46 protein-coding genes and 2 tRNA genes (1 of these 48 cut by a window edge) are annotated in these 54,764 nt (G+C 53.1%); 28 read left to right on the plus strand and 20 right to left on the minus strand.

Annotation, left to right across the window (positions count from 1 at the left end; all coding sequences use genetic code 11):
* A protein-coding gene (locus HMPREF9098_RS08765) for a helix-turn-helix domain-containing protein (protein ID WP_003784010.1) crosses the window boundary here: on the plus strand, nt 1-110 show its final stretch. 265 nt of this gene lie to the left of the window's left edge; only the last 110 of its 375 coding nucleotides appear in the window; its start codon lies off the left edge, out of view; it ends in the stop codon at nt 108-110.
* 86 nt (nt 111-196) lie between these two features.
* Here HMPREF9098_RS08765 and prfH read toward each other — a convergent pair whose 3' ends face one another.
* Both prfH and HMPREF9098_RS08775 read right to left on the minus strand, forming a co-directional pair.
* Nucleotides 197-805 (minus strand): peptide chain release factor H, encoded by a 609-nt coding sequence (gene prfH / locus HMPREF9098_RS08770; RefSeq protein WP_003784011.1) that lies wholly within the window; start codon nt 803-805, stop codon nt 197-199.
* A 43-nt stretch (nt 806-848) separates the two neighbouring features.
* Nucleotides 849-1,967: an RNA ligase RtcB family protein gene (locus tag HMPREF9098_RS08775; protein WP_040564404.1), complete on the minus strand. Its 1,119-nt coding sequence runs from the start codon at nt 1,965-1,967 to the stop codon at nt 849-851.
* A 643-nt stretch (nt 1,968-2,610) separates the two neighbouring features.
* Between HMPREF9098_RS08775 and HMPREF9098_RS08780 the strand changes: the two genes are divergently transcribed.
* Nucleotides 2,611-3,270 carry an amino acid ABC transporter permease gene (locus HMPREF9098_RS08780; RefSeq protein WP_003784019.1) on the plus strand — a complete coding sequence of 220 codons (660 nt, stop codon included), beginning with the start codon at nt 2,611-2,613 and terminating at the stop codon, nt 3,268-3,270.
* Nucleotides 3,260-3,928, plus strand: coding sequence for an amino acid ABC transporter permease (locus HMPREF9098_RS08785; protein ID WP_003784021.1), 669 nt, complete (start codon nt 3,260-3,262; stop codon nt 3,926-3,928). The genes HMPREF9098_RS08780 and HMPREF9098_RS08785 overlap by 11 nt, the downstream gene beginning before the upstream one ends.
* A 226-nt stretch (nt 3,929-4,154) precedes the next feature.
* Here the strand turns inward: HMPREF9098_RS08785 and HMPREF9098_RS08790 are convergent.
* Nucleotides 4,155-4,245 (minus strand) — tRNA-Ser (locus tag HMPREF9098_RS08790).
* Nucleotides 4,246-4,570: 325 nt separating this feature from the next.
* Between HMPREF9098_RS08790 and clpB the strand changes: the two genes are divergently transcribed.
* Nucleotides 4,571-7,147 carry an ATP-dependent chaperone ClpB gene (gene clpB / locus HMPREF9098_RS08795; protein ID WP_003784029.1) on the plus strand — a complete coding sequence of 859 codons (2,577 nt, stop codon included), beginning with the start codon at nt 4,571-4,573 and terminating at the stop codon, nt 7,145-7,147.
* A 121-nt stretch (nt 7,148-7,268) separates the two neighbouring features.
* On the opposite strand, the gene HMPREF9098_RS08800 is transcribed toward clpB, so the two are convergent.
* Both HMPREF9098_RS08800 and HMPREF9098_RS08805 read right to left on the minus strand, forming a co-directional pair.
* Nucleotides 7,269-7,362, minus strand: a tRNA-Ser gene (locus HMPREF9098_RS08800).
* Between the two features lie 79 nt (nt 7,363-7,441).
* Nucleotides 7,442-7,936 carry a GNAT family N-acetyltransferase gene (locus HMPREF9098_RS08805; protein WP_003784030.1) on the minus strand — a complete coding sequence of 165 codons (495 nt, stop codon included), beginning with the start codon at nt 7,934-7,936 and terminating at the stop codon, nt 7,442-7,444.
* A gap of 173 nt (nt 7,937-8,109) precedes the next feature.
* On the opposite strand from HMPREF9098_RS08805, the gene HMPREF9098_RS08810 reads away from it, so the two are divergent.
* The 11 genes from HMPREF9098_RS08810 to dnaG all read left to right on the plus strand — a co-directional run bounded on the left by HMPREF9098_RS08810 (nt 8,110) and on the right by dnaG (nt 18,342).
* Nucleotides 8,110-9,000, plus strand: coding sequence for a LysR family transcriptional regulator (locus HMPREF9098_RS08810; protein ID WP_003784031.1), 891 nt, complete (start codon nt 8,110-8,112; stop codon nt 8,998-9,000).
* A gap of 44 nt (nt 9,001-9,044) precedes the next feature.
* Nucleotides 9,045-9,578: a methylated-DNA--[protein]-cysteine S-methyltransferase gene (locus tag HMPREF9098_RS08815; protein WP_040564405.1), complete on the plus strand. Its 534-nt coding sequence runs from the start codon at nt 9,045-9,047 to the stop codon at nt 9,576-9,578.
* A 76-nt stretch (nt 9,579-9,654) separates the two neighbouring features.
* Nucleotides 9,655-10,302, plus strand: coding sequence for a hypothetical protein (locus tag HMPREF9098_RS08820; RefSeq protein ID WP_003784033.1), 648 nt, complete (start codon nt 9,655-9,657; stop codon nt 10,300-10,302).
* Nucleotides 10,303-10,388: 86 nt separating this feature from the next.
* A complete protein-coding gene (gene argH, locus HMPREF9098_RS08825; RefSeq protein ID WP_003784034.1) occupies nt 10,389-11,780 on the plus strand; it encodes an argininosuccinate lyase in 1,392 nt (463 codons plus the stop codon).
* A 320-nt stretch (nt 11,781-12,100) separates the two neighbouring features.
* Nucleotides 12,101-12,625 carry a tetratricopeptide repeat protein gene (locus HMPREF9098_RS08830; protein WP_169309625.1) on the plus strand — a complete coding sequence of 175 codons (525 nt, stop codon included), beginning with the start codon at nt 12,101-12,103 and terminating at the stop codon, nt 12,623-12,625.
* Nucleotides 12,626-12,787: 162 nt separating this feature from the next.
* Nucleotides 12,788-13,609, plus strand: coding sequence for a hypothetical protein (locus HMPREF9098_RS08835; RefSeq protein ID WP_003784038.1), 822 nt, complete (start codon nt 12,788-12,790; stop codon nt 13,607-13,609).
* Between the two features lie 120 nt (nt 13,610-13,729).
* Nucleotides 13,730-14,416, plus strand: a complete 687-nt coding sequence (locus HMPREF9098_RS08840) for a class I SAM-dependent methyltransferase (RefSeq protein WP_040564406.1) — start codon at nt 13,730-13,732, stop codon at nt 14,414-14,416.
* A gap of 124 nt (nt 14,417-14,540) precedes the next feature.
* Entirely contained in the window at nt 14,541-15,194 is a 654-nt protein-coding gene (locus HMPREF9098_RS08845) for an FABP family protein (RefSeq protein WP_040564407.1), read from the plus strand.
* Between the two features lie 77 nt (nt 15,195-15,271).
* Entirely contained in the window at nt 15,272-15,823 is a 552-nt protein-coding gene (locus HMPREF9098_RS08850; RefSeq protein ID WP_003784043.1) for a hypothetical protein, read from the plus strand.
* Nucleotides 15,824-15,914: 91 nt separating this feature from the next.
* Entirely contained in the window at nt 15,915-16,475 is a 561-nt protein-coding gene (locus tag HMPREF9098_RS08855; RefSeq protein WP_003784044.1) for a hypothetical protein, read from the plus strand.
* Nucleotides 16,476-16,584: 109 nt separating this feature from the next.
* Nucleotides 16,585-18,342, plus strand: a complete 1,758-nt coding sequence (dnaG, locus tag HMPREF9098_RS08860; protein ID WP_003784048.1) for a DNA primase — start codon at nt 16,585-16,587, stop codon at nt 18,340-18,342.
* 68 nt (nt 18,343-18,410) lie between these two features.
* On the opposite strand, the gene HMPREF9098_RS08865 is transcribed toward dnaG, so the two are convergent.
* The 10 genes from HMPREF9098_RS08865 to HMPREF9098_RS08915 all read right to left on the minus strand — a co-directional run bounded on the left by HMPREF9098_RS08865 (nt 18,411) and on the right by HMPREF9098_RS08915 (nt 29,049).
* Entirely contained in the window at nt 18,411-19,820 is a 1,410-nt protein-coding gene (locus HMPREF9098_RS08865; RefSeq protein ID WP_003784049.1) for a dihydrolipoyl dehydrogenase, read from the minus strand.
* Nucleotides 19,821-20,013: 193 nt separating this feature from the next.
* Nucleotides 20,014-20,766 (minus strand): glutathione peroxidase, encoded by a 753-nt coding sequence (locus tag HMPREF9098_RS08870; protein WP_003784050.1) that lies wholly within the window; start codon nt 20,764-20,766, stop codon nt 20,014-20,016.
* 248 nt (nt 20,767-21,014) lie between these two features.
* On the minus strand, nt 21,015-21,992 hold the full coding sequence (locus tag HMPREF9098_RS08875; RefSeq protein WP_003784051.1) for a malate dehydrogenase: 978 nt from the start codon (nt 21,990-21,992) through the stop codon (nt 21,015-21,017).
* A gap of 139 nt (nt 21,993-22,131) precedes the next feature.
* Nucleotides 22,132-22,998 (minus strand): ribosome small subunit-dependent GTPase A, encoded by an 867-nt coding sequence (gene rsgA, locus HMPREF9098_RS08880; RefSeq protein ID WP_003784052.1) that lies wholly within the window; start codon nt 22,996-22,998, stop codon nt 22,132-22,134.
* 230 nt (nt 22,999-23,228) lie between these two features.
* A complete protein-coding gene (locus tag HMPREF9098_RS08885) occupies nt 23,229-24,767 on the minus strand; it encodes an L-lactate MFS transporter (protein ID WP_040564408.1) in 1,539 nt (512 codons plus the stop codon).
* A 146-nt stretch (nt 24,768-24,913) separates the two neighbouring features.
* On the minus strand, nt 24,914-26,164 hold the full coding sequence (gene glyA, locus HMPREF9098_RS08890) for a serine hydroxymethyltransferase (RefSeq protein WP_003784055.1): 1,251 nt from the start codon (nt 26,162-26,164) through the stop codon (nt 24,914-24,916).
* 171 nt (nt 26,165-26,335) lie between these two features.
* Nucleotides 26,336-27,181 (minus strand): RNase adapter RapZ, encoded by an 846-nt coding sequence (gene rapZ, locus HMPREF9098_RS08895; protein ID WP_003784056.1) that lies wholly within the window; start codon nt 27,179-27,181, stop codon nt 26,336-26,338.
* Nucleotides 27,162-28,136, minus strand: a complete 975-nt coding sequence (gene hprK / locus HMPREF9098_RS08900; RefSeq protein WP_003784058.1) for an HPr(Ser) kinase/phosphatase — start codon at nt 28,134-28,136, stop codon at nt 27,162-27,164. Before hprK ends, rapZ begins: the two co-directional genes overlap by 20 nt.
* Before the next feature lie 15 nt (nt 28,137-28,151).
* The gene (gene ptsN / locus HMPREF9098_RS08905) at nt 28,152-28,601 is read right to left on the minus strand and encodes a PTS IIA-like nitrogen regulatory protein PtsN (protein WP_003784059.1); all 450 of its coding nucleotides are present in this window, start codon (nt 28,599-28,601) and stop codon (nt 28,152-28,154) included.
* 244 nt (nt 28,602-28,845) lie between these two features.
* Nucleotides 28,846-29,049, minus strand: a complete 204-nt coding sequence (locus HMPREF9098_RS08915; protein ID WP_003784064.1) for a cold-shock protein — start codon at nt 29,047-29,049, stop codon at nt 28,846-28,848.
* 194 nt (nt 29,050-29,243) lie between these two features.
* On the opposite strand from HMPREF9098_RS08915, the gene clpS reads away from it, so the two are divergent.
* The 6 genes from clpS to HMPREF9098_RS08945 all read left to right on the plus strand — a co-directional run bounded on the left by clpS (nt 29,244) and on the right by HMPREF9098_RS08945 (nt 36,424).
* Complete coding sequence (gene clpS, locus HMPREF9098_RS08920; RefSeq protein WP_003784066.1) at nt 29,244-29,546, plus strand: ATP-dependent Clp protease adapter ClpS; 303 nt, start codon at nt 29,244-29,246, stop codon at nt 29,544-29,546.
* The gene (gene clpA, locus HMPREF9098_RS08925; protein WP_003784068.1) at nt 29,543-31,807 is read left to right on the plus strand and encodes an ATP-dependent Clp protease ATP-binding subunit ClpA; all 2,265 of its coding nucleotides are present in this window, start codon (nt 29,543-29,545) and stop codon (nt 31,805-31,807) included. The genes clpS and clpA overlap by 4 nt, the downstream gene beginning before the upstream one ends.
* Before the next feature lie 140 nt (nt 31,808-31,947).
* Complete coding sequence (locus tag HMPREF9098_RS11220) at nt 31,948-32,403, plus strand: META domain-containing protein (RefSeq protein WP_003784072.1); 456 nt, start codon at nt 31,948-31,950, stop codon at nt 32,401-32,403.
* Nucleotides 32,404-32,562: 159 nt separating this feature from the next.
* Nucleotides 32,563-33,921, plus strand: coding sequence for a prephenate-dependent tRNA uridine(34) hydroxylase TrhP (trhP, locus tag HMPREF9098_RS08935; RefSeq protein ID WP_003784076.1), 1,359 nt, complete (start codon nt 32,563-32,565; stop codon nt 33,919-33,921).
* A gap of 137 nt (nt 33,922-34,058) precedes the next feature.
* Nucleotides 34,059-34,811, plus strand: coding sequence for a hypothetical protein (locus tag HMPREF9098_RS08940; RefSeq protein ID WP_003784077.1), 753 nt, complete (start codon nt 34,059-34,061; stop codon nt 34,809-34,811).
* Nucleotides 34,812-35,005: 194 nt separating this feature from the next.
* Entirely contained in the window at nt 35,006-36,424 is a 1,419-nt protein-coding gene (locus HMPREF9098_RS08945; RefSeq protein ID WP_003784079.1) for a hypothetical protein, read from the plus strand.
* 186 nt (nt 36,425-36,610) lie between these two features.
* On the opposite strand, the gene HMPREF9098_RS12250 is transcribed toward HMPREF9098_RS08945, so the two are convergent.
* From HMPREF9098_RS12250 to HMPREF9098_RS08960, 4 genes are all read right to left on the minus strand, one after another.
* Complete coding sequence (locus HMPREF9098_RS12250) at nt 36,611-36,889, minus strand: VENN motif pre-toxin domain-containing protein (protein ID WP_169309626.1); 279 nt, start codon at nt 36,887-36,889, stop codon at nt 36,611-36,613.
* Nucleotides 36,890-37,099: 210 nt separating this feature from the next.
* Nucleotides 37,100-37,675 (minus strand): hemagglutinin repeat-containing protein, encoded by a 576-nt coding sequence (locus HMPREF9098_RS12255; protein WP_169309627.1) that lies wholly within the window; start codon nt 37,673-37,675, stop codon nt 37,100-37,102.
* Nucleotides 37,676-37,845: 170 nt separating this feature from the next.
* Nucleotides 37,846-39,156, minus strand: a complete 1,311-nt coding sequence (locus HMPREF9098_RS08955) for a TolC family protein (protein WP_003784087.1) — start codon at nt 39,154-39,156, stop codon at nt 37,846-37,848.
* Nucleotides 39,157-39,318: 162 nt separating this feature from the next.
* Nucleotides 39,319-40,746: an HlyD family type I secretion periplasmic adaptor subunit gene (locus tag HMPREF9098_RS08960; RefSeq protein ID WP_003784091.1), complete on the minus strand. Its 1,428-nt coding sequence runs from the start codon at nt 40,744-40,746 to the stop codon at nt 39,319-39,321.
* Between the two features lie 243 nt (nt 40,747-40,989).
* Between HMPREF9098_RS08960 and HMPREF9098_RS12260 the strand changes: the two genes are divergently transcribed.
* The 5 genes from HMPREF9098_RS12260 to HMPREF9098_RS12400 all read left to right on the plus strand — a co-directional run bounded on the left by HMPREF9098_RS12260 (nt 40,990) and on the right by HMPREF9098_RS12400 (nt 47,844).
* The gene (locus HMPREF9098_RS12260) at nt 40,990-41,610 is read left to right on the plus strand and encodes a hypothetical protein (protein ID WP_003784093.1); all 621 of its coding nucleotides are present in this window, start codon (nt 40,990-40,992) and stop codon (nt 41,608-41,610) included.
* Nucleotides 41,611-41,614: 4 nt separating this feature from the next.
* Complete coding sequence (locus HMPREF9098_RS11780; protein ID WP_147285376.1) at nt 41,615-41,794, plus strand: hypothetical protein; 180 nt, start codon at nt 41,615-41,617, stop codon at nt 41,792-41,794.
* Nucleotides 41,791-42,402, plus strand: a complete 612-nt coding sequence (locus tag HMPREF9098_RS12265) for a hypothetical protein (protein ID WP_003784094.1) — start codon at nt 41,791-41,793, stop codon at nt 42,400-42,402. The genes HMPREF9098_RS11780 and HMPREF9098_RS12265 overlap by 4 nt, the downstream gene beginning before the upstream one ends.
* Nucleotides 42,403-42,580: 178 nt before the next feature.
* Entirely contained in the window at nt 42,581-43,249 is a 669-nt protein-coding gene (locus tag HMPREF9098_RS12270) for a cytochrome c oxidase subunit II (RefSeq protein WP_003784095.1), read from the plus strand.
* Nucleotides 43,249-47,844: a calcium-binding protein gene (locus HMPREF9098_RS12400; protein WP_003784096.1), complete on the plus strand. Its 4,596-nt coding sequence runs from the start codon at nt 43,249-43,251 to the stop codon at nt 47,842-47,844. The genes HMPREF9098_RS12270 and HMPREF9098_RS12400 overlap by 1 nt, the downstream gene beginning before the upstream one ends.
* Before the next feature lie 161 nt (nt 47,845-48,005).
* On the opposite strand, the gene HMPREF9098_RS08985 is transcribed toward HMPREF9098_RS12400, so the two are convergent.
* Complete coding sequence (locus HMPREF9098_RS08985; RefSeq protein ID WP_003784101.1) at nt 48,006-50,135, minus strand: type I secretion system permease/ATPase; 2,130 nt, start codon at nt 50,133-50,135, stop codon at nt 48,006-48,008.
* Nucleotides 50,136-50,403: 268 nt separating this feature from the next.
* Here HMPREF9098_RS08985 and HMPREF9098_RS08990 point away from each other — a divergent pair, with 268 nt between their 5' ends.
* Together HMPREF9098_RS08990 and HMPREF9098_RS11985 are read left to right on the plus strand one after the other, a co-directional pair.
* Complete coding sequence (locus HMPREF9098_RS08990; RefSeq protein WP_003784103.1) at nt 50,404-51,291, plus strand: hypothetical protein; 888 nt, start codon at nt 50,404-50,406, stop codon at nt 51,289-51,291.
* Nucleotides 51,275-54,764, plus strand: a 3,490-nt coding sequence (locus HMPREF9098_RS11985; protein ID WP_003784106.1) for an SPM autocatalytic domain-containing protein, incomplete at its 3' end; no start/stop codon positions are given. The genes HMPREF9098_RS08990 and HMPREF9098_RS11985, both read left to right, overlap by 17 nt.

Consider the following 54,764-nt stretch of genomic DNA (forward strand, 5'->3'; position numbering starts at 1 on the left):
AATTCCAATTATTGCTTGATGCAAAAGATGAATTATTAAAACAAAAAGACAAAGAAATTGAAGCGTTAAAAGAAATCATTGCGTTATTAAAAGCCAATGTAGAAAAATAAAAAGGTTGGGATTCGTTCCCAACCTTTCTATTTTTCAGGCAGCCTGAGAACGCGTGGGCAACAAGTGCCCACCCTAAAAAAGCCCTTTATTCCGCAAACGTCTTACCGCGAAACACGCGCACCGCGTTGCCGCGTTCCAGTTGGTAAAGCTGTGCGTGTGCGTCTGCCGCGTGTCTGCCCATTTGTTCCGCGTGCTGTGCGGCGAGTTTCACCGCCAAAAGTTCCAGCGCGCGTTTTTTGTTGGCGTGCTGGCTGCGTTCGCTTTCCACGCGTACGGATATGCCGGTGGCCGTGTGCACGGCGCGCACCGCGCTTTCGGTTTTATTGACGTGCTGCCCTCCTTTTCCGCCCGCGCGGCAGGTTTCAAAGCGCACTTCGCCCTCTTCGGGCAGCGCGGGGAAGTCGGGCAGGCGCGACACGGCGACAAACCAGTTTTTGCGCGCATGGTTGGGGCGGAACGGGCTGGCGCAGACCCATTGCAGTGTGCCGAGCCAGCGTTGTGCAAAATTGTCTTGCAGGCTGCCTGAAACGGCAACGACGGCGGACCTCAGCCCGTGTTTGCTCGGCGTTTCGGACAGGATTTCCACGTCCAGCCCCGCCGCTTCGGCTTCGCGCAGCATTTGGCGCAAGGCAAAGCGGGCGAAATATTGGCATTCGGCCGGTGCCTGTCCTGTGGAGAGTTGTAGGTAAATCATGGAGTTTCCTTATTGTTTATATTGTGCAGGCTGCCTGCAATGCTCAATCGGCGCAGCCACCTGCCGTTTTATACGTCAGCACGGGCTTCATGCGCGCCACCAGTTCAATCAAACCCGCGTCCAGCATGGCGGCGATGACGTCGTCGATTTTTTTGTAGGCCTGTGGGGCTTCTTCAAAAATCAAGGCTTTGTCTTCGCAGACCACCATGCTGCCAAATGCGGTTTGGCGCAGGCTGTCGGCCGAATATTTGTGCGACAGCCGTCCTTTGCATTCGCCGCGCTGCCATTTTCGGCCCGCGCCGTGCGCCAGCGAGAACAGCGATTGGGCGGCGTTTTCCGCCATCGGGCGAACCAGATAGCTGTAATCGCCGCGCGAACCGGGAATCAGCACCAAACCGCAGTCGGATGGCGTTGCGCCTTTGCGGTGCAGCCAGCCTGCTTCGCCATCCAGCCGGACGGATTGCAGGAAATTGTGGTGCACATCGAGCAGACACGCGCCTTCCGCGTTCCAACGCGCCAGCATGCGCCCGGCAATCAGGCGGCGGTTGGCGCGGGCAAAATCCAGCGCGGCGGCGTGCTGCGCCAGATATTCGGCGGCTTCGGGTGTATTTTCAGGCAGCCCCGCGTGTCCGAACCGGTCCACATGGGCGCGCAAAACGGCCTGTCCCAAGCCGCGCGAACCGCTGTGTACCAAGAGTTGCAGACATTTGGCGTTGAAATGTTCGGGCAGCAGTTCGGGCGCGTAAACGGTGTCCACTGCCTGCAATTCGGCAAAATGGTTGCCGCCGCCGATGGTGCCGAGCGCGGCGCGGTGTGCGGTTTGGGGCAGCAGTTCGCTTATGCGCGCGTCCCAGTTGCCGTCCAGCGGTGCGTCAATGCTGCCCAACTGTTTGGCCAGTTTGGTGTTTTTGGATTTGTGCGCCGGCAGGTCGGTCTGCCAGAACGCCATGCCGCAGCCGATATCGTTGCCGATAAGCGCGGGGTAGAAATGCGATACGCTGAAAAACGCCGCGCCAATCGGATAGCCGCGCCCTGCGTGCAAATCGGGCATGCCGGCCGCGCGGCGGATGTGCGGCAGTTTTGCGGTGGTTTCCAGTTGTTGGACGGCGTTGCCTTCAATCCAAGTGTTTGAGTTTTTGATAATAGTGATTAAATTGCCCATGTTCAGGTGCTTTCTTGATATGGTTGATGAACATAAACATAAGACAAGGCGACGCTGCCCGCCATATACGGAGAGTACATAAGAGCGTTGGCAACGCTGTATCATGGAAATGTTCAGCAACGGTAAACCGTCAGACACGGTGCAGGCTGCCTGAAACGGCATGGCACAAGTGTTCTACGGAATGTTTTGAGGAAAGCAGCCTGAAAGCAGGCAGAGAGATGTTAAGAAACGCGCTGTGCGTTCAGGCTGCGTCGGGTTCGGATAGAGATGATGTTGTTTTGCATGGTGTTATCCTTTCTGTAACGCAGTGGGTTGAAGAAAATATGAAGCGCGCATTATGGCGCAGTTTATGCGAATGATGCAATTTTCTGATGGCTTGGGCGGCTTAAACGCGGTAAAAATGCAACAGTCAGCGGTTTCCGGCTATTTTTGCACCGCCAATACAAAATCTATTTGATGCGGCACATCGGCCGTTGCGTTTTTCATTTCAAAGTGCAGGCTGCTTTTGTTTGGCTTGCACGCTGCTGCAAAAAGCAGCCTGCACGCCGCCATGCACCGCGTGCAAAACTCCGCTATAATCCGCATTAACAAAATTTAACCGCCGTTTTGTACACGAACGGCATTTTCTTTCTGCATTTTCATTATGAATTGGCACTATATTATTCAAGCTGCGCCCCGTTTTTTCCATGCGGCGAAGCTCACGTTGGAACTGGCGGCATACGGCATTGTGTTGTCGCTGGCGGTCGGCTTGGCGGCCGCTGTCTGCATGGCATACCGGCTGCCTGTGCTGGACAGGCTTTCGCGCGGCTATGTGGAGCTTTCGCGCAATACGCCTTTGTTAATCCAGCTGTTTTTTCTGTATTACGGCCTGCCCAAAATCGGCATCAAAATCGACGGGTTCACCTGCGGCGTGATTGCGCTGGTGTTTTTGGGCGGCGGTTATATGGCCGAAGCCTTGCGCGCGGGTTTGCTGGCAGTGCCGAAAGGGCAGACCGAGGCGGCCAAAGCCATCGGTTTGGGCAACGTGCAGATTTTCCGATATGTCGTGTTGCCGCAGGCTTGGGCGGTGTCTTTGCCGGCCATTGCCGCCAATGTGTTGTTTTTAATTAAGGAAACATCGGTGATTGGCGCGGTGTCGGTGGCGGAGCTGATGTTTGTCACCAAAGATATCATCGGCATGGACTATAAAACCAACGAGGCATTGTTTTTGTTATTTGTCAGCTATTTGATTATCCTGCTGCCCGTGTCCGTGTGGGCGCGATATGCGGAACGCAAGGTGCGGAGGGCGAAATATGGTGCTTGACTGGCTTATGGAAGGGCAAAACCTTCAGCGTTTGGCGGCGGGGCTGTGGCTCACGGCAAAAATTTCGTTTATATCGGTGGGTATTTCCTGCGTTACCGGCACGGCATTCGGCTTGCTGATGCGTTCGCGCAATGCGCTGCTGCGTGCAGGCTGCTTTCTTTATCTGGAAGCCGTGCGCATCATCCCTATTTTGGTGTGGCTGTTTTTGCTGTATTTCGGTCTGCCGGAGTGGACGGGCATCCATCTGGACGGGCTTTGGGTGTGCGTGTGGATATTCGTGCTGTGGGGCACGGCGGAAATGGGCGATTTGGTGCGCGGCGCATTGCAATCCATCGACAAACACCAAATCGAAGCGGGTTTGGCACTGGGGCTGAACCGCCGCCAAGTTTTCTTATACATTGAAGCGCCGCAAGGCCTGCGCCGCGTGCTGCCCAGCGCCATCAACCTGTTCACGCGCATGGTGAAAACCAGTTCGCTTGCCGCCCTGATTGGCGTGATTGAGGTGGTGAAAGTCGGCCAGCAAATCATTGAAAATTCGCTGCTCACCCAGCCCAATGCCTCGCTTTGGGTGTACGGCCTGATTTTCATTCTGTATTTTATCGTGTGTTATCCGCTTTCGCTGGTGGCCAACCGGCTGGAGAAAAAATGGGTGGCATAAATCAAAAAGCAGCCTGCACTTTGGCAATGAAGGTGCTGGCTGCTTTTTTTGCGTTTGCCGCGCAGATATAGTGGATTAAAATTGCAATGATACGGCGTTGGCTCGCCTTGACGTACTACTTGTACGCCTTGCGGCTCGCCGCCTTGTCTCATTTTTATTTTTATCCACTATAAAACCGGCGGAAAGCAAAAACCCCTTGTTCGGAAACAAGGGGTTTTAAAATGGGTGGCGGAGGCTGTGAGATTCGAACTCACGGAGGGCTATCAACCCTCGACGGTTTTCAAGACCGTTGCATTAAACCGCTCTGCCAAACCTCCGCGTCTTGAAGTGCGCAAATATACATGGATTTTTTGCGGTCATCAAGGGATTTCGCGCAAAAAACCGCAAAAAAAGGATTATTTGCTTCATTTTAATCACAATTTAATTTCTTTTCAGGCAGTGGAAACAATAAGGCATTGATTGCAATGAAGTTGCCGTATCGAAAAAAGCAGCCTGCACATTGCCGAAACCGATTGCAGGCTGCTTTTGCAAAATTTTTTTTCAAAATACACTTGACAATTTAATTTTCTGCCCCATTTTGAGGGCAAGAATGATGAAAAACCGCCGTTCCCGCCAAGGGCGCGGCAGAAAAGGAAGATATTCATGAGATACGATAAATTAACCACCAAATTCCAGTCCGCCCTGCAAACCGCGCAAAGCCAAGCCTTGGCGGCCGACAACGCCTATTTGGAAGCAACGCACGTTTTAAAAGCGCTGCTGGACGATACGGAAAGCGGCATGGGCGCGTTGCTGGTGAATGCCGGCGGCAACCTGTCGAGCATCAAACAAGGGGTGCAGGCTGCTTTGAACAGCTTGCCGAAAGTGTCGGGGCAGGGCGGCGAAATGATGCCCAGCCGCGAACTGCAAAATGTGCTTAACCTGATGGACAAAGCGGCCGTGAAGCGCGGCGATGCCTATATCGCCAGCGAGCTGTTCCTGCTGGGCCTGTTGCAGGAAAACGGCGCAACGGGGCAGATTCTGAAAAACGCAGGCGTTACCGAAGCGCGGCTGAATCAGGCCATTGAACAATTAAATCAAGGAAAAACCGTGGACAATCCCAATGCAGAAGACCAACGCGAAGCGTTGAAAAAATACACTTTGGACTTAACCGAACGGGCGCGCGAAGGCAAGCTCGACCCCGTTATCGGCCGCGACGACGAAATCCGCCGCGCCATTCAGGTGCTGCAACGGCGCACCAAAAACAACCCCGTGCTGATTGGCGAACCCGGCGTCGGCAAAACGGCGATTGTGGAAGGCTTGGCGCAGCGCATCGTGAACGGCGAAGTGCCCGAATCCCTGCGCGGCAAACGCCTGCTGGTGCTGGATTTGGCCGCCCTGATTGCCGGTGCGAAATACCGCGGTGAATTTGAAGAACGCCTGAAAGCCGTGCTGAACGATTTGGCGCAGGACGACGGCAACACGCTGATTTTTATTGACGAAATCCACACATTGGTGGGCGCGGGCAAAACAGACGGCGCTATGGACGCGGGCAATATGCTGAAACCGGCTTTGGCGCGTGGCGAACTGCACTGCATCGGCGCAACCACGCTGGACGAATACCGCCAATACATCGAAAAAGATGCTGCGCTGGAACGCCGCTTCCAAAAAGTGCTGGTGGGCGAACCGAGCGTGGAAGACACGATTGCGATTCTGCGCGGCTTGCAGGACCGCTACGAAATCCACCACGGCGTGGAAATTACCGACCCTGCGATTGTGGCGGCGGCAGAATTGTCCAACCGCTATATTACCGACCGCTTCCTGCCCGACAAAGCCATTGATTTGATTGACGAAGCGGCCAGCCGCATCAAAATCGAGAAAGAAACCAAACCCGAGCAGATGGACAAGCTCGACCGCCGCATCATCCAACTGAAAATGGAGAAAATGCACGTTTCCAAAGAAAGCGACGAGGCGAGCAAAAAACGTCTAGCTTTGATTGACGAAGAAATTGCCGGCTTGGAAAAAGAATATGCCGATTTGGACGAAGTGTGGAAGGCCGAAAAAGCTTCTGCCGTGAGCCTGACCGATTTGAAGGCGCAAATCGACGAAATCAAACACAAAATCGAACAGGCCAAACGCGTGGGCGATTATGGCTTGGCTTCGGAATTGGAATACGGCGAATTGCCCAAACTGACCCTGCAACTGAAAGATGCGGAGCGCGCAGGCAACCAAAAAACCACCAACACGCTGTTCCGCACCGAAGTGGGCGCGGAGGAAATTGCCGAAATCGTGTCGCGCATGACGGGTATTCCCGTGTCCAAAATGATGGAAGGTGAGCGCGAAAAACTGCTGCGCATGGAAGACGTGCTGCACAACCGCGTGGTGGGGCAGGACGAAGCCGTGCGCGCCGTGGCCGATGCCATCCGCCGCAGCCGCTCCGGCCTGGCCGACCCGAACAAGCCTTACGGCAGCTTCCTGTTCTTGGGTCCGACCGGCGTGGGTAAAACCGAGTTGTGCAAAACGTTGGCGAGCTTCCTGTTTGACAGCGAAGACCATTTAATCCGCGTGGATATGTCGGAATACATGGAAAAACACAGCGTTGCGCGGCTGATTGGTGCGCCTCCGGGCTATGTGGGCTACGAAGAGGGCGGCTATCTGACCGAGCAGGTGCGACGTAAACCGTACAGCGTGATTTTGCTGGACGAAGTGGAAAAAGCGCATCCGGATGTGTTCAACATCCTGCTGCAAGTGTTGGACGACGGCCGCCTGACCGACGGCCAAGGTCGCACGGTGGACTTCAAAAACACCGTGGTGGTGATGACGAGCAACATCGGCAGCCAGCACATTCAGGAACTGGGTGCGGAAGCACCTTATGAAGCGGTGAAAGCCGCTGTGATGGCTGATGTGAAAGACTATTTCCGTCCTGAACTCATCAACCGTATTGATGAAGTGGTGGTGTTCCACGCGCTCGGTCAGGCGCATATCCGCCGCATTGCGCAAATCCAGTTGGACGGCCTGAAAAAACGTTTAGAAGCGCAAGGCCTGTATTTGCAGGTATCCGATGCCGCTTTGGACGTGTTGGCGAAGGCCGGGTTTGATCCGATTTACGGCGCGCGTCCGCTCAAACGGGCGATTCAGTCGGAGATTGAAAATCCGCTGGCCAAAGCGCTGTTGGCAGGGAAATATGCTGCGGGCAGTACAATTAAAGTGGAAGCGGAGGGCGATACGTTAGTATTTGCCTGATGCGGCCGCAATGAAAAAGCAGCCTGCACTTCTAGAAATGGAAGTGCAGGCTGCTTTTTTGGTTTGACGAATAAGCCAAAACAAAAAACCTACTGTGTTATCAGTAGGTTTTTGTGTATTTTGGCGGAGTAGGAGGGATTCGAACCCTCGATCCAGGTTATAGCCCAGATGCACCCTTAGCAGGGGTGTGCCTTCAGCCTCTCAGCCACTACTCCATTTGGAAACCGACATTCTACTGTGGCGCTAGGATAATCGTCAATCCTTATTCTATATGGCAAATATAATGCAATGTTTTTATTGTGATAAATATTTCCGCATTAAGAGGCATTCGGCTTGGATGTGTTCGTTCAGCGGCATGATGGCTTCGCCCAGCGATTCGTAGCCGTTGATTCGGTAAAATTCAATGGAATTTTTGGAGGCGTACAGGCTCAATAAGCTCAAATCGGCTTGTATGGCGAGGGCTTCCGCCTTTTTCAGCAGGGCGGTGCCCAAGCCGGAATAATGCACCACGGGGTGGACGTATAACGCTTCCAGTTGCGCTTCAGCGTAGTTCAACAGGAAAAAACCTTGGATTTGGTTTTCGTATTCAATCAGCCACAGTGCTTTGTTTGGGTTGTCGATTGGGCCGAGATAGCTTTCCGGTTCCAGCAGGTCGAGCCATGCGTTCATGATTTCCGGGGTGTAGCTTTTCAGGCAGGAATAGCGGACGGCATGGCGGTGTACGCGCAAAATTTGGGGGCAGTCTTCGTGACGTGCCGGACGCAGCAGCGTGGGCAGTTGGGGCATCATGGGTGTTCGGTGGGAAGGGTTGGTGTGTGGGCGTGCATTATATAGCGGATTGGGCGGATTTTCGATATGGCGGGGCGGGTGCAGGCTGCTTTTGCCCGCGGGCGCTATAAACATGGAAAAATCGCGCCATTCCTTATACAATCATCCCAACTTTCCACATTGCAAAGAGGCTTATGGATACGCTCTTGAGTTTGAAAGTGTTTTGCCAAGTGGTGCAAAGCGGCAGTTTTACCAAGGCTGCGGAATTGTTGGATATTTCGATTCCGATGGCGAGCAAACACGTGGCCGCCCTGGAAAAAAATCTGGGCACGCAGCTGCTTTACCGCAACAACCGCAGCCTGAAGCTGACCGAGCAGGGCGAGCAATATTTCCGCGACTGTTCGCATATTCTGGAGCTGCTGGCGCAGGCAAACGAGCAGGCACAGGCCGGTGTTTGCACGCCGCAGGGGCTGTTGCGCATCAGCGCGCCGGTGTGGTTTGCCTGCGATTATTTTGCGCGGCTGGTGCAGGCGTATCGGGAAGCGTATCCCGAAGTGGAGCTGATGCTCACGCTGACCAATCGTGCGGTGGATTTAAACAGCGACGGCGAAGATTTGGCTTTGCGCCTGTCGTATGAATTGGCGGACAATATCGTTGCCAAGCCTTTGGGCAACATACCGTTTTACCTGGTGGCATCGCCCGCGTACATCGCCCGTCACGGCCTGCCGGAAACGGTGGCGGATTTGGAACGGCACCAAGCCGTGATGCCTTCTTATGCTGATATGTCGAAAATGCAAATCGAGCATTCGGGCGAAAAAAGCAGCCTGCACCTGCACGGCACGGTCGCCAGCAACCACACGCAGATGGTGGCCGCACTGATTTTGGCCGGCGCAGGCATCGGCTATATGCCTTCGTGGCTGGCGGATGACGCCCTGTCCGACGGCCGCCTCGTCCACCTGCTGCCGCAACACCAAATCAACATTCCGCCGCTATACGCCGTGTATGCCAACCGCCGCTTCATGAAAGCCAAAGTCCGCAGCTTTATCGAATTTATGCAGCAGGCCATGTCTGCCGCGCAACCATAGCCGCCGAACCTGTTTGATTGCGCTATCCGAATAGAGAAACCGCCATGTCCAGTATCCTCACCACCGTTTTCCCCAGCCCTTTGGGCGACCTGATTGCCTGCGCCACCGAACAGGGGCTCTGCCTGCTGGAATTTGTCGGCAGCCGCCGCGTAGAACGCGAACAGCAGGATTTGCAGCGGCTGCTGAAACGTCCGATGATTGCGGGCACGAACGAACATTTGGCTCAGGCGGAACAGGAATTGCGCGACTATTTTGTAGGCAGCCTGCACACGTTCAACGTGGCCTTGCACACACCGTCCACGCCGTTTCAGGCCGCCGTGTGGCAAGGCTTGCGGCAGATTCCTTACGGCAAAACGGCCAGCTACCGCGAACAGGCCGAACGGCTCGGCAGGCCGACCGCCGTGCGCGCCGTGGCCAATGCCAACGGGCAGAACCGCGTGTCCATCATCATTCCGTGCCACCGCGTGATTGGCGCGGACGGCAGCCTGACGGGTTACGCCGGCGGCTTGCAGCGCAAAGCATGGCTGCTGCAACACGAACAAGGCATGCAGGCTGCTTTCGGCGGCTTGTTTGATTGACGCGATAATGAACGCTTGAAAAGTGCAGGCTGCTTTTTGGCAACGGCGGCCGAAACCCGCGCAAAGGAAACTCATTATGCCCGCCAACGAATACACCTTATACAACAGCCCCCTCACCGTGTTATGCCGCCTCGCCCTGCCGATGGCCGTGTGTGCCGCGTTGGCCGTTGCGCTGCTTTCCGAGCCGCCCGACAGCATTCCTTTTACCATTATCATATCGGGCATCATCCTTCTGTCGGCTTTTTTCCTTTTATTTATCCGCGTCCTGCTCGACCGCCGCCCCCAGATCACACTCAGCCCCAAAGGCCTGTTTATCCACACCAAATTCAGCGAAAACATACTGGACGGCACATATAAACCGCGCAAACGCAAAGAAGCGTTTTATACGTGGCGCAATTTGGGCAGCCCGAAACTCGACCCTCGGTCCTATATGCTGACCCTGATGGCAAACGACCTGCCCGAGTTTCCCGAAGCTCCGCAGCCGCTGCCCGACAATGCCACAGACGAACAGGCGGCAGCCTTCTTGGCCGAGATGGGTCGCTATGTCGATGCGCTTAAGAAAGATATGCAAGCCATTGAAAACGAAGAATTTTATTCCTTATCGCTGTCCGTTATGGCCCTGCCGCACGGCAAACGCCTGCCGAAAATCCTGCAAAGCCTGATAGACGCGGAAAACGAAGCCGAACGGCTTGCCATTATCCAAAAGCTGCAATATAAATCGTGAGATAGCCGCGGTTCGGGCAGATCATGCCGCCAAAAGCAGCCTGCACCCCATCCCATCCCCCCAACTTCATACAAAGGAACCCCATCATGACCACCGACAACAAAACCTGGTCCGGCCGTTTCAACGAGCCCGTGTCCGAACTCGTCAAACAATACACCGCCTCCATCAACTTCGACCAACGCCTCGCCCGCCACGACATCCAAGGCTCGCTCGCGCACGCGCAGATGCTGCACGAAGCCGGCGTGCTCTCCGCGCAGGATTTGGCCGACATTCGGCGCGGCATGGCCGAAATCCAAGCCGAAATCGAAGCAGGCAGCCTGCAATGGTCGCTCGATTTGGAAGACGTGCACATGAACATCGAACGCCGCCTCACCGACAAAATCGGCGACGCCGGCAAACGCCTGCACACCGGCCGCAGCCGCAACGACCAAGTCGCCACCGACATCCGCCTGTGGCTGCGCGACGAAATCTCCACCATCCGCCGCCTGATTAAAGACCTGCAGGCTGCCCTGCTCGATTTGGCCGAACAAAACGCCGCCACCGTCATGCCCGGCTTCACGCACCTTCAGGTAGCCCAACCCGTCAGCTTCGGCCACCACCTGCTCGCCTATGTGGAAATGTTCGGCCGCGACGACGAACGCATGGCCGACTGCCGCCGCCGCACCAACCGCATGCCGCTGGGCGCCGCCGCATTGGCCGGTACCACCTTCCCCGTTCGCCGCGAAACCACCGCCGCACTCCTGGGCTTCGAGCAAATCTGCCAAAACTCGCTCGACGCCGTGTCCGACCGCGACTTCGCCATCGAATTCACCGCCGCCGCCTCGCTCGTCATGGTGCATTTGAGCCGCCTGTCCGAAGAACTGATTTTGTGGATGTCGCCCCGCTTCGGCTTCATCGACATTGCCGACCGCTTCTGCACCGGTTCCAGCATCATGCCGCAGAAGAAAAACCCCGACGTGCCCGAACTCGTGCGCGGCAAATCCGGCCGTGTCATCGGCCACCTCACCGGCCTGATTATGCTGATGAAATCCCAGCCGCTGGCGTATAACAAAGACAATCAGGAAGACAAAGAGCCGCTCTTCGACACTGTGGACACGCTCATCGACACGCTGCGGATTTACGCCGACATGATGCGCGGCATCACCGTGAAGCCCGAAGCCATGCGCGCCGCCGTGCTGCAAGGCTTCGCCACCGCCACCGATTTGGCGGATTATCTGGTCAAAAAAGGCCTGCCCTTCCGCGACAGCCACGAAGCCGTCGCCCAAGCCGTGCGCCACGCCGAACAGGCAGGCTGCGGGCTGGAAGATCTGCCGCTCACCGTGCTGCAAGGCTTCAGCACATTGATTGAAAACGACGTTTACCAAGTGCTCACCCCCGAAGGCAGCCTGAACGCCCGCAACCACCTGGGCGGCACCGCGCCGGAACAGGTGAAATTTCAGGTAGCCCGCTGGCGGGAGCTGCTGGCGGCAGACGCGTAACAGCGGTTTCAGGCAGCCTGCACTTTGGATTTGGAAGTGCAGGCTGCTTTTCGGGTGTTCAGGCAGCCTGCATTTTTCCGCCGACCGAACACTGCCTTGCCCAACCGTTGTTTACTGATTCAAAGGACAATTCATGAAACCTTCATTCCCGACAACCTTCTATGCCGCAGCGGCCGCTGCCTTTTTGCTGGCAACCCCCGCCTTCGCCGCACGCGGGCATCAACAGCCCGAAAAGCAGCCTGCACCCGCTGCTGCATGGGCTTCTTCATCGACCGAGCAGAAATTCCATCGCGCGGTGCAGGCTTTTGACAGAGGCGATTATGCGGCGGCGTTACCCGTATTGCGTGAACTGGCGGCGCAGGGGGCATGCCCAAGCGCAATACCGGCTGGGACAGATGTACCATTTCGGTTTGAAAACGGAACAGAATTATCGCCAAGCCATTCATTGGTATGAAAAATCTGCGGCGCAGGGCGACTCCTACGCACAGTTCAATTTGTGCCTTATGCACACCGAAGGAATGGGCGTGGCACAGGATTACCGCCAAGCCGCCGACTGGTGCCGCAAATCGGCGCAACAAGGGTACGCCAACGCACAATATTTCTTGGGCATGATGTACGATGAAGGCAAAGGCGTGGCGCAGGACGCTCGGCAGGCATTGGATTGGTACCGCAAATCGGCGGAACTAGGTTTCGCGCCCGCCCAATACAGCTTGGGCATGATGTATCTCCAAGGGCGCGGAACGGTGCAAGACAATGGTCAAGCTAAAATCTGGCTGGAAAAGACTGCCGAACAAGGCGATGCAGACGCACAACGCGTCTTACAGGAAATAAACCGTACCGACTAATAAGCCTGCACCGCATTGCAAACGGCCGTTCGGTGCACAAAACAGAGTGCAGGCTGCTTTTCCAATGTTCAGGCAGCCTGCACATTCTTTATCTTCCAACAAAATCATTGCCGCCGTTCCCCGCAGGCAAAATGCGAAGGGAAATAGGCAGAGGTCGTATCCATGAAAAAAATTCTATTTCTTTTGTTGCTCGGCGCGGCATTGTCCGCCCGCGCAGACGAACCGTTCGTCGGCATGTACCGGCAGGACAACGCGGACATCACCGCCCGGCTGTTGCTGCTGGACAAACAGCGTTTTTGCTTCGCCATTTCAGCTGGCGGCATTGATATGCACACAGGCGGCTCGTGGCAGAAAATGGACGGGCAAAACGGCAGCATCCGCCTGAGGCTGACAGAAAAACACCTGGGGCTGCCTGCGTTGGTCATGGTGGCCAATCCTGAAATGGACGCGAAAACGCTGGCAGAAACGCAGCAGATGTTCGGTAAAGAAAAAAGGGTAGTGTTTTTGGCACCGCTGGTTTTGCAGGACGCCATCGACATCAATCCCGCATTGGCATTCAGCACAAAGGCGGATTGGCCGGGCGAAGGCGCGTTTAAGCCGCTGTTTGCCGAAGGGCAGGGCATTGAAAGAAATGTCAAAGTGCCGATGCCCGACAATACGCGCTACGTGTTTGTGCGCTCGGAAGACGGTTCGCAGATATTCCGTTTTGCGGTTGGCCAAAGCCAGTATGTGCGGCTGAATCCCAATGAACAGGCAATGCGCGAAACCTTGAATTTTGAATTGGCGTTCGACCGTAAAACACGCCGCTTGACTCATCTGAAAAACGGTACGCTGCACCATTTGGGGCGGCCTGAAAAACTGTCGCCCCAAGCGCAGGAAAACGCCTGGGCGCAATGCGAACCGAAAATCCCCCGTGAAATGGTCAGAACCGTGCGGGGAACCGAGCGGACGCTGCTCTTGCCTGATGTATTGTCGCAGCGTTAAACAGGCTTTCAGGCAGCCTGCACCTGCCTTTACCGAATACGGATAGTTTCATGGCGTATCGCCGTCATGCTCATTATAAAAAGCAGCCTGCACTCAAAAATATCTTTACTAAACAAATATATGAATACCGAGAATATCCAAGCCCAATTCAACGCCGTCTCCGAACAATACGACCGCCAACGCCAAGCCCTGATTCCCTGTTTTCACGATTTTTACGGCATGGCAGTGCGGCTGGCGCGGCAGGCAGGGAATGTGCGGCACATTTTGGATTTGGGCGCAGGCACGGGGCTGATGAGCGCCATGCTGCTGCCCGCGTTCCCGAATGCCCGCTTCACGCTGGCGGATGTGTCCGCGCAAATGCTGGACAAGGCACGGCAGCGGTTTGCAGGGCGGCCACAGTTTGATTTTTTGGAATGCGCCTTTGCCGATTTGGATTTGCCGCCGCAATCGGTCGATTTGGCCGTGTCGGGATTGGCCATCCATCATTTGGACGACGAAGGCAAGCAGCAGCTTTTCCGCCACGTGTTCCAATGGCTCAAACCGAACGGCTGGCTGATCAATGCCGACCAGGTGCTGGGCGAGAATGCCGCTGCCGAAACCCTGTACACCGCCGCGTGGCGCGAACACGTCCTGGCCGATACGTTTTTGGACGATGCGGCAAAAGCCGCCGCCTTCGAGCGCATCAAATTGGACAAAATGGCGACATGGCGCGCGCAGGAAGCATGGCTGAAACAAGCCGGCTTTCCGCAGCCCGCCGTGTATTACCAATATTACAATTTCATTGTGTTCGCCGCGCAGAAACCGTGATTTGGGTGCGTGCGCAAAAACATTTATAATATCCAATGCTTTTTCCCCGATGGCGGCAGCGGAAAGTGCAGGCTGCTTTTTTGCCGTCGGGCAGAATTTTATCCAACAGAATCAAGGAACGAAGATGAACCTGAAACCGCATACCTACCCGAAAGACATTTACACCGAAGGCGATGCCGACAGCAACACGCTTGCCCATCTGGGCCCGTTGGCTGCGTTGGCCGGCATTTGGCAGGGCGACAAAGGCATGGACACCAGCCCGAAAGCAGACGGCCCGGAAGATTCCGCCTATATCGAGCGCGTGGAAATGCAGCCGATTGACGCACAGGCCAACGGCCCGCAAATTTATTACGGCCTGCGTTACCACATCCATATTGTCGAGCCGGGCGAAGTGGAAACCTTCCACGACCAAGTGGGCTACTGGCTGTGGGAACCCGCCACGGGCAACCTGATTCAAACGCTCACCATTCCGCGCGGCCTGACCGTGATGGCCACCGGTAATGCCGCCGCCGATGCGAAAACTTTTACCGTGACCGCAAAACGCGGCGCGAATGTGAACGGCATTTCTTCCAATCCGTTTTTGGAAGAATCGTTCCGCATGGAAAGCTACACCATCACCGTTACCGTGCACGACGACGGCACTTGGTCGTATGAACAGAATACCGTGATGACGGTGCCGAACTACGACAAACCGTTCGAGCACACCGATTTCAACACGTTGCACAAAGTCGGCGAAGCCACGCCCAACCCGACCGCGTTGGCCGAACAGCAATCCTAACCATAGTGCAGGCTGCTTTTGTCGGCCATCATCCGCCCGTCCAAAAGCAGCCTGCACATTGATTTTCCGGAAAACACATGGCCGACTTACCCGAATTCAGCCCCGAACTCTCACCCGAAGAACGCGCCTTCCTGCAGCAAGTCCGCCAATGGGTGAAGGACGATGACCAAACCATCGATTTCGACACATTGCGCCAAAAAACGCCTACCGACAACAAAGGCATTTTCTGGCTTTCTTTTGCCTGCGAACTCTGCACCTTGCCGCCGTCGGGCAGCTTGGACATCCGTGAAAACGGCCGCCTGTCCGTGGCTTTGCGGATTTTATACGCACTGCTGGAAAGCAACAGCCATGTCCCCCAAGTGTGGTCGTGCCGACTGATGGGGCTGCTCTATTTGAGTTCCGGCCTGGAAGCCTTTGCCAATGTCGCGGCCATCACGGAAGATTTGCGTGAACAAGCGCCGGCCATCCGTGAAGAAGCGCAGCAACTGAAAAACGAAATGTATGCTTTTTTGGACGAAGCGTTGGTTCGTTTTCCGGGCGACCAATGGTTTATCAACTTCCGCCACGATTATCTGGAAGACGAAGAAGACAATGCGGATGCCGCCAGCGGTGTCGCAACACAAAATTAACGCCGATGGCGTGCCGCAGGTGCAGGCTGCTTTTGGCGGCCATCATCCGCCCGTTCAAAAGCAGCCTGCACATGGATGATATGGAACACACATGACCGAACTACCCGAATTCAACCCCGAACTTTCGCACGAAGAACGCGATTTCCTGCAAAAAATCCGCGAATTGGTGCAAGATGACAACCAAACCGTCGATTTCGACTATCTGCGCCAAACCGCGCCCACCGACCACAAAGGCATTTTCTGGCTTTCTTTTGCTTGCGAACTTTGCGTTCAGCCGCCTTCTGGCAGCATGGACATCCGCGAAAACGGCCGCCTGCGCGTGGCCTTGCGGATTTTATACGCGCTGCTGCAAAGCAACCGGCATTTTCCCGAAGTGTGGGCGCAGCGGTTGATTGCGCTGAATTACTGGGTGGCCGGCCGCGAAGCCTTTGCCCGCGCATTGGCCACCGCAGGCGAAACCGAACGCGCCAACGAAGTGTTTGCCGATGCGCACAAGGCGAAAAACGAATTGTATTCCACCTTGGAAAACGCGCTTGCCCTGTTTCCCGATGACGAATGGTTTGCCGATTTCCGCGACAACCATCTGCCGGACGACAACGTGGAATTGAAGGACGCGGAAGCCGAACCGGTCATCACCGTGTCGAAAGATTGAGTCGCGTTGCCGTATGCCGAAGGTGCAGGCTGCTTTTATGGCGTGTGAGCCGCAGGCAGCCTGCACATTTTCCGAATAACCCGTTGCCCTTATTGCCCGTTCCTGCTTTATGATTCCCCAAGACTTCGTTGACGACCTGCTGGCCAAAACCGATATTGTCGATGTCATCGACCAATACGTCCCGCTGAAAAAGGGCGGGGCGAACTACATGGCGTGCTGCCCGTTCCACAAAGAAAAAACGCCCAGCTTTTCCGTGAGCCCCAGCAAGCAGTTTTACCATTGCTTCGGCTGCGGCGCGCACGGGTCGGCCATCGGCTTTGTGATGGAGCACCAAGGTTTGGGCTTTGTCGAAGCCGTGCAGCTTTTGGCCGACCGCGTGGGCATGAGCGTGCCCAATGTCCGTGAGGAAAACCCGCAGGCCGCCGCCCAGCGTGCCGCCAAAAAACAGCAACAGCAAACGCTGGAACAGGTGGTGCAGGCAGCCTGCACGTTTTACGAACAGCAACTGCCGCGTTCGCCGCAGGCGTGGCAATATGTGACGGGGCGCGGCCTGTCGCCCGAAATTATCGCGCATTACGGCATCGGCTACGCGCCCGAAGGCTGGTCGCCGCTGGCACAAGTGTTCCAGCCTTATCCGAGCGCGGCGCTGATAGACAGCGGCATGGTGCTGGACAATGAAGGCCGCCAATATGACCGCTTCCGCCACCGCATCATGTTCCCCATCCGCAATATTTCGGGGCAGGTCATCGGCTTCGGCGGCCGCGTGCTGGACGATTCCAAGCCAAAATATCTCAATTCGCCCGACACGCCCCTGTTCGACAAGGGCAAAAACCTGTACGGTTTGCACGAAGCGCGCCAAGCCGTGAAAGACGCGGGCCGCATTCTGGTGGTGGAAGGCTATATGGACGTGGTGGCGCTGGCGCAATTCGGCGTGGGCTATGCCGTTGCCGCACTGGGCACGTCCACCACCGCCGAGCACATCAAACTCCTGTTCCGCCAAACCGACCACGTTTATTTCTGTTTCGACGGCGACGCGGCCGGCCGCAAAGCCGCATGGCGCGCGCTGGAAAACGCTCTGCCGCAGCTCAAAGACGACAAAACCCTGTCGTTCTTGTTCCTGCCGCCCGAACACGACCCCGACAGCTTTATCCGCCAATACGGCCGCCAACGCTTTGAAGAAGCGCTGCTGCACGAAAGCAAGCCCTTATCGCACTATTTTTGGGAAACGCTCACCGCCGGCACAGAGCCGAACACCCAAGAAGCCAAAGCCGAGCTGGTCAAACACGCCGCGCCCTTGTTGCGCCAAATCACACAAGCACCCACATTGTCGTATTTGCTGCGCCAAGAACTCAGCGAAAAAACCGGCATTGACCCGAATAATTTGGCGCAACTGATGGGGCAGGCCGCGCCGCAGCGCCATGTGGCCGCCAAAAGCTACCAGCTGCCGCGTGAAAGTTACAGGCAGCCTGCACCTGCCACGCTGCTGCAACAGCAACTGCGCACCCTGCTGTTTAACGCCGAATGGGCGGAATACGTCTCCTTCCCCGATTATCTCGATATTTCGGACGAGCTGGCCTGCCTGCTCGATTTGGCCAAACTCTACCGCCAACGCCCGATTACCGCCGCGCAGGCGCTGGAACATTTCCGCCAGTCGCCGCATTTCGCTATTTTGGACAGCGTGTTCGCCCACGCCGCCGAAGCCGACAGCATTAACGACAACGGCGCGGAAAAATTGCAGGAATTTCAAGACGGCATGCGCAAAATCGTCCAGAAGGCGCAAACCGAACACATCAACCGCCTGCGGCAGAAACCGCAGCTTTCACCCGATGAAAAGAAACTGCTGATTAGCCTGCTGACCATGAAATAACACGAAAAAAGCAGCCTGCACCTTCCTGTTGGAGAAAGTGCAGGCTGCTTTTGTATGCTGACGGGCGGTTAATCCAGTTTGGCCGCCACATCGCGCAGCGCGGTGCGCAGGCCTTCTTCGATGACCGGATGGTAGAACGCCAAATCCAGCATTTGCGGCACGGTCAGTTGCAACTGGTGCGCCCAAGCCAGCAGGTGGGCAAGGTGTTCCGCCGCCGGGCCGACCATTTCCGCACCCAAAAGGCGGCCGGTGGCTTTTTCGGCGTACACGCGCAGATGGCCTTGGTTGACCAGCATTACACGGCTGCGGCCTTGGTTTTTGAACGATACTTCACCCACGGCAACGTGCTGCTCGAATTCTGCGCCGAACTGTTGCTGCAAAGTGGCGAAACGGTTGCCGACAGAAGCGATTTGCGGATTGGTGAACACCACGCCAATCATGCTGCGGCGCAGGCCTTCGCGAATATTGGGGAAGCGGCCTGCATTTTCGCCGGCAATCTTGCCTTGGTCGGCCGCTTCATGCAGCAGTGGCAGTTGGTTGGACGCATCGCCGGCAATGAAAATGTGCGGCACGCTGGTTTGCATGGTGTATGGGTCAGCAATCGGCACACCACGCGCATCACGTTCAATCTTGATGTTTTCCAAGCCGATATTATCGACATTCGGACGGCGGCCGGCGGCAGCGAGCAGATAGTCCGCCACAAACACGCCGCTTTCGCCGTTGTCCGACCATTTCACTTCCACTTTGCCGTCCGCATTGAGCGCGACTTCGGTTTCGGCATTCAGGTGCAATGGCAGCTCTGCGCCGAAGATTTCTTTGGCCTGTTCGGAAACCACGGGGTCGGAAATACCGCCGATAGCACCGCCCACGCTGAAAATTTCCACGCGCACGCCCAAGCGTTTCAAGGCCTGGCCCAGTTCCAAACCAATCACGCCCGCGCCGAACACGGCAACGCTTTCAGGCAGCGTGTCCCAAGAGAACACGTCGTCGTTCACGATGCATTTGTCACCCAAGGCTTCCCATTGCGGGAAAATGGCAGGGCGCGAACCAGTGGCGATGACGATGCGGTCGGCGTGGATTTGCGTGTGGTCGTCAATTTGCACGGTGTGCTCGTCCAGCAGGCGTGCGTTGCCCATGATGCGTTTGCTTTCGTCCCAAGCCAGCACGTCTTCCACCACGAAGCCGACAAAACGGTCGCGTTCCGCTTTCACGCGCGCCATGACTTCTTTGCCGTTCACTTGCACGGAATCTTTGTCCAAATGTACGCCGAATGGGTCGGTGTGCAATGCGTGGTGGCGTGCTTCTGCGGCGGCAATCAGCAATTTGGACGGCATGCAGCCGACGCGCGCGCAAGTAGTGCCGTAGGTGTGGTTTTCAATCAGGTAAACATTTTGTGTGTGCAGCAGCGCATTGCGGAACGCGCCCATACCGGCCGTGCCGGCGCCAATCACGACAACATCTGCGGTCAATTTTTTCATTTTGCGATTCCTTAAAACAACGGGTTAAGAAAAAGAGTTACTCAGGCAGCCTGCATTCATCCAAAGTGCAGGCTGCCTGAATAACCCTGGGATTATTCAGGGAAATGAGGGCAGAAAAGGAGGAAAAACTGCCTTCATTTCAAAGGGTGGCCGCCAATGATGGCCGGTAGCCGGTCATCAGCACGTCCGATACTTATTTTTTGGCGAAGTATGCTTCCAAATCATCGCTGCCGCCGATGTATTTGCCGCCGATGAACACTTGAGGCGCAGTGGCTTTGCCGGTGATGGCGCGAACGGAAGTGATGGATGCATCGCGACCCAGCACGATTTCTTCGTAAGCGTAGCCTTTTTCTTTCAACAAAGCTTTGGCTTTGGCGCAGAATGGGCAGCCTGGTTTGGTGATGATGGATACAGACTCGTGCGGAACCCAAGTCGGGTCGATGTATTTCAGCATGGTATCGGCATCGGAAACTTCAAACGGGTCGCCGTCTTTCACGGGTTCGATGAACATTTTTTCGATTTTGCCGTCTTTCACCAGCATAGAGTAACGCCAAGAGCGGTCGCCGAAGCCCAGTTGTTCTTTGCTGACCAGCATGCCCATGCCTTTGGTGAATTCGCCGTTGCCGTCCGGTACGACGATGATGTTTTCGGCTTCTTGGTCAGCCAACCAAGCGTTCATCACGAAAGTGTCGTTCACGGAAATGCAGACAATGCTGTCCACGCCGCGTTTTTTAAATTCGGCGGCCAATTCGTTGTAGCGTGGCAGGTGGGTAGAAGAGCAGGTTGGGGTGAACGCGCCGGGCAGGGAGAATACGGCAACGGTTTTGCCTTTGAACAGGTCGTCTGTGGAAACGTCTACCCAAGCGTCGTCTTTACGGGTGTGGAATACGACTGAAGGTACATTTTTGCCTTCCAATTCGGCAGCAGTTTTAATTTGAACTGACATAATGAAATCTCCAAAATAAGTTTGCGTTGTTGAATGAATGAGCCGCCATTATAAATACTTTATTGAATTATTTGCAATTTATTATGGCAATAGTATGGGTTGTTTAAAGCTATTGGAAATGGGCGGGCAATTAAATTTTCAATGCGTTATGCGGCTGCCGTGCACCGTTTCAGGGCGGAAAAGGAAGTGCAGGCTGCTTTCGGATCGCCCCAAAGCAGCCTGCACTTTCATTCGGCTATCGGCCGGTATTACAGCAGGTCTTTAACACCGTCTTTTTCGGCTTGCAGTTCGGCCAGCGTTTTGTCGATGCGTTCTTGGCTGAATGCGTCGATTTCCAAGCCTTGTACGATTTTGTATTCGCCGTTTTCACAGGTAACGGGGAAGCCGAAAATGGTTTCGGCAGGGATGCCGTATGAACCGTCAGAAGGCACACCCATGGTCACCCATTTGCCGTTAGTACCCAGCACCCAGTCGCGGATGTGGTCGATGGCGGCATTGGCGGCGGAAGCTGCGGAAGACAGGCCGCGCGCTTCGATGATGGCCGCGCCGCGTTTGCCGACGGTGGGCAGGAATACGTTGGCGTTCCAGTCTTGGTCGTTAATCAGGTCTTTCACGCTTTCGCCGCCGATGGTGGCAAAACGGTAGTCGGCGTACATGGTGGGCGAGTGGTTGCCCCAAACGCACAGTTTTTCGATGTCGCGCACGGCTTTGCCGGTTTTTTCGGCCAGCTGGCTGGCGGCACGGTTGTGGTCGAGGCGCAGCATGGCGGTGAAGTTTTTGGCGGGCAGGTCGGGGGCGGATTTCATGGCGATGTAGGCGTTGGTGTTGGCTGGGTTGCCGACCACCAGGACTTTAACGTCGCGGCTGGCGACTTTGTTCAATGCCGCGCCTTGAACGGTGAAGATTTGCGCGTTGGCCTGCAACAGGTCGGCACGTTCCATGCCGGGGCCGCGCGGACGGGCACCCACCAGGATGGCGATGTCGGCGTCTTTGAAGGCGACTTCGGGGTTGTCGGTGGCAATCATGCTGTCGAGCAATGGGAAGGCGCAGTCTTGCAGTTCCATCATCACGCCTTGTACGGCTTTTTGGGCTTGCGGCAAGTCCAGCAGTTGCAGGATGACGGGCTGGTCTTTGCCCAGCATTTCGCCGGAGGCAATGCGGAATAATAATGCGTAGCCGATTTGGCCGGCTGCGCCTGTGACGGCAACACGTACGGGTTTTTTCATAACCAATTCTCCATTAGTGGGTTGAGATTGCAGGCAAGGTAGCCTGCATTGTGTGATTGCGTTAAAAATGGTAAAGCTGGATTATCATAGCAATTTACCGGTGGATGTTCAAGGCGTTTGGCTGTGTGCAGGTTGCTTTTTATTGCATCAGCTCGTCGGTGATTTTTTGCAGCAGCGCCAGCCGCTCCCAATGGATTTCGCCTTTTTCGGCGGCGGCTTTGAAGGCGCAGTCGGGTTCAGCGCGGTGGGTGCAGTTGTGGAAGCGGCATTGGCCCATCAGCGGGTGCAAATCGGGGAAGTAGCAGGGCAGTTTTTCGGGGGCAAGGTGGTGCAGGCCGAATTCTTGCAGGCCGGGGCTGTCGATGAGTTGGGTTTCTTCGTCCAAATCATAAAGCTGTGCGTGGGTGGTGGTGTGTTTGCCCGAATCGAGCGCGGTGGAAATGTCGGCGGTGCGGGCGCGGTCGTCGCCCAGCAGCGCGTTGGTGATGGTGGATTTGCCCATGCCGCTTTGGCCGAGCAGGATGTTGGTGTGGTTCCACAAAACGGGCAGCAGATGGCGCACGTCTTGTTGGGCGGACAATTCGATGACGTTGTAGCCCAATTCGGTGTAGAACGACAGGCGTTCGCGCCAGTATTCCGTGCCAGGCAGGTCGGTTTTGTTCAGCAGGATAACGGCGTTGATTTGTGCGGCCTCTGCGGCGATGAGGGCGCGTTGCAGCAAGGCTTCGCTGGGGGTGGGGGAGGCGGCCACCACAATCAGGAGCTGGGTCACGTTGGCGGCGATGAGCTTGGATTTGTAGGCATCTTGGCGGTACAACAGGCTTTGGCGCGGCTGCACGTCTTCGATAACGGCCTGCTCGTCGTTCAATATGTCGATGCTGACCCAGTCGCCGCAGGCAAAATCGCTGCGTTTGCTACGCGTGCTGGCTTCGTAGGTGCGTTTGTCGTTCGTGCGGACGATGTAGCGGCGGCCGTAGCTGGTGATGATTTGGGCGGTTTCGTGCATGAATTCTGTCTCCTTCGTCAAGGGCGGTGCATTTGCTACTGTACTCACATTTTCGGCTTTTGCAAAGGTGCAGGCTGCTTTTGCATTGCCCAAATCCTGAAAAGCAGCCTGCACGTTGGATGTTTGGGATGCAGGCTGCTTTTTGCGTGGGTATGGCGGCGCAACGCCATGAACACCGCCGCATCAAAGCAGCCTGCACTATTTGCGCGCACCGATTGGCGATGAGCGGATTAAAACAAATCCACCACTTTCGCAAATACCATCACCACGCCGTAGCCCAGCGGGATGCCGACCAGCAGCCAACGCCACCATACGGCAAAGCCGCCGTGCGAAATCTCTTCCGCCGCCAGATAGGCATCGGACAGCGCGGTTTCATCGGCAGGATTGCCGCTGTGTGCCGCTTCGGGAATGGTGTGCAGGTGGTGTTTCGCGTGCACCTGTTTAACCAATGCGTTGGCCAGCAGCCCCAAAACCAGCAGGCCGGCCATGATGTACATGGTGATGCTGTATGCCTGCGCTGCCGGCACGCCTGCGTCAATCTGCCCTTGGCGGATATAGTTCACCAGCACGGGGCCCAGCACCGCCGCCAGCGACCACGCCAGCAGGATTCGGCCGTGAATCGCGCCCACTTGGTAAGTGCCGAACAAATCGCGCAGATACGCCGGAATGGCGGCAAATCCGCCGCCGTACATGGAAATAATCACGCAGAAGCCGATAATGAACAGGGCTTTGCTGCCGCTTTCGCCCAGGCTGGGAATCAGGCAGTACAAAATCGCGCCCAGCACGAAAAAGACGGTATAGACGTTTTTTCGCCCCAGTTTGTCGGAAATGGACGACCAGAAAAAGCGCCCGCCCATATTAAACAAACTCAAAAGCCCCACGAACCCGGCCGCTGCGGCCGCACTCACCGCCGCGTCCGCGCCCACCGAGGTTTCGGAAAACAGCTCTTGAATCATCACGCTGGCCTGCCCCAAAACGCCGATGCCTGCGGTGATGTTCAGGCACAGGGTACAGAAGAGCAGCCAAAACTGCGGCGTTTTCACCGCTGCGGCCGCGCTGACGTTTTGCGTACCGCTTGTTTGAGCCTTGCCCGACGGCGCAATGTAGCCCTTCGGTTTCCAGCCGTCTGCGGGGACGCGGATGGTGAACACGCCGAACAGCATGAGCGCGAAATACAGCACGCCCAGCACCACAAACGTTTCCGCCACGCCGACGGAATGTGCGCCGGCAAACGTGTGCATCAGCGCCACCGAGAGCGGCGAAGCCAGCATTGCACCGCCGCCGAAGCCCATAATTGCCAAGCCGGTGGCCATGCCGGGTTTGTCGGGAAACCACTTCATCAGTGTGGACACGGGGCCGATGTAGCCCAGCCCCAAACCCACGCCGCCAATCACGCCGTTGCCCAAATACACCAGCCAGATGTTGTGGACATGCACGCCGAATGCGGCTACCAGAAAGCCCGCGCCGAAGCAGCAGGCGGCCACAAACATGGCTTTGCGCGGGCCCACGCGCTCCATCCAAGTGCCGAACAGCGCGGCGGACGCGCCCAGCACGGCCAAGGCAATGCTGAACACCCAGCCCACAGTGGCGAGCGTCCAGTCTTCCGGTGCGGAATGGGTGATGCCGATGAGCTTGGTCAGCGGCGCGTTGAAGACGGAATAGGCGTAAATCTGCCCGATGGAAAGGTGCACCGCCAATGCGGCCGGCGGCACGAGCCAGCGATTGAACTGCATGGGGGCGACGGAATGGCGGCGGTCCAGGAACGACATGGTTTTCCTTTTACGAAGTGGAGGTTGATGGGGTTTTATTCTTAATTGTGGATATGGATGGGACAAAAAAGTGCAGGCTGCTTTTTTATCTTCAAAAGCAGCCTGCACTCATGATTGGGCGATGCTGCCGAAATCATGTCGGCACGTTATGCGCCATATACAGGGTTTTTGTCGCACAGGGCTTTGGCTTTGGCCGCCACCTGCGCCAGATTGGCTTCGTCGGTCGGATTGTCCAACACGTCTGCCACCAGATTGGCCAGCTCGCGCGCATCGGCTTCGCTGAAACCGCGTGTGGTAATCGCCGCCGCGCCGACGCGGATGCCGCTGGTGACGAACGGTTTTTCGGGGTCGTTCGGAATGGCGTTTTTGTTAATGGTAATGTGTGCTTTGCCCAAGGCTTCTTCCGCCGCTTTGCCGGTGATGTTTTTCGGACGCAAATCCACCAAGAACACATGGCTTTCGGTGCGACCGGAAACAATACGCAGGCCGCGTTTCACCAATTCTTCCGCCATCGCCGCCGCGTTGATTTTGACCTGTTTGGCGTATTGTTTGAACTCGGGTTCCAAGGCTTCTTTAAACGCCACAGCTTTGGCCGCAATCACGTGCATCAGCGGGCCGCCTTGCAGGCTGGGGAAAATGGCGGAATTGAGGGCTTTTTCGTGCGTGTTGTCGCGGCACATAATCACGCCGCCGCGCGGGCCGCGCAGGGTTTTGTGGGTGGTGGTGGTGACAAAGTCGGCAAACGGCACGGGGTTGGGGTATTCTCCGCCCGCAATCAGGCCAGCATAGTGCGCCATATCGACAAACAGGTACGCGCCCACTTTGTCGGCGATTTCGCGAAATTTCGCCCAGTCGATTTGCAATGCATAGGCCGATGCGCCCGCCACAATCATTTTGGGTTTGTGTTCCAATGCCAAGCGTTCCACTTCGGCATAATCCAACACTTCGTTTTCGTCCAGGCCGTAGGTAACGGCGTGATACAGCTTGCCGGAAATGTTCACGCTCGCGCCATGGGTCAAATGGCCGCCGTGTGCGAGGCTCATGCCCAAAATGGTGTCGCCCGGTTTCAGCACGCTAGCGTACACCGCTTGGTTGGCCTGGCTGCCCGAGTGCGGCTGCACATTCACGTATTCCGCGCCAAAGAGTTTTTTGCAGCGGTCAATCGCCAGTTGTTCGGCAATGTCCACATGTTCGCAGCCGCCGTAATAGCGTTTGTTCGGATAACCTTCGGCGTATTTGTTGGTCAGTTGGCTGCCTTGGGCTTCCATCACGGCGCAGCTCACATAGTTTTCCGAAGCAATCAGTTCGATGTGGTCTTGCTGGCGTTCCACTTCGGCGGCAATCGCGGCGGCCAGTTCGGGGTCGTATTTGGCGATGGTGAGGCTTTTGGAATACATGGGGAAATCCTTTTGAAGGGTTGGGGAAAGAGTATGGGATTGTAAGGTATTTTGCGGGCGGCCTGTATGAATTTTATGCTGATGGCGGATTAAGCGGTTGATTGGATGAAAAAGCAGCCTGCACTCGTCCGGGCGGGGTGCAGGCTGCTTTTGAAGGTGCGCCGGCAAACCTTATTTCATTTGCCGATGCCGTGTGATGACCTGAAATTGCGGCCGGAGCTGTGCGGCCAGTTGTTCGGTCAGGTACACGGAACGGTGTTGGCCGCCCGTACAGCCGATGGCGATGGTAACGTAGCTGCGGCTTTCGTCCTGCATTTTCGGCAGCCATTTGCGCATGAAGCCGGCAATGTCGTGCAGCATTTCCTGCGCCAGCGGCTGGCCGTCCAAGAAACGGATAATCGGTTCCTGCATGCCGTTGAACGGGCGCAGTTCGGGCTGGTGGTAGGGATTGGGCAGGCTGCGCACGTCGAACACGAAGTCGGCACTCGGCGCGCTGCCGTATTTGAAGCCGAACGATTCGATGCTGACCAGCAGGCTGTTGTGTTCCGCATCCAACCATTGCGCAACCCGGTGGCGCAGCTGCTGCGCGGTCAGGTGCGTCGTGTCCAGACAATAGGCCAGGTTGCGCAGGGGCAGCAGCCATTGGCGTTCGTCTGCCAAACTGTCGTGCAGGCTGCCTGCGCGTTCGTGCGCCAAAGGGTGGCTGCGGCGCGTTTCGGCAAAGCGGCGCAGCAGGACGTCGTTGTCCGCCTCCAAAAACAGCACGTCCACTTCGTGCCCATCCGCGCGCAGCCGTTCAATCAAGCGCACCGCCGTGTCGGTATTCGGCCGCGAACGGATGTCCAGGCTGATGCCCAGTTGCCGCGTTTGCAGGCAGCCTGCACTGTGATAACGCACCAAATCGGGTATCAGTTCCAGCGGCAGGTTGTCCACGCAGTAAAAGCCGTGGTCTTCCAAAAGGTTCAACGCCACCGATTTGCCCGAACCGGACAAACCGCTAATCAGCACTATCTTCATCGTTTAACTCGCCATCGGGGTCGGGTTTGTTCAACATGGCTTGATGCCGCTCCAAAAATTCCTTGGTGCTGTCTTTACCGCGCAGTTGCAGGATATAGTTGCGCACCGCCGCCTCCACCAGCACCGCCAAGTTGCGCCCTGCCGCCACGGGCAGCACGACCGAGCGGATTTTCACATTCAGAATTTCTTCGTTTTCGGTGCGGATGCTCAAACGGTCCAAGGTTTTCATGTAATCGTCATTGGCCGGCACCAAATGGATAATCAGCTTCAGCACTTTGTTCGGACGGATGCTGGTTTCGCCGAACATGTGGCGGATGTTCAACACGCCCACGCCGCGCACTTCCAGAAAATCGCGCAACATGGGCGGGCAGCGGCCTTCCAGCACTTCCGGCGCGGTGCGGTGCAGCTCGACCGCATCGTCCGCCACCAGGCTGTGCCCGCGCGAAATCAGCTCCAAGGCCAATTCGCTTTTGCCCAAGCCCGATGCGCCCGTGAGCAGCACGCCCACTTCAAACACATCCAGAAACACGCCGTGTTTGATGGTGGACACGGCCAGCATGCGTTGCAGGTAAATCCGCAGCACGTCCATCAAATACGGGCTTTCCAGCGCGGAGGTGAGCAGCGGCACATCGTGCGTGTGGCAATAATCGCGCAAACTTTGCGGCACGGGCAGGTTGTTGGCCACAATCACCAACGCCATCGGAAAATCGAAAAGCTCGGACAAGCGGGCGGAATGTTCGGCTTGTTCGAGCTTTTCCAAATAGGCCACTTCCGCCACGCCCAACACTTGGACTTGGTTATGGTGGATAAAATTCAAATGCCCCACAAGGGCGAGTGCGGGGCGGTCGGCTTCTACGCAGATACGGTTGTCGCTGCCGGCCGTGCCCGCCGTCCACGACATTTGCAGCTTGCGCTGGTTGTCTTGATAAAGGCGGCGTACCGAAATACTGGGCATGGGCTTCCTTTTGGTTTAATCATTGATGAGCAGGTCGCGCGCGGCGGCGGCATCCTGCGTGCCCAAAAGCGCGTCGCGCACGTTTTTGTCGGCAAAGCGTTCGGCCAGGTGCGACAAAATTTCCAAATGTTCGCCTGTGGCCGATTCGGGCACGAGCAGCACGAAGACCAGCGAAACGGGTTTGTTGTCGGGCGCATCGAAATCCACGGCTTCTTTCAGACGCACGAACACGCCGCAGGCAGCCTGCACATCAGCATGGCGGCCGTGCGGCATGGCCACGCCGTGCCCCAAGCCGGTCGAACCCAAACGTTCGCGGGCAACCAGGCAGTCGAACACGTCCGATTGCGGCAGTCCGACCTGCTCGTGCAGCAGTTGCGCTACTTGTTCAAAGAGGCGTTTCTTGCTGCTGGCTTCCATGTCCAGCACCACGCGGGACAAAGGGAGGATTTCGCTGATGGCTTTCATAAAAGTGTGTATATTTGTAAATGGATTGGGCGCGGATTTTAACGCTTGCTTACGTTTGCGACAATCTTTTTGGGCGAAATATCCGTGTAAAGACGGCAAACTTGTTTTGAATCAAAAGTGTGTGAAATAGGGCTTGGCAACTGAAAGCAGCCTGCACGCTGAAAACCTTGTGCAGGCTGCTTTTTTGCGCCGTAAATAACAAAAGACAGCCGTTGCAGGCTGCCTTTTTTAAAGGCCGGCAATATTATGCCGCTTGGATGTTTGAGGCTTGTTTACCTTTAGGGCCGGTGGTAACATCGAAAGAGACTTTTTGGCCTTCTTTCAAAGTTTTGAAGCCTTCCATGTTGATTGCAGAGAAGTGTGCGAACAAATCTTCGCCGCCTTCGTCAGGGGTAATAAAGCCGAAGCCTTTAGCGTCGTTGAACCATTTAACAATACCAGTTGCCATAGAGTGTTACTTTCTTAAGGATAAAAATGAAAAAACAGCGAAAGTAATACAACTCTTGCACAGGTATCCAGCTCATGTTTACCTGTCTTTCGCCGACTTCTGTTTTACCTATTTTAACAAAATCCGTCAAGTTTTATTTGGGTGGAAGCATAAAATTTCATTAAAATAGTCAAAAACACAACAGAAATTTCTTTATGAGCCAAAAAACCGAAAAAATTATCCAACGTCAAAAATTGACACCGCCAAAGCGCTATGCTGTTGTGCTTTTGAACGACCATTATACGCCGATGGATTTTGTGGTTGCCGTTTTAACTGAAATATTTGCTCTAAATCATGAAAAAGCGGTGGCCGTGATGTTGCAAATACACCACGAAGGCAGCGGCGTGTGCGGCGTATATACGCGTGATATTGCCGAAACCAAGCGGCAGCAGGTCTTGCAGGCAGCCGATGAGGCAGGGCATCCGTTAATGTGTATTGTGCAGGAGGCGCAGTCATGATTTCCCCGCAATTGGAACCGATTTTGCAGATGATGTATGAAGATGCCCGCTTGGCGCGTTACGAGCTGGTAGGTTTGGAACATCTGCTGCTGGCTTTGGTCCAGGGCGATTCTGCGGTGGCGGAATTGTTGCAGGACCAGGGCGTGGATTTGGCGTTGCTGCTGATGCAGTTGCGCGAAAGCATTGCCGAAAACACGCCGGTGTATCCGCGCGGATTGGCGGACCATCAAATCGACCCGCAGCCGACATTGGGCTTCCAGCGCGTGGTGCAGCGGGCGATGATTCATGTGCAGCAATCATCGCAGGACGAAGTGCAGCCTGCCGATTTGCTGCCCGCCATTTTGCAGGAGGAAGACAGCCCTGCCGCGTATTTGTTGCAACTGCACGGCATACAGCGCAAAAATCTGTTGAAAGAAATGTCGCACGGCAAAAAAAGCAGCCTGCACTTTTCCGCCGAACAGGAAGAGCCCGATTCGTTGGCAGACGAACCGTTGGCGGCCTATACCGTGAATCTGAACGAAGAAGTGCGTGCGGGGCGTATCGACCCGTTAATCGGGCGGCAGGCGGAAATGGAGCGCGTGTTGCAGATTTTGTGTCGCCGCCGCAAAAACAACCCGCTGTTGGTGGGCGAGGCCGGTGTTGGCAAAACCGCGCTGGCAGAAGGTTTGGCTTATTTAATCGAGCAGGGCGAAGTGCCGGAAGTGCTGGCCAATGCCACTGTGTTTGCGCTGGATATGGGCGCGCTGCTGGCAGGGGCGAAATATCGGGGCGATTTTGAAGCGCGGCTCAAAGCCGTGTTGAAAGAACTGGCCGCCGTGCCCGATGCGGTGCTGTTTGTCGATGAAATCCACACGATTATCGGCGCGGGCAGCGCGCAGGGCAGCACCATGGACGCGGGCAACCTGCTCAAACCGGCGTTGGCCAAGGGGCAGCTGCGTTGCATCGGCGCGACCACTTACGAAGAATACCGCACCATTTTCAGCAAAGACCACGCATTGAGCCGCCGTTTCCAGAAAATCGACATCGCCGAGCCCAGCGTGGCGGAAACGGTGCAGATTCTGCAAGGCTTGCGCCCGATGTTCGAGCAGCACCACGGCGTGGCATACGGCGACGACGCGTTTCAGGCGGCGGCGGAATTGTCGGCGAAATACATCAACGAACGTTTCCTGCCCGACAAGGCGATTGATATTATTGACGAAGCGGGTGCGGCGCAGCAGATAAAGCAGCCTGCACAACGGTTGGCGCACATTGATAAAGGCGAAATCGAGCGTATTATCGCCAAAGTGGCGCGCATTCCCGAAACCACCGTGTCGCACGACGACAAACAGGCGTTGAAAACCCTGTCCGATACGCTGAAACGCCAGATTTTCGGACAAGATGCGGCGATTGACGTGCTGGTGTCCGCCGTGAAAATGGCGCGCTCCGGATTGGGCCAGCCCGACAAGCCGATGGGCTGCTTCCTGTTTTCAGGCCCCACCGGCGTGGGCAAAACCGAAGTGGCGAAGCAGTTGGCGCAGGCCTTGGGCATATCACTGCAACGCTTTGATATGTCGGAATATATGGAGCCGCACGCCGTGGCACGGCTGATTGGCGCGCCGCCCGGCTATGTGGGCTACGAACAGGGCGGGCTGCTGACCGAAGCGGTGAACAAACATCCGCATTGCGTGCTGCTGCTGGACGAAATCGAAAAAGCACACCGCGATATTTACAACGTGCTGCTGCAAGTGATGGACGCCGGCCGCCTGACCGACAACACCGGCCGCAGCGCGGATTTCCGCAACACCATCATCATTATGACGACCAATGCGGGCGCAGAGGCTTTGAGCCGCCCCACCTTCGGCTTCACTTCGCAACGCGAACGCGGCGACGAAATGGCCGACATCAAAAAACAATTCACGCCCGAATTCCGCAACCGTTTGGACGCCGTTGTGCCGTTTGCGCCGCTGTCGGGCGATATGGTGGACAAGGTGGTGGACAAATTTTTGGCGCAGCTGGCCGCACAGTTGGCCGAGAAAAAAGTGCAGGCTGCTTTCGGCGATGCGCTGCGGCGGCATTTGGCGCAAAAAGGCTTCGACCCGCAAATGGGCGCACGGCCGCTGCACCGCGTGATTCAGGAAGTCGTGCGCAAACCGTTGGCCGACGAACTGCTCTTCGGGCGGCTGACGGAGGGCGGCAGCGTGTGGCTGGATTGGGACGGCAAAGCGCAGCAGACGAAATTGTCGTTCAGAAAACCGCGCGCGAAAAAAACGGCGGCGGCATGAAAAGTGCAGGCTGCTTTGGGGTGAGCCGAAAAGCAGCCTGCACTTTATAAAACAGAGTATCCTTATGTTGATGGAACAGCCGCCCGCCGCCCATTGGCATTACCGATTTACCCGACCAACCAACCGACCAGGAGGCCGTTATGAACACGAAAATACTTTCTGCCATCGCCGCACTGATGATGGCCGCAGCCGCCCCAGCCGCGCAACACGGCATGGAACACGCAGGCACGCAGTCCAAGCAGCCTGCACCCGTAACACATCCTTTGCACGGCGACTGGCAGGTGCGCCGTATCCAGGCCGCAGCACCCGCCGCCCCGCTGACGGTCAGCATCCGCGCCGACGGCCGTTTGACCGTTCGCGGCGGCTGCAACGGCCTATCCGTCAACTACCGCATTTCAGGACGCCGACTGCATTTGTCGCACGCCATGTCCACGCTCATGGCCTGTCCGGACGAATCGTTAATGCAGGCGGACGACCAAATCGGCCGCGCATTGCGCCAAACCGCCGGCTACCGTATCAGCGGGAAAACGCTGTGGCTGCTGGACGGGCGCGGCAGAAAGCTGATTGAAACGCAAAAGCAGCCTGCACAGGATTGACGGCAGGCAAAAACAAAATGCAGGCTGCTTTTGAATGGCCCTAAAAGCAGCCTGCACATTTTCCGACAACCCAACCCCCAATCCGCGTTAAAATAGCGCGGATTGGGTTTGTTTTTGATACGGCCCGCAACTTTTTATGAGCGATTCAGGACACACATCATGAAAAAATCCCCCGAATTATTACTCCCCGCCGGCGGCCTCGAACGCATGCAGACCGCCTTCGATTTCGGCGCCGATGCCGTGTATGCCGGCAGCCCGCGCTACTCCCTGCGCGCCCGCAACAACGAATTTGCCAAACTGGACGTGCTGCAACAAGGCATCAGCGAAGCCCACGCGCGCGGCAAAAAATTCTACCTCACCGTGAACACCCTGCCGCACAACAGCAAGCTCAAAACCTTCCACGCCGACATGCAGCCCCTCATCGCCATGAAACCCGACGCACTCATCATGGCAGATCCTGGCCTGATTATGGAAGTGCGTGACAAATACCCCGACATGCCCGTGCACCTGTCCGTGCAGGCCAACACCACCAACTATTGGGGTGTGAAATTCTGGCAAAACATCGGCATGGAACGCATCATCCTGTCGCGCGAATTGAGCATGGACGAAATCGCCGAAATCCGCCAAGAATGCCCCGACATCGAACTGGAAGTGTTCGTGCACGGCGCATTGTGCATCGCCTATTCCGGCCGCTGCCTGCTCTCCGGCTACTTCAACCACCGCGACCCCAACCAAGGCACCTGCACCAACTCCTGCCGCTGGGACTACAAAGTCCACGACACCGAAACGGACGACATGGGCGACGTGAAATCATTGAGCGGTTTCAATTTTCAGGCCGCCCAAGAAGAAGCCAACGCCGCCTTTGAAGGCATCAACGGCCAGCAGCGCCACCCCGCCGCCAACAAAGTCTTCCTGATTGAAGAGAGCAACCGCCCCGGCGAACTCATGCCGATTATGGAAGACGAACACGGCACCTATATCATGAATTCCAAAGACCTGCGCGCCATCGAACAAGTCGCCAAGCTCGCCGAAATCGGCGTGGACAGCCTGAAAGTGGAAGGCCGCACCAAATCCGTGTATTACGTCGCCCGCGTCGCCCAGTCCTACCGCAAAGCGATTGACGATGCCGTGGCTGGTCGCCCCTTCGATTACAGCCTGCTCGCCGAGCTGGAAGGCCTGGCCAACCGCGGCTATACCAGCGGCTTTTTGGAACGCCACCAAACGCAGGAATACCAAAACTACCTCTACGGCCACTCCATCGCCAAGCAGAGCCAGTTTGTCGGCCAAATCAGCGCGGTGGACGAAAACGGCTGGGCAACCATTGACGTGAAAAACCGCTTTGCATTGGGCGACACGCTGGAAATCATCCACCCGAAAGGCAACCAGCTCATCGTCCTGTCCGAAATGAAGCGCAAAGGCGAAAACGTGGACGCCGCGCCCGGCAACGGCATCCAAGTGCAGATTCCGAATATGCACGGACGGGAGAAAGCGCTGGTGGCGCGGGTGATTCAATCGTAACGGCAAGGGTGCAGGCTGCTTTTTGGAATTCGGAAAGCAGCCTGCACGTTAAAAAATACACGTTTCAGGCTGCCTGAAACGCATCGGTATCAATAATCGGTATTCCGTATAACCTGCTTATTAATTAAAGGATTTCTATGCTAAAACCAACTATCCGGCTTTTCGCCCTTATCGCATCCTGTGCCGCTGCTTTGCCGGCCTTTGCCCAAACCTGTGCCCAGGCAGATGCCAAACTCGCCCAAAGCTATCGTGAGATGAAACAATACGGCAATTACAGCGGTACGCCCAATCCGGCCAAGCGGAAACATGCCGCACGCACATTTGAGACCGTCCTTAAAAACTATTTGCGCCGCGCCGATTCGGAACGCTGCCCTTTCCATGCCGCAAAGGAAGAGGGATTGGGCGATACCGGCACGGTCGGCACTATGCGGGCTTTTTCATGGGACGCCCAAAACAGCGGCACATTGCATCACGAACTCACCCTAATCCGATTTAAAGACGCACACGGCAGGGTTCGTTTTCACAGGAAGGAATACGGTTCAGTCGATCAGGTTTTGACAGATACACTCAAAGGCCGCCGCGTTTATCTGTTGATTGGCAGTCTCCAAACGAGCAGTGCGCGAATCGTGCGTTCTGCCGCATGGCACGAAATCCGCGGCAGCCGTTTGGTGCCTGTGGAACTGTTTGCACTCGACAAGCCTTCCTATTTTGTGAATTACGAATACAACTTTAACGTGGGTGCGGATGTGGGCCGGCGCGGCTATTTTCACTACGACCCCATCACACGCACTTTCGACCACCCTGTTGTTAAGGATGATGTTATCCAACCGCAGCGTATGTTTTACCGTTTTGACGGACGGAAATTTGTCCGTACCGGATTGAAACCGTAAATCTTAAAGTTTGCGGGGTGGCATTCTTTGCCTGAGCGTTTTATATGGCGGATTAAAATAACAATGGGGTAGGGCGGCGGGATTTGGAGCGGGCAGGCAGTATGCCAAGGGGGTTGATGCAGCCGTAACGCACACACGCGGTTCTAACCCTGTTGGAATCCGCACTTTCAGGCTGCCTGAAAAACGAAAGATACATGATGATGAATCAAGACAAACGCAAAACCGTGATGCTGTATCCGGCCGCGTCCGGAGATTTGGCGATAGAAATCGGCATGGTCTGCGCGGGGGTGTTGCTGTCGCTGATTATCGGGCTGGATGTGCTGTCAGACATTTCCGGCGGCTGGGTGGGCGCGATGTTCGGTGTGGTGGTGGCGCTGCTGTTTTTCGGCAGGGCAGCGCTGGGCAGTTTTATGTACTGGCGTACGTTCACGGCACGGGATTTTCTGCGGTTGGACAAGGAACGCGGCGTGCTGCTGCACGGTCGTTGGCGTTGGGGCTGGCAGGCGCAGCGGGAATATCCGCTTTCGATGTTTGCGGCGGTGGCGGCGGAAAAGGTGTGGGACAATTATCGCGGTCATTACGGGCGTTTGTGGCTGGAATCGGCAGACGGGCAAAACGATTTGGTGTTGGAGGAAAATTTTCTGCCATACAAAGATTCTCTGCACAGGTTGGACAATATCCAAAGCCATATCGCCCGCACCACGGGTTTGGCCAAACGCCCTGTTATCAACACGGAAATCCGCGCACCAGAAGAAACGGCAGCCGATTTGTCCAAATTGCGCGCACCGAAGCCGGAAATTTTGCCCGCATGGCGGCAGGCGGTGAATTTGGTGGCGGCCGGGTTATGGACTGGGCTGGCGGTTTGGCTGCTGCGTTTGGCGGCGGATTGGCAAAGTGGCGGTCTGCCCAAGCCGCTGTATTTCGGCGCGGGGCTGCTGGCGCTCGGCTTATTGGCGGTGGCGGTATCGGAAGTGCGCTCGGTGTTTCGTGCGCGGCGCGGCGGGAAAACAAGGCAAGCGGTTGGGCGGCAGCCGTCTGAAATCAAGGCGGCACTGGAGGCGGCAAGGCAGGCGAGACATGAAACGCAGCCGAAGCTACCGGAACGCGCCGCACCGAAAACATCAGGCAGGATGGAATTTGCCGTGTATTCGATCGGCACTTTGTTCTCGCGCCTACTATTTTTTCTGCCATTTGTGCTACTGCTGGTGTGGATTGAATTTGGTTGGCAGAGACTATTTTGGCTGGCAGCGCTGCTGTTTGCCGCATGGTGGTTTGTGCGCTCTTGGAATACATTGCACAAGGTGCGTTACAACGCGCAGGAAGACACACTGACGGTGTACCGCCTGCGCGGTTTCAAATGGCAGCCTGAAAAACACTATGCGCTATCGGGATTTTGCGGCATCTACTGCCGCGAAAAATACAGCAGCATGGGCGTGAAAGCGGGCGAAATTTGGCTGGCGGGCAAAGAAGGCGGCAACGACGTGCGGCTGTTGAAGGCGGATTTCCTGTGGCGCGACAACCGTCAGGCGGCGGTGGCAACGGCCAAGAAAATTGCCCGAACCACGGGTCTGCCGCTGTTGGAATATGTCGAGCCCGCCGCAAGGATTGCCTGAAAAGTGCAGGCTGCTTTTGTTTCGCTGATTTATGCATTTGCGGAAAAAGCAGCCTGCACTTTTTATAGTGGATTAAAATTGCAATGATACGGCGTTGACTCGCCTTGACGTACTGTAGTTACACACACATTTTGTCACTATTTCGCTACCATTTTGTCATTGCGCAATGACAAAACTGCTGCAAAATCATAGAATGTGTTGTTTGCAAATTTCATCACCACATTCATGATGTGCCTTATCAATTTCAATCAGTTGTTTTGATGTTAGATAATTATTCTCCACAGCATTCTGTGCATTCAGGCTGTCTTGTGTGGCATTCGTGCTGCTATTGTCAATCGCTGCACCCGTTACCGCTCTGAGAAGGTTTGTTATTGCGCTTACGGTTTCTTTCTGTTCCGCCGTCAATGCGCTACCGTCCATTTCTCCATACAGCCAGGTACTGGTTACTGGCACAGCTGCTTCCACACTGCCTGCGTTAATAGCTCCTGCTAGGGCATTATTGTCTCCTGCTGCTGCAACCGCTGCACCCAATACCGCATGAACTAAAATATGGGCAGATGAGCCTTCGGTATTTTTACTTTTGAAGTATTGCCCAATCTTAATAGGAGATCATGGGCGAAGCAGTTGCCGCTGCAATACCTACCGCGCTTTGTGTCGGTGCGCTTAATTCTGCGGCTATGCTGTTGAGTAGCACTTGTCCGCGCTGCCAGTTGGCAATTTGGCTGTCATATTCCATTTGGCTGATTTCACCTTTTTCCAGTTGTTTTTTAAACCGTCCAGATGTTGATTGATTTCGGTGTTGGCTGCGGTTATCTGCAAGCTGCCGTTTTGCTGTTTGCCATGGTAGGCGGCGGTGTCTTGCACACTTTCTATGTTGAGGTTTCGGCTGTCCGACCGGATGCCTTTGCCGATCACTTGAGCACCTCTGAGTGAGGTGTCGCCGCCGTTCCGGATGATGGTTTGGCTGCCCTTGTCACCAATATGGGTATGCCGGTGGGTGTGGCTTTCGTCATTGCCCCAGCCTTTGCTAATATTGCCATCAACACTAATGCCTAAGTTTACGTTATTGCCCAACTGCGCGGCAGCCTGCACCGGAAGCCTGCAGTGGGTTTTGCCGCCGGAGTGAATGTTGCTGTTTCTACGGTAGTCACTAAAGCACGGCTCGGTTTCCGCAACGGGCGGTCGGGAATGATAAACAGGAGGAGTAATGAGGGAGGTAGGACGAGGCAGTTCATGGGGGAACTTTGTCATCGTGTCCACATGAATTTATATTTAAATTTGCATTTAATAAATGTGTTTTTAACTGTGCTTTATTTAAAGGTAATGAGAATGTGAAAGTATCGAACCAATCCCAAAGCAGCCTGCACTTTCGAAACGGGGTGCAGGCTGCTTTGGGGATTTCATAACCGTTTTAGTCTGCTTTATTCCGCAAATACCGTTTCCAACCCCAACCCACTCTCTTTCACCAAGCGCAAATAAGCCAGCATGAATTTATACCGTGCTTGAGCCAGTTTCTGTTCTGCTTGGGCGACTTCCTGCCGCGCCCGTATCACTTCCAGCCGGTTGCGGATGCCGTATTGTTGGCCGGTTTCGGTCGATTTCAGTTTCAAACGGCTGCTTTCCAAAACCCGTTCTTGCGCCATGATTTGGTAACGCGCCGCACCGCTTTCGGTATAAGCCTGGCGCACGGCGAGTTTGATGTGCCGCTCGGTTGCGGTCAGCTGGGCTTCGGCGGCTCCGTATTGCGCTTCGGCTTCATGGATTTTGCCCGACAATTCTCCGCCGGTATAAAGCGGCAAATTCAACTGTACGCCAACGCTCATCCCTTTGCCCCGATAGTGGTAGTCATTATTCTGCGCAGATGAAGTGTAGAGATTATTCTGATAGCCGACATGGGCGGAAACGGTGGGATAGCGGCTGTTCTGTGCCGCACGAAGCGCCTGTCCGCTGCTTTGCAGGGCAAGCTGCTGCATCCGGTATTCATGATTGTTGGATAAAGCAATACGCTGCCATTCATCCAGACTGTAGCGTTCCAGCTTGGGCAGATAGCGCGCCAGCAGGTTGGCGGTATCGATGGCCTCGATTTGTTTGCTGTCCAGGCCGGTGTAGTCGTTCAGCTGGTTTTCATAGGTTTGTTTCTCGGCCAATACGGCGATTTCTTGGGCCAGGGCATTATCGTAACCGGCTTTGGCTTCGTGAATATCCAGCGCGGTGGCAGCGCCTTTATTGAATAAAGCCTGCGCCTGCCTTACCTGCTGGGCATAAGCCTCTTTTTCCGCGGCATGGGCGGCAACGGTGTCCCGGCTGAGTAAAACGTTGAAATAACTTTCGGCGACTTTCAACAGCAATTCTTCGCGTGCCGCATCGAAACGCTGTTCTGCAGCCTGCGTATCGAACCTGCTTTGGCGGTATTGTGCAATTTTGGCAGCGTCAAATAAGGTTTGTCCCACCTGCACGCTCCATCCCTGTGTTTCGCGGGTGGAAGAAATCGATGGCGGCTGGCGCTGGTAGCTGGCATTGGCGGATACATGGGGAAGGAATGCGGCCTTGGCCTGCTGCTGCCGTGCGCGCACTGCATCACGCTGGTAATGGGACGCTTGAAAATCAGCCGAATGTTGCTGCGCCGCCCGCCATGCTTCAGGCAGCGTAAAAGCCGAAACGGATGGGGAAAGGGATAGGGGCAAGGTAAAAATCGAAATGGGTAGGATATATTTGGAAAAATAGGATTTCATAGCCGAAAATAGTTCATGTTACAAATAGGGCGTTGGTGTCAGGCAAACGGAAATACCGTAATCTTGCATTATCATTATATTGAGCAATGTCATCCGGGCAATGGTTGCAGGCAGCCTGCATGCCCGAACCGGCGGATAACAAATACCCGGTGCGGCATCCGTTTATCGTTCCCTAAAACTTTCGTCCAGTTTGGTTTGCAGCGGGCTTAACAGATAATCCAGCACCCGACGTTTACCGGTTTTAATCTCCGCCGTAACATTCATGCCTGCCGTCAGATTCACCGTTTTGCCGTCAATATTCAAGGTATGTTTGTCCAGCGACACCACCGCCGTATAAACCAAACCCAACTGCTCGTGGCTTACCGCATCGTGGCTGACACTTTTTACCTTGCCCGTCAGATAACCGTAGCGCGTATAGGGAAAGCTCTCAATCTTCACCACCGCATCCTGCCCTTGTTCCACAAAACCGATGTCCTTATTCAACACCAAAACTTCCACATCCATTTTGTCGTCATCGGGTGCAACCACCATCATCTTTTGTGCAGCCTGCACCACACCGCCCACCGTATAGGTGGCCAATTCCTGCACCGTGCCGTCCGCAGGCGACTGTATCGTCATCAGCTGCTGCCGCTGCTTTGCCTTATCCGTCTGGCCGCGGTATTGGTCAATCTGTTCGTTTGCCTGGCGCAGTGCATCCAGCGTATCGCGTTTCAGGTTCTGTGTATTCAGCACCCGATTCTGCTCCGCCTGTGCAATGGCCGCCTGAATCTGCCTCATCTGACCGCGCGTACTTTCCAAATCGTTCCGATTGCTGACTGATTTGCTCTGCTGCTCCAAAAACGCATGTTCCGAAATAAAATTGTCGGCCCGCAAACGGCGGTAGTCTGCTGTTTTCTGCTGCTCTATCGCCCCCACCGAAACCAGCTTCTGCTCCTGCGCCTTGGCCGACTGCAATTCCGCCTGATGGCCGCGCAAAGCCGACTGCAGTTGCGCATCCTGCGCCGCCCATGCCTGATACTGGTTCTGCGCCAATATCTGCGCCGATTGCACATCCGCATCGGAGAGGCCTAAAGACCGTGCCTGCGCCATATCGATATGCGGCACGGTACGGCTTTCCAGCGCCGCCAATACCGCCTCATAACGCAGTTTGGACAATTGGGCAGCCTGCAAAGCCTGCTCCGACTGCACCACATCGCTGTCCGTGCCCACAGCCTCCAGTTCCACCAGCGTTTCTCCCTGTTTCACATGCTGCCCGTCACGCACATGTACCGCCTTCACCACCGCGGTTTCCAGCGGCTGGATGGTTTTGCTGCGCCCGCCCGACACCGTCTTGCCAGAAGCCGCTGCCACAATATCGATTTTGCCGAACCAGGACCACAACAAAGCCAAAAGCGCAAACGCCATAATAAAACGCGCCGCCCATTTCGGAGCGGCAGAGACCGGTGTATCGGTCAGTTCCAAATGCGCGGGCAAAAACGCCAGTTCCTCCGCCGTGCGTTTGGGCGGTTCCAACTGTTCGCGCACCGCCCAAACATTGCGCCATACGGTAATGTAGCGGGAAAGAAAGGATTTCAGGGCGGAGAAAAACATAACGGATATCACCTTGGCAATATAGGAACAGGAAACAATATAAATTATGTAAAGGAATTTTAACGGAAAGCACGGCGGCTGTTAAGGGAAAGGCGGGAATATTGACAAAAAATATCCAAGTCGTTACAAATATTCATTATTTTACTGCGTAACGCAACGCGAAGTGCAGGCTGCTTTGGAAGTGCGGCAAGGTTCGGCAAAAAGCAGCCTGCACATTTAACCAATAACCAAAGGAATCAAATCATGATCGCCATCGTCCTGTTTATCTTTCTGGCCATCTGGATTCTGCTGACCAAATTCACCATGAAAATCGGCAGGTATTTATTCAAACGATACCGCCCCGACAATCCCCGCGCGGAAAAATGGGGCGCGTTTTGGGGATTTATGCTGGCGATGGGCTGGGTGTTGGTTTATTGGACGGTGGAAGCGGTCGTCGTCCGTATTTATGCGGCACAAATGTGCAAGCAGGCGGGGATTACGGTTTATGTGACGCCGGAGCAGTGGAGGAGTCTCACGAAGGAAAGTGCGGATAATTTAAGAAAAAATGCCCCTTTTTATTTTGAAAATAATTCAATTATTTTTGATGGGCATAAATTTGATCGTCTAAATTTAAACTATATACCGGCTGGCATATCAATATATACATTTATTTCAAAAGAAATAAATTATACGACCATGAGATATGAAATTTTTTTAGATAACAATTTGCAGGTTATTTTATTTAAAAGTGTTAGGGTGTCTACACGTTATGCACCTGCTGGAAGTTCTTATAAATTTTGGATAGATAATATTCCAAGTTGTGGCAATGACTCATTTGATTATCTTAATCGTTATTTAGATTTCTCAACCGACCTAAAAAGGTAACATTATGGCAAATATCAATGTCTCCGATTATGTTTTACTAGCAGAAGCCGGTTATGCAGATTTCTCGTTACCCATATCCGCTTTGCGCGCAACGAAAATCAGGCAACAAAAAAGTGCATGCTGCTTTTCGGATGTTCCGTCCGTAAAAAGCAGCCTGCACTTTATAAACGGGGCTGAATCATGATCGCCATCGTGCTGTTTATCTTTCTGATTATCTGGATTCTACTGACCAAATTCGCCATGAAAATCGGCAGATATCTGTTCCGCCGTTTCCGACCCGACAACCCCCGTGCGGAAAAATGGGGTGCGTTTTGGGGGTTTATGCTGGCGATGGGCTGGGTGTTTGTTTTTTGGGCGGTGGAAGTGGTACTGGTCCACCGATATGCTGCCGAACTATGCCAACAGGCAGGATTGAAGGTTTATGTTACCGCCGAACAATGGAAGAATATGGTGGGCGGCGAAGAGGCTTGGAAAAGGATAATTCCGCTCGACCGTAATCCGTCAGCTAATGAGAAAGATAAGGTTCTAGTATATAATGGCAAGCAATACAAGCCTTTTTGGGTATTAAATCAACGAGTTTGGGTTTATATTCAATACAAAACCAAACCGTATACATTGCTTGCTGATAGATTATATTATGATAACCTTACGAATACAGTTTTATTTCAATATGTTACCGTCAATTCAGGAGCTAATGCAAATGATTTACTAGGATTTTTTATACCAAATAGAGAATGTAGAGATACATCAAGCAAACACCTTTTAACCAGTCAATACTTTTGGGGAATTTAATTATGTTTAACCATAAAATTTCAGATTACGTCGCCTTGGCGGAAGCTGGTTATACTGATTTCTCGTTATCCATATCCGCTTTGCGCGCTACGAAAATCAGGCAACAAAAAAGTGCAGGCTGCTTTTCGGATGTTCCGTCCGTAAAAAGCAGCCTGCATTTTATAAACGGGGCTGAATCATGATCGCCATCGTCCTGTTTATCTTTCTGGCCGTCTGGATTCTGCTGACCAAGTTCGCCATGAAAATCGGCTGGTATCTGTTCCGCCGTTTTCGACCCGACAATCCCCGTGCGGAACGGTGGGGTGCGTTTTGGGGGTTTATGCTGGCGATGGGCTGGGTGTTGGTTTATTGGACAGTGGAAGCGGTACTGGTTCGCCGATATGCTGCCGAACTATGCCAACAGGCAGGATTGAAGGTTTATGTTACCGCCGAACAATGGAAGAATATGGTGGGCGGCGAAGAGGCTTGGAAAAGGATAATTCCGCTCAACCGTAATCCGTTATCTATGGATGCAGACATGAAGGATGAAGTGTTCATATTTGACGGCAAGAAATATAAAATAGATTACCAGTATAATGAAAGGGTTGTGGAGTATGTCAGATATGAAACTCGACCTTATAGCTTATTAACTGATTCGATAACTTATGACAGGATTACCCGAACTATCCTATTTCAAGCAACGTCCGTTAGTACAGGCACGAATGCCCCAGATTTGTTGGGTAGTTTGATGTTTTGGATTCCGAAGTGGAGTAACTGCCGTACCGAGGCAGAAAATGAAGAGAGGGCAAAAAATTTGCCTGATTTTCGTAGTACATGGTATTTTTATGAGCAACCTAAAGAAAGGTAATGATTATGAGCAATATCGATATTTCTGATTACACCTTGTTGGCGGAAGCCAGCTATGCGGATTTTTCATTGTCATACGACAAGGAGAGCGGAACGTATCCTGAAAAGTTAAAAGATAAGAATGGCAAAGAGGTTGGTACTAAACAAGCCATAACAGAACTGGGCAAACCCGGAATGGTTGACAAAATCATCAACACCGCTACCTTCAATTCGGAAGACAACAGCAAATCCACCACGGAGCAATTTGCCGAATACCTTACGGATAAATACGAAGTGGCTGCCCACTGGAAAGACCGGGGCGATTTCTTTACCAGCGCGGACAAAGACCAGTCCAGCGGTTTTTCGGGAACGTTGTTTAAAAGCAAAATCTCCGAACAGTATGTGCTGGCTTTGCGCGGTACGGAAGGCGGTAAAGACCTGTTCATTACAGACGGTGGCGATATCGTCAATGACGGCTTGGCGCATCATCAAATCGTGGATATGTATAACTTTTGGCAGCAGATTACCGCACAAAAAGGCAAACCTTACGATGTGATGTATGTTGAGACGTTAGGACAGATTTATGATGTTGCATTAGAAAAAATCAATGAAGCAAAACTTGACGGTGCGGTTGGTTTCTTTACAGACAGCTCTACGGTCAAAATGATCAAAAAGATCCGTTCGGACAAGCTTTACAAGATGGGAGATGAACGACGTTTCGGTTTGGGTATCCACGTAGATAAGGTAACGACAACGGGACATAGTTTGGGTGGTCATCTGTCGGCGGCATTCTCCCGTTTGTTCCCTGATAAGGTGGAGCATTCTTATATGGTAAACGGCGCGGGGTTCGGTGCAAAATCCAATCCTATAAGCTATCTGTTTTCTAATTCCCAAGATAATATTTCGTCTGTTTTTAGTGCATTGGATGGTGCAGATCATTTTGATAAAGCAAAAATTACCAACCTGATCGGCGATAAAAATATCGATGTAGTTGCAAATAACTGGTTTATCGGCCTGTCCCAACCGGGCAAAACGCCGGAACTGTTTATTGAAGAAGCGGGTATCGGAAAAATCTTTGGTCATGCTGCCGGGTCGATGAGCGATACCATGCAGGCTGCATCGCTGTTTTTTGCCATGGACGGAAAATTAAACCAAACTGATCTTTCGGAAGCGCTCAAAACACTGAATCCTGTTTTTAAGGCGGTGACCAATGACGATGAAGAGACGTTGGAAAAAGTGGTTTACCAAATCGGGAAGCTGCTTGGCGATAAAGTGCCGGGGCAGGCTGCCACACGAAACGAGCTGTATGAAAGGATAGCTTCTTTGAAGGCGTTGCTGACAGGCAAGAAGGATGTCGGCGAACTGGAAGATGCACAGGGCGGCAAATACCAATTTGTCTCTTTGGCGACTGATGCAGGTAGCTGGAAAGATGACGTGAGCCAAAATTCCGATAAGGGAACCGCCCTACGCTATGCTTTGCGCGAGCTGAATCCTTTTGCGGTGGTGGGTGCGGATTATACGGCACACAACAGGCACGGCAATCTGAATCTGTATTCCATCGAGAATCCTTACGGCATGACAAATACTTATCTTCAACATCGGGCAGCCATGCTGGCATGGAAGAATGCCATCAATACTGCTAATGTAAGTTATAGTGATGATTTTGGTGCCATCAATTTCAATTATACAGAAATTATTTCGGCTATAGCAGCAGCAGCCACTAGTCCTTTGGCTCCACTTACTACTGCTATTGCTTCTGCAATATCTTTGCTGCCGGCTGATTTGAAAGGTGATTGGACATACGAAGACAAATCTGGAAATCTCTCATTCCATATTGACGGTAAAAATTTGACTGATTTAAGCAACCATTATGTTCGTTTCGGTTCGGATACGATTGACGAACTAAAAGGTGGTGATTTGGAAGATTATCTGTTCGGCGGTGGCAATATTGACACACTCGACGGCGGCGAAGGCGATGACTATATGGAAGGCGGCCAAGGTCTTGACACCTACATCATCAAAGACCACGACACCGTTTTCGACAGCGATATGCAGGGCAAAATCCTCTTCGACAACGGAGGGAAACCCATCCAAATCGACCGTTTCGAGAGCGACGGAGAACAGAACCCCGTCATCTGGCACAGCCCGGACCGGCAATTCACGGCCGTCCGGTACGGCAAAGACCTGATTGTTTCAACTAAATCCGACAAATCAGACAAAGTGACCGTGAAGGATTTCTTTAAAATTGCCAAAGACAACGGCAAAGGCGGTTTAACCGGCCTGGGTATCGAGTTGGACAAGGCAGAGTTGCTCAAACCGGGTATGCAAAACAAGCTGACGGGTATTGCCAACCGTTATAACAATTTTCATGCGAACAGCGGGGGTTATACCGAAATTATAGGCGGCAGTTTGTCGGATACCGTATTCGCGACCAGTTCCGGCATTTGGGCGGAAATGGGCGACGGGAACGACCGTGTCTACGGTTCGATGTCTGCCGATATGATTGACGGCGGGGACGGTAACGATATCCTCAACGGCAGCTCCTTTGTTCCGGCGGGAACCGATAAGCCGCAGGCGGAGTTGGATAAGGATGCGGATATTATTATCGGCGGTAACGGACATGATTTGATTATCGGTATGGCCGGTGACGATACGATTTATACCGGTAAAAAAGACGAACATAAAGAAACCAAACCGACCGGGATGCGCGGCGACTGGGCGTTGGGCCATTTGGGCGACGATACCATTTACGGCAGCCGCGGACAGGATTTTCTGCAAGGCGGGGAAGGTTCGGATATTATTCACGGCGGTGCGGACGACGATGTGATATTGGGGGATAGTTTCATCCGTTTTAGCAGCCGCACTGTGCTGGAGAAGGGCGTGATTCCGGATGCGATCGTCGTGCCGAAATACGAATACAGCACCATTGGTGTGGAGAACCTGCCGGGCAAGGCCATCGGGTTTACCCACAATGCCCAAACGGACAAACTTATCGCGGAATATGCCGTTTCCATTCCGTCGCCACAAAGTTTCGAATGGTCGCTTTCCATCGATAAAGAGAAAGGCGACTATGTTTTGGATACTCCGAAAGGCATTCCTTTGTCGAACGACCAGCACCTTGTAGAAAAAAACGGTGCGGCGGATTATTTGTACGGCGGTACGGGTAATGATTTAATTATTGGGCAGACGGGCGACGATTTCCTGTTTGGCGAGAAAGGCAACGATATTTTGTGGGGCGACGACAACCGCGATTTGTCCGTTGCCGGCAACGACTATCTGGACGGCGGCGAAGGCAACGATACGCTGTACGGCGGTTTGGGCAATGACACTTTAACAGGCGGCACCGGCAGCAACACGCTGGATGGTGGCGAGGGGTTCGATACCTATGTCATTACCGGCGAAGAGTTTGCCCAAACCACAGCAACCCCTGCCGAGAAAAAATCGCACAATATTATTCGGGATTCGGACGGCCAGGGAAAAATCTTGGTTCAAGATATCGATTTAGGCAGCCTGCACTGGCAATTGAACAAAGGAACCGGCAAATGGTCGGCTCGGGGGCAAGAGATTGCCCTGGCGCAAAACGGCAATGATTTGCTGGTGCAGAACAAAGACGGCATTACCGTTGCCACGGTAAGCAATTTCCAAAACGGCCATTTGGGCATTACTTTGCCCGGCTTCGCAGCACAGACAGACAAGCCCCAATCTGAGCCTGCGCCGACGCCACAACCTGTCCAACCACAACCTGTTCAGCCACAACCTGTTCAGCCACAACCTGTTCAGCCACAACCTGTTCAGCCACAACCTGTTCAGCCACAACCTGTTCAGCCGCAACCTGTTCAGCCGCAACCTGTTCAGCCGCAACCTGTTCAGCCGCAACCTGTTCAGCCGCAACCTGTTCAACCTGCACCGGCCACCCAAACCGTTATTGAGGGCGGCAGCGGTAACGAAACCTTCCATGCCGACGTTTCGGGCAGCCTGGTTAAAGCGCGAGGCGGCAACGATTGGGTTCACGGCAGCGACGGTGACGACACCCTTATCGGCGGTGCGGGCAATGATGTGCTGTACGGCCAGGCGGGTCATGACGAACTTTACGGCGAGGACGGCGACGACCGCCTCTACGGTGGGGAAGGTGACGACAAACTCGCCGGCGGCCGCGGCAGCGACTACTTGGCCGGTGGTGCAGGTTCCGACCGCTATGTGTTCGAACGCAACTTCGGCAAAGACTTTGTCATGAATTTGGATACTTCTCCGGACAGCACCGATACTCTGCGGATAACCGACGGCTATACGCCGGACGATTTCACCTTCAAACGCGACGGCGACAACCTTGTCATCACCGAAAAAGCCGATAGCGGCAATGAAATCACCGTGCACAAACACTTCTCCGCCGACTACCGCGGCGCGTATGCGATAGACCGCATTGTGTTCGACAACCAGAAGGTGCTGGATACGCAGGCGGTGAACGCACTCGTCCGGCAAGATGCGGCACTGGCCAATGCCGCCAACCACATGGTACAGGCAATGGCCGGTTTCGGTGCGGGCAGCGGAGCAACGGCCGGCAACCTGATGCAGAATGCCGCCCACCAGCCTTTGCTGCTGGCCGCCTCATCGGTGTAGTCCAATCTGATTAGATCAGTGAAAAAGAAGTGCAGGTTGCCTGAAAAGACAGAAAAAGTCTTTCAGACAGCCTGCACTTTGGTTTCGTTTCAGCCAGCAAACGGCAGTCTGAAAGCGCAGAGCATTACGAAAAAGCAGCCTGCACTCCCATCCCCCTCTGTTTACCCGTTCTGTAAATCATACAGATAGCGGTAATATCCGTTCGGCTTCGCCAGCAATTCCTGCTGCGTTCCCGCTTCCACAATCCTGCCTTTATCCATGGCAATAATCCGGTGCGCCGTTTTAACGGTGGACAGACGGTGGGCGATAATCAGCACCGTCCGGTTGGCGCAAATGGCCTGCATATTCTGCATAATCGCCCGTTCGCTTTCATAATCCAGCGCGCTGGTGGCTTCGTCAAAAATCAGAATACGCGGATTGGTGATTAACGCGCGGGCAATCGCAATGCGCTGCCGCTGTCCGCCCGACAAGCCTGCCCCTTGTTCGCCCACCACGGTGTCGTAGCCTTCCGGCAGCTCCATAATAAACTCGTGCGCACCCGCCAGTTTGGCCGCTTCGATAATGCGTTCCAACGGCATACCCGTATCCGTCAGCGCGATATTGTCGCGTATGCTGCGGTTGAGCAGCACATTCTCCTGCAAGACCACGCCCACCTGCCGCCGCAGCCAGGCAGGAGCGGCCAGAGCCAAATCGTTGCCGTCCACCAACACCCGTCCCTGCTCCGGCACATACAGACGCTGCACCAATTTGGTGAGTGTGGATTTGCCCGACCCCGAACGTCCCACAATCCCCAGCACTTCTCCCGCCCGAATCCGCAGGTTCAAATCCTGCAGAATCAGCCTGCCGTCCGCCTTATAGCGGAAATCGACATGTTCGAACGTAATCTCCCCCCGGATATCGGGCAGAGCCAAACGCGAAGACGCGTTCTCGGTCGGCGCATTCAGAATATCCCCCAAACGCGCCACCGAAATCCCCACCTGCTGGAAATCCTGCCACAACTGCGCCAAACGGATCACGGGCGCCGCCACCTGTCCCGAGAGCATATTGAACGCAATCAGTTGCCCCACCGTCAGCTTGCCCTCAATCACCAGTCTTGCGCCAATCCACAACGTCGCCACCGTCACCAGCTTCTGAATCAGCTGCACCCCCTGCTGGCCGACCACCGCCAGCTTCGTGACCCGAAATCCCGAAGCTACATAAGCCGCCAACTGGTTGTCCCAACGCTGCGTCATCTGCGGCTCCACCGCCATCGCCTTTACCGTACCCACCGCAGTGATGCTTTCCACCAAAAACGACTGGTTGTCTGCATTGCGCGCAAACTTATCGTTCAGACGCGTCCGCAGTATCGGGCTGATAAATGCCGACCAAAACGCATAGGCAGGCAACGAAGCCAATACCACCCAAGTCAGTGTGGAACTGTAATACCACATCACTGCCAGAAAGATAAACGAAAACGCCAAATCCAATACCGAAGTCAGCGCCTGACCGGTCAGGAAATTGCGAATCTGCTCCAATTCCCGCACCCGAGCCACCGTATCACCCACCCGTCTGTGCTCGAAATAGGATAAAGGCAAAGAAAGCAGATGCCGGAACAGCCGCGCGCCCAATTCCACATCAATACGCGAAGTCGTATGTGCAAACAGATACGTCCGCAAACCACCCAACACAATCTCAAACAGCGACACCACCAACAAAGCCACCGCCACCACATCCAAAGTAGAGAACCCCCGATGCACCAGCACCTTGTCCATCACCACCTGGAAAAACAGAGGCGTAACCAGCGCAAACAGCTGCAACACCACCGACACCACCAATACCTCAAAAAACAGCCGGCGGTATTTGATTACCGCCGGAATAAACCAGGTAAAGTCAAATTTAGCCAAACTGCCCAATACCGAAGCGCGGGAAGCAACCAATATCAGTTTGCCCGAATATCGGTTAGAAAACTCGGCAAAAGACAATACCGCAGACTTATTCGTAATCAAATCCTGTATCAAAAATTGGGCATTCTCACCCTCACCGTCTGTTTTGGCCAAAATAAAATGGTTGCCGTCATCACACCATACCAATGCGGGTAAAGTCGCCATAGCCAAACGTTTGACAGGCTGGCGGACTACCTTTGCCTTCAATCCCAAAGATTTGGCAGCCAAAAGCCATTGTGTTTCATTTAAATCGCTTTGTGCGGAAGCACAGAATTCATGTTGTATATCGGCAGGATTGGCGGCAATGCCGTGGTAGTGGGCGAGGATGATGAGGGCGGAAAGGGCGGGGATGGAATAGGGAGGATGCATAAAATATAAACCATTGAAAAATCAATGGTAATAAGATTGTAAAGATTGGAAAATAAACTATTTTGCCATTGTAAAAAACACAGCCTAATTTGTAAAGCGCTACATGGAAATAGTTTTGAGCGCGTGTTTCCAGGGAAATTTTTTGAATATTTACTCTTTTGAAATTTGTTTTTGGAATCAAATAAATTTACTAACTCAAACAGATAATTGACAAATTATCTGTTTGAGTTAGAATAGTGAGAACCATTATTAAAAATTTAACAAAATAATGATTTTAATCAAAAATTACAAATATTTAGATTTCTGCCTATTTGCCTTATCCGCCCTACTTTATGCCTTTTGGCACGCATTTTTTCCTTTGCTGTTGCTTTCCTTTGTTTTTCTTTGGTATCGGCGGGAATTGGCTTGGCGGATTAAGCGGGAAAAGCCCAAATTTTTTTGGGGTTTATTCAGTTTGGAGGAAGAGGCCCATCCGTTTGTCAATGTTAGATTTTGGTTTTTTGGAGTAGCTGTTACTGTAATTATTGCATTTATAATGATGCTATTTACTTATAAATATGATGATAGCGTTAGAAAAGTATTTGGAATGTTTTCACCTATATTTTATGACACAGTGGCGTATATTTATCCCGGTCATGTAAATAGCGAATTCGCGATTGTCAAACGGGCGATACAAGATGCATTGGCTGCTCAAAATATCCATACTGTTGTAACAGATGAAATTGTCCGAAATGAGTTAAATAGTAGAAGTGCCAAGAACCTTTTACTGAATTACCATTATGATTTTGTATGCCTGACTGTGTACGTTATCATCTTTGCGCGCCCGCTGATTATGCAGCCTTTTTACCAAGCGGCAATGAAGGATCCGAACCGCCAATTTCATTGGAAAAAACTGAATTTATGGCGGATATTCATTAGTGTGTCGTTTATAGGGATTCTTTACTATATGTTTTTCCTAACGCCGATTCATCGGGATAATTGCGCCGAAATCCATAATCGGGCGGCGCTGTTGTGCAGCAATTTGGCAACTTCGGGAAAATATATCGCGTTTCCGGCAAGGATTTCGGCTTATTGGGCATCGATTTTGTTTATGGTTCAGATGTTTATTGATGGTTATTTGGTGAAACAGGAGATAGGGCATGACAACACCAACTAAAAATGAGCAAAATACGTCTTTATTTTGGTCGGATGAGAAACTCAAAGAAATGAGGACAGATTTTGAAATACATGTAAAAAGTATTTCAAATATGATTCAGTGGGCATTGACTTTGGGTGAGCACGAAAGTGAAGAGTTTAGAAACGAACTGAAGGCGATATCCCAACGTACCGAGCCTGCACTTAAAGAGGTGTTGTTTATTGGCAGCAACTTTCTATCCATTTTTGATGCTAAATTTGTTGCAGCACGATCAGGAAACAACTCTGGATCTGGGGGGCTTGTGTATAATGGGGTAAAACAGATTATCCTGAGCACAAAGGATTTTCTTGATGATCCTAGGAACATAGTTCCTGTCATCAAAAACCTGGTGAATGATTTACAAGATAGCTTTTTGAAATTTGTTAATGCTGTTAAAAATTGGGCCACTATTCAGGCTGAACTCAGCAATGTATTAAAAAAAGGTAGTGCTTCAATAAAAAATTTCATACGAAATAAAGGATTTAGTAATCTTGTAGATACTGCTATTGCTAAAGGATTTAGTAATTTTCTAGATCCTAAACTTATTGCAGGTAATTCTAGAAGTAAACTGTTCAATCTGGCAGTTGCCATTATCACTGGTGCTGGCTTCGGTAATACTGATGGAGTTGTATCTGATCCACAATCGACCCAAAAAACGATTATCCAAAATATATTGGGTGCAGTGTTTGGTATTGTTGGAGGAGGTGCACTGGCAACGCTTTTTATGCCTGCTGCTGCAGGTACTGTAGCAACAATTACCATAGGCGTATTGGCAGGGATAGTTGCGGATTTTGTCTGGGAATACGCGGTTCCAAAATCGTGGAAACAATTGGGAACTGATGTCCTTTCTGATATTTATGATCATGTTGTTGCACACAGAACCATTCTTATCAAAGGAGTAGAATCTTTATTTCCTGGGCCAACTTTTATAATAGAGGAAGTTACGGATAGTGTTATAACTTATTTTATAGAGGATGATCGTATAGAAAGGAAATTACCTGTACCTGTCGCTAAACATCAGGGAGATAAACTTGATATTCTCAAACCTGTGTCTAAAGATAAATATAAATCGCTTTTTGAGCAAGTCATTGACACAGGAAAAATTAGAACATTAATCGTTAATGGTGAAACATTTACTATTGATGATGCCGTCTCTTCCATCATCATCCGTAACAATTTGGACAAGATTGCACCAGAAACTTTTGTGACTTCGCATATCCTAATTAAGCCAGGTGAAAAACTGCAGCTGGGGAATGGTAAGGATTATTATGAGGTAAAAGCAAATGATACCATTGCTAGTATAGCCAAATCGAACCATATGATGGTAAAAGAACTTGTCACATTGAATCCATGGTTGGCCGATGATAACCGCATTAAATTCTATCAAAATAAACTGATTTTGCCTAATGAAACATCGTTAGCAACTGATACACATACCAGTCATGAATACGGTGATGAGGGTACTAGGAATACTGTTGCTCATTCTAATAAAGCATCATCGCATAATAACAGCAATCATGCGTTTACTGCGGCCGATACTTCTGCACATGATTATTTTGCTGATTTTGATGGGGGTGATGACAAGTTTTATGGCAGTTTAAAAGGAGGTGATACGTTTGCAGGAGGTAAAGGAAATGATATTTACTATATAAATTTTAATGGGGAGAGAAGTGATACGATTATTGACGAAGGGAAAAACGAGCTGCATGTGATAGATGAAAAAGGCAATGTTGTCCGTTTAACGGGTGGATCTCGCAATAAGGACACGATGCCGGAGCGGACATTTGTCAGCGATGACGGACATTATGTTTTTCATGTTGATGAACATAATATGCTCAGCGTGTTACGTGCAGAAGATGTGAAAAAAGCTGGTAATGGTGATTTGTCCGAAGGAATGACGAAAATTATTGCCAACAAGAAAACCAAACACCATGCTTCTAAAAAGCAGCCTGCAGGCGGATATGCGAATAATCCAGGTAGTAGTAATGCAGGTGCTGGCAATGCGGGCGGTAATCATTCAAATACCGGCAATTCGGGTAGCAATCATTCGGATAGCGGAAAGAATCAGGCTGGCAATCCCTCTGCTGTGCCAGAACCCAAAGAAATTCGTGTTCCTAATTTTGGCAATGGTGGGTTTGGCATCAATTTAAAGGATGATCCGCAAGAACCCGATCCATTCCCTTCCGTACCGGAACCTGCTCCTGATTCGGCACCGGGATATGGGGACGCGCCTCGTACATCATCTCCCATCATCTTTGATTTGAATGGGGATGGTGTAACTACCGTTGCCAAAGACAGCGATATTATCCGATTTGATTTGGATAATAATGGTTTTGCTGAACGGACGGGCTGGGTTAACAAATATGATGGATTATTGGTGCGCGATCTTAACGGAAATGGACGTATCGATAATGGTGGTGAATTGTTTGGCAACTATACCAAGCTAGCCAATGGTCAAATGGCAGCCAACGGCTTTGAGGCGCTCAATGATTTAGATGATAATCATGATGGTCAAATTACTGCAGCTGATACTGCATGGAAAACGCTCAGAATTTGGCAAGATAGCAACCAAGATGCTCATTCGGCCAAAGGAGAGTTGAGCACTTTAGATGAGTTAGGAATTACGTCAATTTCTACAAAATATCAGAATAGCACCGAAATAGATACTGCGGGCAATGCTCATAAACAAATAAGCAGTGCTCGTCGTAGCGACGGCAGTTCTATAGCTGTATCGGATGTGTGGTTTACTACACATCTAGCAGACACCAGTCAAAAAAATAAAAAAGCTGTGTCTTCTGAAATCGCGTTATTACCTAATATTCGTAGTTTTGGTAATGTGCCTGATTTACATCAAGCGATGATAGTTAATCAAAAATTAAAACAGGCTGTAGAGACCTACCTTGCATCCAATAAAAAACAACGTACTGCACAAATAGATTCATTAATTTACTTATGGACAGGGGTAGCAGGTGTTCCTGCTAATTCGCGTGGTATTTATATTGATGGACGTCAATTAGCTGCATTAGAAGCATTGACTGGAGAACCATTTTTGCAGTTGGGGCGCAACCCTAATCCAAATCATGGAGGAGGGCCAATACTAGCTGCTGAGTATAATAAATTTGCACATTATGTAGCTGCACATCTTGATGCTTACGGAAATCCATTATTTATCAGATACCATGATAGAGAAGCGGGCCGAGAAATTTATAACTTCAATAAATTAAACTCTTATATTCAAATGCTTATTTTAGATAATAAGCTAGATGAAATAGCTAATATAGGTCAAATAATTCAGGGTCTTATTGCTTATGATAGCTATCAAAAAGATTTATGGCAAAAGAACGTACATAAATTTATTCTAAGTGATTATAGATGGGCTTATTTGATCACTAGTTCCTATACAGAAGGTACTAAATCGGCAGATACCCTACATGGGAAAGTGAGCAATGAGTTTA

It is taken from the genome of Kingella denitrificans ATCC 33394, assembly GCF_000190695.1.
Classification (GTDB): domain Bacteria; phylum Pseudomonadota; class Gammaproteobacteria; order Burkholderiales; family Neisseriaceae; genus Kingella_A; species Kingella_A denitrificans.

Coding starts and splice junctions, on each gene's coding strand:
- dnaG (WP_003784048.1), top strand. CDS start 16,585: ATGATTCCCCAAGACTTCGTTGACGACCTGCTGGCCAAAACCGATATT.
- prfH (WP_003784011.1), bottom strand. CDS start 805: ATGATTTACCTACAACTCTCCACAGGACAGGCACCGGCCGAATGCCAA.
- HMPREF9098_RS08805 (WP_003784030.1), bottom strand. CDS start 7,936: ATGATGCCCCAACTGCCCACGCTGCTGCGTCCGGCACGTCACGAAGAC.
- clpA (WP_003784068.1), top strand. CDS start 29,543: ATGATTTCCCCGCAATTGGAACCGATTTTGCAGATGATGTATGAAGAT.
- HMPREF9098_RS08785 (WP_003784021.1), top strand. CDS start 3,260: ATGGTGCTTGACTGGCTTATGGAAGGGCAAAACCTTCAGCGTTTGGCG.
- HMPREF9098_RS08840 (WP_040564406.1), top strand. CDS start 13,730: ATGAATACCGAGAATATCCAAGCCCAATTCAACGCCGTCTCCGAACAA.
- HMPREF9098_RS08875 (WP_003784051.1), bottom strand. CDS start 21,992: ATGAAAAAACCCGTACGTGTTGCCGTCACAGGCGCAGCCGGCCAAATC.
- HMPREF9098_RS11780 (WP_147285376.1), top strand. CDS start 41,615: ATGGCAAATATCAATGTCTCCGATTATGTTTTACTAGCAGAAGCCGGT.
- HMPREF9098_RS12260 (WP_003784093.1), top strand. CDS start 40,990: ATGATCGCCATCGTCCTGTTTATCTTTCTGGCCATCTGGATTCTGCTG.
- hprK (WP_003784058.1), bottom strand. CDS start 28,136: ATGCCCAGTATTTCGGTACGCCGCCTTTATCAAGACAACCAGCGCAAG.
- trhP (WP_003784076.1), top strand. CDS start 32,563: ATGAAAAAATCCCCCGAATTATTACTCCCCGCCGGCGGCCTCGAACGC.
- HMPREF9098_RS08820 (WP_003784033.1), top strand. CDS start 9,655: ATGCCCGCCAACGAATACACCTTATACAACAGCCCCCTCACCGTGTTA.
- HMPREF9098_RS08850 (WP_003784043.1), top strand. CDS start 15,272: ATGGCCGACTTACCCGAATTCAGCCCCGAACTCTCACCCGAAGAACGC.
- HMPREF9098_RS08865 (WP_003784049.1), bottom strand. CDS start 19,820: ATGAAAAAATTGACCGCAGATGTTGTCGTGATTGGCGCCGGCACGGCC.
- HMPREF9098_RS08985 (WP_003784101.1), bottom strand. CDS start 50,135: ATGCATCCTCCCTATTCCATCCCCGCCCTTTCCGCCCTCATCATCCTC.
- HMPREF9098_RS08775 (WP_040564404.1), bottom strand. CDS start 1,967: ATGGGCAATTTAATCACTATTATCAAAAACTCAAACACTTGGATTGAA.
- HMPREF9098_RS12255 (WP_169309627.1), bottom strand. CDS start 37,675: ATGACAAAGTTCCCCCATGAACTGCCTCGTCCTACCTCCCTCATTACT.
- HMPREF9098_RS08845 (WP_040564407.1), top strand. CDS start 14,541: ATGAACCTGAAACCGCATACCTACCCGAAAGACATTTACACCGAAGGC.
- rapZ (WP_003784056.1), bottom strand. CDS start 27,181: ATGAAGATAGTGCTGATTAGCGGTTTGTCCGGTTCGGGCAAATCGGTG.
- HMPREF9098_RS08915 (WP_003784064.1), bottom strand. CDS start 29,049: ATGGCAACTGGTATTGTTAAATGGTTCAACGACGCTAAAGGCTTCGGC.
- HMPREF9098_RS08990 (WP_003784103.1), top strand. CDS start 50,404: ATGATTTTAATCAAAAATTACAAATATTTAGATTTCTGCCTATTTGCC.
- HMPREF9098_RS08870 (WP_003784050.1), bottom strand. CDS start 20,766: ATGTCAGTTCAAATTAAAACTGCTGCCGAATTGGAAGGCAAAAATGTA.
- HMPREF9098_RS08835 (WP_003784038.1), top strand. CDS start 12,788: ATGAAAAAAATTCTATTTCTTTTGTTGCTCGGCGCGGCATTGTCCGCC.
- rsgA (WP_003784052.1), bottom strand. CDS start 22,998: ATGCACGAAACCGCCCAAATCATCACCAGCTACGGCCGCCGCTACATC.
- glyA (WP_003784055.1), bottom strand. CDS start 26,164: ATGTATTCCAAAAGCCTCACCATCGCCAAATACGACCCCGAACTGGCC.
- HMPREF9098_RS08780 (WP_003784019.1), top strand. CDS start 2,611: ATGAATTGGCACTATATTATTCAAGCTGCGCCCCGTTTTTTCCATGCG.
- HMPREF9098_RS11220 (WP_003784072.1), top strand. CDS start 31,948: ATGAACACGAAAATACTTTCTGCCATCGCCGCACTGATGATGGCCGCA.
- HMPREF9098_RS08830 (WP_169309625.1), top strand. CDS start 12,101: ATGCGGCGGCGTTACCCGTATTGCGTGAACTGGCGGCGCAGGGGGCAT.
- HMPREF9098_RS08855 (WP_003784044.1), top strand. CDS start 15,915: ATGACCGAACTACCCGAATTCAACCCCGAACTTTCGCACGAAGAACGC.
- HMPREF9098_RS12400 (WP_003784096.1), top strand. CDS start 43,249: ATGATTATGAGCAATATCGATATTTCTGATTACACCTTGTTGGCGGAA.
- HMPREF9098_RS08955 (WP_003784087.1), bottom strand. CDS start 39,156: ATGAAATCCTATTTTTCCAAATATATCCTACCCATTTCGATTTTTACC.
- HMPREF9098_RS12270 (WP_003784095.1), top strand. CDS start 42,581: ATGATCGCCATCGTCCTGTTTATCTTTCTGGCCGTCTGGATTCTGCTG.
- HMPREF9098_RS08940 (WP_003784077.1), top strand. CDS start 34,059: ATGCTAAAACCAACTATCCGGCTTTTCGCCCTTATCGCATCCTGTGCC.
- ptsN (WP_003784059.1), bottom strand. CDS start 28,601: ATGAAAGCCATCAGCGAAATCCTCCCTTTGTCCCGCGTGGTGCTGGAC.
- clpS (WP_003784066.1), top strand. CDS start 29,244: ATGAGCCAAAAAACCGAAAAAATTATCCAACGTCAAAAATTGACACCG.
- clpB (WP_003784029.1), top strand. CDS start 4,571: ATGAGATACGATAAATTAACCACCAAATTCCAGTCCGCCCTGCAAACC.
- HMPREF9098_RS08960 (WP_003784091.1), bottom strand. CDS start 40,746: ATGTTTTTCTCCGCCCTGAAATCCTTTCTTTCCCGCTACATTACCGTA.
- argH (WP_003784034.1), top strand. CDS start 10,389: ATGACCACCGACAACAAAACCTGGTCCGGCCGTTTCAACGAGCCCGTG.
- HMPREF9098_RS08815 (WP_040564405.1), top strand. CDS start 9,045: ATGTCCAGTATCCTCACCACCGTTTTCCCCAGCCCTTTGGGCGACCTG.
- HMPREF9098_RS08810 (WP_003784031.1), top strand. CDS start 8,110: ATGGATACGCTCTTGAGTTTGAAAGTGTTTTGCCAAGTGGTGCAAAGC.
- HMPREF9098_RS08945 (WP_003784079.1), top strand. CDS start 35,006: ATGATGATGAATCAAGACAAACGCAAAACCGTGATGCTGTATCCGGCC.
- HMPREF9098_RS12265 (WP_003784094.1), top strand. CDS start 41,791: ATGATCGCCATCGTGCTGTTTATCTTTCTGATTATCTGGATTCTACTG.
- HMPREF9098_RS08885 (WP_040564408.1), bottom strand. CDS start 24,767: ATGTCGTTCCTGGACCGCCGCCATTCCGTCGCCCCCATGCAGTTCAAT.